The following is a 57671-nucleotide window of genomic DNA, read 5'->3' as shown; positions in this document are numbered from 1 at the left end:
ACAATCCGCTATTACATGGTGAAGCTATTGCGATCGGCATGATATGTGAAGCATGGCTATCAAATAAATACAGTGGTCTGTCTGATTTAGAACTGCAGGATATAACGCATGAATTTGTTCGCCAATATCCGCATTATTCGTATGACAAAAGCATCTATACGCAATTGATAGCGTTAATGAAAAATGACAAGAAGAATGAAGATGGTAAAATTGGTTTCGCTCTTTTAGAGAAAATCGGTAGTGCAACCTATAATGTGTTTGTCTCTGAAGATGATATCCAATTAGCTTTGGACTATTACCTGAGCGTTAGTAAATAAAATAGACTTTGAAAAACTTAAGCTTCTTTCTTCTTATCGTTCTTGTTTTGACAAAGGCCAACTCCTTTGCTCAACAAGCTAAAAATGTATTGATTTTTAGCAAAACAACAGGCTTTAGACACAATAGTATCCCTAAAGGAGTACGTGTTGTGACGGACCTTTTTGCGAAACAGGGAATTAAATCTTTTCATACGGAAGATGCAGCTTTTTTTTGTCAGGACAGCCTGAACAACTATGATGCTGTGCTATTTTTAAGTACTACTGGCGACATTTTTACAACGGAACAAAAGGCCGCTTTTCAGGCTTTTATACAAGCAGGAAATGGTTATGTAGGGATACATGCAGCCTCAGACACAGAATTCAACTGGCCTTGGTATGGTCAGCTTGTTGGTGGATATTTCTCGAGCCACCCAAGTGTCCAAGAAGCTAAGATTGAGGTTCAAAATCGGAAACACCCAGCGACAAAACATCTACAACGAGTTTGGTTTCATAAAGACGAATGGTACGATTTTAAAGATGTCAAAGAGGGACTAAACATTCTGATGACACTGGACGAAGGTTCCTATAAAGGAGGAAAAATGGGTAAATTTCATCCTATTGCTTGGTTTCAAGAGTTTGACGGAGGTCGATCCTTTTACACTGGTCTAGGACATACAGAAGAGTCTTTTGATTCGATTGATTTTCAAAAACACATTGTGGGAGGCGTTAAGTATGTTTTAAAACTTAACTAGTTTTTCAATCATTGGACGACTATTATGTATAGAGAAATAACTGTTGCCGTAGCTATTGTAACCGATAAGGAAGGCAATCTTCTGGCTCTCCGAAAAAAAAATGCTTCCTACTTTACGCTTCCTGGAGGAAAAATAGACCAGCAGGAAACTCCTCTTAAAGCACTGATAAGAGAATTGAGCGAAGAGTTAAATTTAGCATTTAATAGCTGTGATTTTGAGTTCTTAGGAAGGCATAAAACTAATGCAGCCAATGAAGTCAACACTTCTGTAGAGGGATATATTTTTCGTCTAACAAAATCCATACACCAAGCGGTTTACCCTTACAATGAAATCGAAGAAATCGCTTGGTTGTCCAAATCGAGCTACAAAAACTATAAACTAGCACATCTATTATCGGAGTTTGCCTTACCAAAATGGTTAAACAACTTGGTTTAATACACTAGTGTTCTAAAGGGCTATTTACTAAATCGATAGCTTCTTCTAAGACTTGCTTTTCTTTCTTTTGTTCTATATCTATAATCTGTAGGAATTTAGGATCCCTAACAATATCTTTCACTAGAATACATTGGGCTTTTAATAACCTTGCTTTGTCCTGTTCATTTAATGAAGTCAAACAGGTGATAGGATACTCACCGTTATTATCAACTCTTGACTTTAAACTACTACTTTTCGGATAATCCCAAGATAAAAGATTCATACCGTGATACTCACCAAACTTTATAGAATCTGTTGTTAAGTAGGCATTGGTCACAAGCCATCCCTCGGATACTTTTAATGATCTATTGAAAAAAGTATATGTGATATCGGATATATCTTTTACCCTAGACATAAAATACATTGGAGTCGTAACAGATATCTTTGCATCGACGTCATTTCGAAACTTACATTCAATTGCTAAAAGCTCATTCCCTTTGCTGGCCACCACATCAATCTCATGTGTAACGGCATGTCCCTGAATAGTTTGACCTGTGACGGCTTGATAACCCTCTTCCTGAAAAATCCTCGCAATCCATTTTTCAAAATAGAAGCCTTCAGGTCCTAAATCCCGAAGTGCCTTTTTCAAGCTATAGCGTGCAGCATACGTATCTCTACAGGCTTTTAGATAGTCAAAGGCTAGCTCATACAGTTCGCGTGTGGAAATACCGTCGTAAAGTTTGCTTTGGATGCTATTAAATACTCCTTCAACTTCTTCGGGAGTAGCACCAGAGCGCGACAATGAATACTTTAAGCTTTCTGGTCTAAAGGGCACGAGTTCCCCGGAGTGTTTCTTTACTTGCATTATCTTATTTACAATTGAAATTACCCTTTCAATATACAATTTATTACCTGTCTTGAAAAACATATTAACAAATAGATTGTTCTATAAGAGAAACTAAAGTTATACGAATATGCTATTTAACTATGCACTAGAAAAGATAAAAAAGAAAATTGATGAGGATTGTGTAGATGGAAATGTAGGGACATCTGAACGGATATTATCGGTAGTAGCAGGGGGACTAATTTTTGGAATAGGGGTAAAGCAAGTCATCAAACGACCTATGACGGCTCTTACAGGTATATCCCTCGGTGGAGCATTAATCTATAGAGGGATCACAGGGCATTGTACCATAAAGACGGCAATTGATAAAATAACAAAGGAAGAGGACAAAGTAACTGTTATCGAGCACCGCTATTTTGTCAAATAATCTTATTAGATCTATTAAAATAAATCAGCTACATATTTTGTGGGTCTTTTATCTTTGTAAGTCATGAAGCTGAAAAAAATAGTTGTCTTAAGTGGTGCCGGTATCTCGGCCGAAAGCGGCCTACAGACATTTAGAGGAAACGATGGACTGTGGGAAGGGTATCACATCGAAGAAGTAGCTACACCAGAAGCGTGGAGAAAAAATCCGGACCTAGTTCAACAATTTTACAATGAACGAAGAAAGCGATGTATTAATGCCCAACCGAATGCCGCACATTTGGCATTGGTAGAGTTGGAGAGATATGCTGAGGTAACTATAATAACACAAAACATAGATGATCTACATGAAAGGGCAGGAAGTAAAAGCATTATACATCTGCACGGAGAGATTCGAAAATCTCAATCATCCCTTGACCCAGCACTGCTATACGAAATTGATGGAGATGAAATCAGTATGGGAGAGAAATGCGAATTGGGCTCACAACTGCGCCCTCATGTAGTCTGGTTCGGTGAACCTGTGCCTAAAATGCTAAATGCAACTAGGCTCGTTAAAAAAGCTGATATACTATTGGTTGTCGGAACTTCGTTACAAGTTTATCCGGCTGCTAATTTAGTTTTCGAAGCTAATATTGATTGTCAAATCATTGTTGTTGATCCACATATTCCACGAATAGATCGGGATCGAAAAGAGATGTATTTTTTTGAAGAGAAAGCATCTGTAGCTCTACCAACAATGGTTGCTAATTTTCGAAAAAACAATCATTTTGATACATAATATAAAGGAGAGCTTTGTCTCTCCTTTTATATTATCGAATAATAGAGTGAATAACCTTATAGCTCTAGTAGTATCTATTATAGGTCTCGTTAAAACTCGATCTCATAGTAGAGAAGTTTTCAAGAACCTTATTTATAAAATGTTCATCTAAAATTTCAAATACGCCGTTGACTCCATTTGAAATGTCTGCCTCAGCTATCTTATAGGACTGTTCTAGATTTCCTTGCTCAAATTTTATAATAAATTTCTGATTCATTCCAAAAATCGAAATTTTACAATCTGGATGTGGCAGCTCTGCTATTACCCTCATTTAATTCTGATTTGCTATATAAAGTCCACAAAGTAAAGAAAATCTGCTTAAATGCCTAAATATTGAAGCTAATTCTAATCTATAACACACCTTGAGACTTCATGGATTCAGCTACTTTTATGAACCCACCAATATTGGCACCTTTTAAGTAGTTTATGTAGCCGCCTTCTTCTTTTCCATAACGAACACAGGACTTGTGGATATTTTCCATGATTGTCTTCAATCTAGCATCAACTTTACTTGAAGGCCATTGCTGTCCAATGGAATTTTGTGACATCTCCAAACCCGAAACAGCTACCCCTCCAGCATTTGCTGCCTTACCTGGCGCAAAGAATACTTTAGCTTTTAAGAAGACCTTGACAGCCTCGGCAGTAGATGGCATATTCGCCCCTTCGGCAACACATTTACATCCATTCTTAATGAGTCTTTTTGCATCATCTTCGTTCAATTCATTCTGTGTCGCACAGGGGAGGGCTATATCACACTTAAATTGCCAAGGCTTCTCTCCGGGATGAAATGTTGCTGCTTTATATCTCTTTGTATATTTGTGCAATTCTCGACCAAGGCTACTAATGTAGGATAACTTCTCTAAGGTTAGACCCTCTTTGTCATACAATGTACCCGAACTATTTGACAAAGTGATAACCTTTGCTCCTAAAGCAATTGCTTTCTCTGCTGCAAAATAAGCTACATTACCAGCTCCAGAAACAGTAACCACTTTACCCTCAATATCTTCGTTTATAAAATCATATATACATTCTACAAAATACAAAAGTCCATAACCGGTAGCTTCTGGTCGAATATAAGAACCTCCCCAATTAACACCTTTGCCTGTTAGAACGCCTGTAAAATTATTTTGGATTCGCTTATACTGCCCAAAAAGATATCCTATTTCTCTAGAACCTACACCTATATCTCCGGCAGGAACATCGGTATCTGCTCCAATATGACGATAAAGCTCTGTCATAAAAGATTGGCAAAACCGCATAATTTCATTATCTGACTTACCTTTTGGATCAAAATCAGAACCACCTTTGCCACCACCAATCGGAAGACCTGTAAGGGAGTTTTTAAAAACTTGCTCAAACGCTAAAAACTTAAGAATACTCAAATTAACGTTTGGAGCGAAACGCAGCCCACCTTTATAAGGTCCTATAGCGCTATTCATCTGAACTCTATAACCTCGATTGACCTGAATGCTATTTGAATCATCTAGCCAAGCTACCCGAAAAGAGACAACGCGCTCAGGCTCAGTCAAACGTTCCAAAATTTTCAACTCCTCGAACTCAGGATGATATTCGTTAATATACGGAATAAGGTCTTCAACCACCTCAACCACAGCTTGTAAAAACTCTGGTTCGTTTGGATTCCGATCTTTAACGTATTTAATAAAATTCTTAAGGTTTAGCATTATTATTATAAATATTACATGTTGATGTTTTCAAATTTAACAATTTTAATCAATTTACTTAAATAAAATACAAAAAACGAAACATAAAACATATTTATTGATTTAAACTACATGTTAACTAGAGATTAAAATAATAGACTTTTTGTTCAGAATAAATATCTCAGTATGCTAAAATTGTTTAGATTTACGCTGTTTACGCATGGAAGTTATTGGTTCACTATTGGCTACCTTAATAGGCGTCACTCTTGGTATGATGGGGAGTGGGGGATCTATTCTAACCGTCCCCGTACTTGTCTACGTTTTGCACGTAGACCCTAATTTGGCGACGACATATTCACTCTTCGCTATTGGAATGGCTTCACTCGTCGGTTCAATAGTTAACTTCAGCAAAGGCACAATAGACTTTCGTAAAGTCTTGGATTTTGGATTCCCGTCCATTATCACTGTTTTTCTAACAAGACAATTTCTTCTTCCATTTGTACCGGATGTATTTAATATTGGCCCATGGATCATACACCAAAATACTGTGCTAATGATCTTCTTTGCCGGTATTATGATTCTTTCTGCATTCTCTATGATAAACAGGAAAATCGGACAAAACTGGAAGACAGAAAGAAAATATTCCAGAGGAATAACAATAGTCCAGGGAATAGGAGTCGGCTTAATAACAGGTGTAGTAGGAGCAGGAGGGGGGTTCTTAATTATACCTGCGTTAATTAATTTTTATAAAATGCCCCTCTCAAAAGCAGTATCAACATCTTTAACTATTATTGCTATAAATTCTCTATTCGGCCTGGCGGGAGATATAGAAAAATTTAATTTGTTTGATTGGAACCTGGTATTACAATATACTGGCCTTTTGATAATAGGAATGTTTCTTGGCTTTTACCTGACGAGATTTTTTAATGGGAATCAGTTAAAAAGAATATTAGGTTACCTAATATTCTTTGTGGGGATTTTTATAATACTTAAGGAATTCTTTCTAAAAGACTAAAAAAAACTAAATACATTAATCGCATTTCATAGCCGGATCAAAAGGCTCAATATGCACAAAAACATTAGAAATATCAGACATGTTAGTCATGAGATAATCTTTTAATGCATGAGCAATATCATGTCCTTCCTTAACAGTTAAACTGGAATCCACAACAGCATGAAGGTCAACTATATAAAACATACCAACTTTACGAACAAAACATTTATCTGTAGCAAGCACACCATCGACTAATAATGACATATCTTTAACTTGATTAACCAAATCCTCAAAGATATTCTCGTCCATAATTTCACCTAAAGCAGGGCGAAAAATACGATAACAATTATATAGTATAAAGCCAGCAGCCAGCAACGCAGCCCAATCATCAGCATATTCGTAACCTTCGCCAAGCCATATCGCTATAGAAACGCCGACAAACGCAGCAATTGAAGTCAAAGCATCACTACGATGATGCCAAGCATCAGCCTTTAAAGAGCTGCTGTTTAATGCCTTTGCGCGCCTGTTAACGATCTGGTAACTTGTTTCTTTCCACAAAATAATTCCTCCCAACACTATAAGTGTCCAGGCTGCCGGAGGTTCGTGTGGTGTCCGTAAGTTTATTACACTCTGATGCGCAATCACTGTTGCTGATATAACAAGGAACAATACAACTATGAAGGTCATTAAAGGCTCAATCCGTCCGTGTCCATATGGATGAGTTTCATCGGCAGGACGCTTAGAATATTTGATTCCCAATAGTACCAAAATCGACGAAAAAATATCTGTTGTAGATTCTATAGCATCAGCAATCAGAGCAAACGAATTTCCAAAGAATCCTGCGAACCATTTTATCAAAGCTAAACCTAAACTCCCTAAAATACTAAAGTATACTGTTTTTTCTGCTTTATCTGCTTTTGAAGACATATTTAAGATGTTTGTACAAAGTAAGCAAATAAATCTCTACTATGGAATCCCTAAAATTTCTTATACATTTTTAATTCACTTCGATGAACACATAATAAAGTTTAATAATTTGCATTATGTTAAATAAGATTATTGATGCTATTCCCTCTTATTGGTAGATAAAAAAATCCCAAGCACTTCATAGTGCTTGGGATTTTACAAAAAGCTTTACCAGCGTGTATACTTAGTCGGCTAATGTCGTAATGTCTAGCACTGGTTTTTTTAGTCCCATTTTCTTTATTTCTTTCTTACACACATCCACCATGTCTGCTGTCATTTTATACTTATATTTTCCATAATCGTCCATTTCAAACTCTCCAACATAGAAAAAACCATACTTGTCAAAAAAATCAGTTAAATCGACCTTAGAAACCTCACAAGCTGTTTTAACGAAATTCAGCTGATGAACAGCTGGATTTCTCTCGCCTTGCATACGTTCCTGCGCCCAATTTGTATTTTTAACTTGGTTAAGATTTCCCTTACTATTGGCTTGATTACGAAAAGCTTGAAACAAATCCGGATAAAAGTCAGGATTTTTTCCAGCTCCCTCAAAATATAATTGCAGTTGCCAAAATGGAACTAATCTATTAAAGACATCAGGATCCTGAAGAAATGAGATTTTCCCGTCAATTATCTTTTCTTTTGCTGTCTTGTAATTACCTTGTTCTGAGACCCGTGTCGGATTATCAAAAGAACGCGTTACATACAATGAAAACAAATTATTACTCACTTCTCCTAAACCTCCCCAGTTAAACATAGGGCGTGTCTGGTGCACATGCCCTACTTCATGGCTAAATCCCCAACAGGGATCCCCTTTTACAACTCGACTAGGATCCACAACAAGGTTCATTGCATACCCCTTCTTGTCACCCATGTACGCTACACCGTCTCCATCTCTAAACATGTAGTAATTATAATTGACTCGTGACAAAATTTTATTTTGAGGCACTTTTCCGTATTTAATTAATCCCATTATTCGGTGTTGTCGATACACGAGAGAATCGTAGTTGCTAATCAGCTCCACTCCTTTTCCGTAAGCATACTTTTTAATTGCTTCGACAGGATAAGCGATCTGTATATGCTCTCCAATGCCATCCATTATTGGAAAAACCGCATTGTCAACCAACTTATTCCAATCAGAATTGCTATTCTTTTTAATGTCGAAATAACCATTCACCTTTCCTGTGATAAAGTGAACTTTGATAGGTCTTTCTTTTGAAGGCGTTTCTGAGAAATAATCGATATAAGCCAAACTTCCATAGTTCTTTAGGTCAATGATATTGATGCCATTTTGCAATTTGAATGTCTGCTTCTCTATTCCCCATCCTTTCGGATCCTTAGTTGGCTCATCTGGGTTTGGAGCTTTCCTCTCCCAATTAGGAACGACCAACTTTACATCTTTTTCTTTATCAATTCCTTCTACTAAGACGACATGTTTGCCTAATGGTAGGTAGATGCCGGTAATATTTTCATACTTACTATAGCCATCTCCGATACTAAGATCTTTTCCTAATGTTGTTGGAGAAAGTAGTGCATTATAGGTGTTAACCTTATACTTATTATCATATGTTCCTTTCATTAGCTGTAAGGCGACATCTTTTATAACAGGGTCCGATATCTTATTGACTTCGTCTGTCTTAATTCCAGTTTTTAAAACTGTAGCCAGCGGGTCGCTAAAAATGGACAAGCTGTTACTAATTGTCTTTAAATCGGATGTCGTCTGTGCGTTTAAGCCAGATGTAAATAGATTTAGAGCAACTGCTGCAAATAGAATTTTTTTCATAATTGATACTTATAACAATGTCTAAAATAAGAGATAAAATTCTCAATGGAACGTAACAAAAAAGTGATAATAGAAATATCAAGCCGACAATATTATTGCAAACGATTGTTTAATTTTTATCTTAAGAAAAAAAAGTTTGCAAATGCTCTAACAAAACTATAAATTTGGATAATTATTATTAATAAATGATAACATTGCTTTCACATCACATTCATATGCATCATCGCCAGTTTGGCGATATGTAATGTTATGTGTTTCTACGTGAAGCATCCTCCTCCGATTTCATTTTTTGTAATTAATAATAGTTTTTACTACACCTAAACAATTCGTTTTGAAAAATCTAAAAATAGCTATCCAAAAATCGGGTAGATTAAATGAAAAATCCGTTCAACTTCTAAAAAACTGTGGTCTCGATTTTGAGAACTATAAAAGCTCTCTGATTACTTCTGTTTCTAATTTTAACCTAGAAATATTGTTTTTGAGAGATGATGATATCCCTGGATATGTCGAAGAAGGTATTGCTGACCTTGGTATTGTAGGTGAGAATGTAATCGACGAAACAGAATCTAATGTAGCTTATTTACAGCGTCTTGGATTTGGTAAATGCACATTAAAACTCGCTATCCCAAGAGACTCTAAAATCTCCGATTTAAAAGACCTCAACGGTAAATCAATCGCAACCTCCTACCCTGTTATTCTAAAGAATTTTCTTGAAGAATATAAAATAAACGCCGATATTCAAACAATTTCCGGTTCCGTAGAAATCGCTCCAGGCCTAGGGCTGAGTGATGCAATCTGCGATATCGTATCGACCGGTGGTACACTAAAAAGCAACGGATTAAAATCATTTGCTGATGTGCGTAAATCGGAAGCCATATTGATAGCACGTGAAGGCCTGGAAGAGAACGAGATCTTGTGTGAGTTACTACAACGCATACGATCAGTACTCCGTGCAAAAGAAACTAAATATGTCGTTTTAAATGTTGAAAAAACTAATCTATCAAAAGTAACCGAACTTCTTCAGGGTGTAAAAAGTCCTACTGTTGTTCCTTTAGCTGAAGAAAACTGGTTTGCTGTACACACTGTGATTTCTGAAGATGACTTTTGGGGAAAAATTAATAAATTAAAGTCGGTTGGCGCGCAAGGAATAGTTGTTATGCCGATCGAAAAAATTATTTTATAATGCTTAAAGTATATAATTACGAAAAACTATTACCAACTGATGTAGAACAATTGGTTTTACGCAATACGGATCCAAATAATGCAATTCAAGAAACGGTCATTGAAATAATTGATCAGGTTAAAAAAGATGGAGATATCGCCTTAAAAACCTATGCATCAAAGTTTGATCAGGTTAATTTAGAACAGATATACCTCGACAAGGATGAAATAGAAGAATTGGCTCTTACAATCACTAGGGATCAACAACGAGCTTTGGAAATTGCTTTTCAAAACATACACCGATTTCATAGTACACAGCTGAAAAGAGAAAGGGTCACAGAAACGATGCCTGGGGTCAAATGTTGGCGCGAGGTCCGTCCTATCGAACGAGTGGGGTTGTATATACCTGGGGGATCGGCCGTCTTACCCTCTACCCTCCTCATGTTAGGCGTGCCAGCAAGAATAGCAGGCTGTAAAGAAATTGTAGTTTGCTCCCCCCCCCAAAAGACAGGAAAAATCAACGGTTTTGTTGCTTTCTGCCTCACTCTCTTGAAGATAGAGCGCATATACCTTGTTGGTGGAGCTCAAGCTATTGCGGCAATGGCGTTTGGCACAGAAACCATCCCTAAAGTTGACAAGATATTTGGCCCAGGAAATCAATTTGTTACCAAAGCAAAAAGTATAATACAGGCTCAAACTAACGTTAGCATAGATATGCCAGCGGGCCCGTCAGAGGTTCTTATTATAGCAGATGAAACGGCAAATCCTGCTTACGTTGCCGCTGATTTATTAGCCCAAGCCGAGCATGGTTCAGACAGTCAAGCAGTATTAGTGTCTACATCCGATAATCTTATTGAAGAAGTCAATAAAGAATTACTTACTCAAATCCAAGTATTACCTCGTAAGGAGACCGCGAGTGCAGCTATAACCAATTCTTTTGCGATTCTAACCTCTGATTTAAAGCAAGCAATAAGTTTTTCCAACCAATATGCCCCTGAGCACCTTATATTAGAAACGGATTCATGGCAGTCTATCTCTCCTCTAATACTTAATGCTGGATCTGTCTTTTTAGGACATTTAACTCCTGAAAGTGCAGGTGACTATGCTTCTGGAACGAATCATACATTGCCCACCTCTGGATATGCTCGATCCTATTCGGGGGTTTCTGCAGATTCTTTTGTCAAAAAAATTACTTTTCAACAAATAAATGAACAAGGTCTCCAACAGATTGGCTCTGTTGTAGAAACATTAGCAGAATTGGAAGGGTTGCATGCACACAAAAATGCTATCACTGTACGTAAAGCAATGCTTTAACTCATTTTAAGAAGAGCTAGAAATAAAAATTCTAGCTCTTCTTAATCGTATCTAGATGTTCGGAAAGAGTGTCTTTGGCTAGTTGGTATCCTACTTTTATCAAATCAGATGACCTGTCAAAATCCCATACTCCAGAAACATCGCTAGGTACATTAATGATATAATCAGGTCTATAAAGCTGCATACTAAGCATGCAGAGCCGACGACGCATAGCCATATAAGATTCCTGTAATATCCCAATAGCATTGAGTTTGCTATACACCTTTAGATTTGTGGCGTGCGGCACGCCATCCAAATTGATTACAATTTTAATATTATCAGCATTCTGCACATGATTTACAGGAACTGGGTTTAGTACCCCTCCATCTACTAGAAACTGATTCTCATGGTGTATTCCCTGGAAAACAGCAGGTATAGCTATGGAAGCTCGAATAGCGGAATAAATACTGCCAGTTCGAAAAACTACTTCCTGTTCACTCGCGAGGTCCGTAGCTACAGCAGTATATCTTATAGGTAAATTCTCAATATCAACATCTTCAAAAACCTCTTGAAGGGTTCTCATTACTTTACTGCCTTTCAAAAAACCAAAGCGAGGATCAGAGAAATCCATCAACCTAAAAACCTCACGCTTGGTTAGTTTACTCATCCAATCTCCCAAATCATTTACCTTCCCTCCGGCAAAAGCGGCCCCAACCAAAGACCCTATTGAACAGCCCACGACTTCATCTATTTCGAGTCCTTGTTCGACAAGCCACTGTATCGCTCCTATCTGAGAAATACCTCTCGCTCCACCGCTACCTAAGATTAAGGATATTTTTCGTTGCTGCATTTCTACTAAGTTTTGACTAAAGATAGGGAAAATACAAGAGTTATTTTTGTCAATAAAAAGTCTAAAAATATATACTTCTTGATAAAACAAAAAATCAGTGTTACTTTTGCTAACAGTGTTAACTAATTGTTCAAACACATGAATACAGTAACAAGAAGAGACCGGGAAATACTAGAGTTAAGAAATAAAATCATCACGCAATCCTGGAAGATTATAATGGATGAAGGATGGCAAGCTCTGTCTGTTCGAAAAATAGCAGATGCCATCGAATACAGTGTTCCTGTCATCTATAAACACTTTGAAAACAAAGAAGCAATTATTGAATACTTTTCTAGAGAAGGTTTTAAAATACTATCAACGGAAATTGCTAACGCTATTAAAAATGAATCTGATGCCACGAATAGGCTGCAAATGATAGCGTATACATACTGGAAATTTGCATCAACACATAGTCAACATTATCGAATAATGTTTGGTTTGGGTATTCCGGCCTGTGAGTCTATTAACAGCTCTATTGAGATGCAGGAGACTTCGAACTACATGCTTCATACTATAGAACAGATTCTCCAAGAATCTGACAACAATATAGCAGACAAAATCTTAAAACTAAAAACCTTTTGGTCTACGCTTCATGGTTTTGTTGCTATTGCACTATTATCGAATAACACAATTTCACCTCAACCAACCGCCACTTTGGTAGATGCAGTAGAGGGATTTATATTTACATTAAAAAACAACAAATAAACAATGAGCTTATTGCAAGATTTATCCTGGAGATATGCCACAAAAAAAATGAACGGTACTCCAGTAGCACAAGAGAAAGTTGATTACATTCTTGAAGCAGCTAGATTAGCGCCAACTTCATCTGGACTTCAACCTTTTAAAGTGATTCAAGTTACAAATGCTGAACTTAAAGCGAAGATTCAGCCTATCGCTTTTGGACAGACACAGATAGTAGATGCATCACACATATTGATTTTTGCAGCATACGATGAGTATACTAAAGAACGTGTAGATGCCGTTTTCAACCAGCAGGAATCTGAACGAGGGCTACCAACAGGTACCTCTGATGCCTATAAAAATACACTATTTGATATGTTTGCAAAGCAAACAAGAGAGCAGCATTTTGCTCACGCTGCAAGACAGGCCTATATTGGGTTTGGAATGGCAATAGCTGCTGCGGCTGAACAACGTGTCGATGCAACTCCAATGGAGGGCTTTGTAAATGACCAACTAGATGAGCTTTTAGGCTTAGATAAATTGGGGTTAAAATCAGTTACTATACTTGCTTTGGGTTACAGAGACGAATCTAACGATTGGTTAGTAAATCTCAAAAAAGTGAGGGTCAATCTAGAAGATTTTATCATCAATTTCAATTAGTTTTTATATTTTCTATTGATTAAGCTCTAGTCTAAAGGCTAGGGCTTATTTTTTAGGTTTAACGTAAAAAGCGGCTCTGTCATTATCAACAGAGCCGCTTTCTTATTTTAATAGCTTATTAAAGAGCTGTAATCGCACCATTTAACGTAGCTGAAGGACGCATTGCTTCAGTAGCTAAAACATCATTAGGATAATAATATCCGCCAATGTTTTGTGCTTTGCCCTGAGCCGCTATCAATTCTTCGTTGATCTTTGCCTCACCTTTAGCTAAGGTATCTGCTAAAACCGTGAATTTCGCAGCTAAGTCGGCATCCTTGGTTTGCTTTGCTAATTCCTGTGCCCAATATAACGTTAAATAAAAGTGAGAGCCCCTATTATCCAACTGTCCTACCTTACGTGCAGGAGACTTATCGTTAGCTAAGAACAAAGCATTCGCCTCATCCAAAGCATCCGCTAAAACTTGAGCCTTGCTATTACCCTGTGTTTGAGCAAGATGCTCAAAAGAAGCTTGTAAAGCAAGAAATTCACCTAGAGAATCCCAACGTAAATAGCCTTCTTCCAAAAATTGTTCGACATGCTTTGGCGCAGAGCCACCGGCACCGGTCTCAAATAAACCACCACCATTCATTAAAGGAACGATAGATAGCATTTTAGCCGATGTTCCGACTTCCAAAATTGGAAATAAATCTGTTAGGTAATCACGCAACACGTTACCTGTTACCGAAATTGTATCTTCACCTTCGCGAATACGATCTAAAGAGAACCTTGTTGCTTCTATTGGTGACATAACAAATATATCTAGGCCATTTGTATCGAAATCACCTAGATATTTCTCTACTTTCTTAATGATTTCTCTATCGTGCGCACGAGCTTCATCCAACCAGAATACGGCCGGGGTAGCCGACAAACGAGCACGATTAACTGCTAATTTAACCCAATCTTGAATAGGAGCATCTTTTGTCTGACACATACGGAAGATATCGCCAATCTCAACAGCTTGACTCATATATACCTCACCATTTGCATCTACAACACGGATAGTTCCCTTTGCCGACGCTTGGAACGTTTTATCGTGAGAACCATACTCCTCTGCTTTTTGCGCCATCAAACCTACGTTTGGCACAGAACCCATTGTTTTTGGATCCAGAGCACCATTCTCTTTACAGTCTTCTATCACAGCTTCATAAACACCCGCATACGAACGATCAGGGATCATAGCTATAGTATCACGTTCAGCACCAGCTTTATCCCACATTTTTCCACCTATACGTATCATCGCTGGCATAGAAGCATCGACGATCACATCAGAAGGCACGTGAAGGTTTGTGATACCTTTATCTGAATTTACCATAGCTAAATCAGGACCATTGGCGATAGCTGCCTCAATAGCAGCTTTAACTTCTGCTTCTTTTTCATTGCCGCTTATCTTAGCGAATACTTCACCTAGACCGTTATTCTTATTGATGCCTAAAGAAGCAAACAACTCGCCATACTTGACAAATACATCTTTAAAATAAACTTCTACAATTGCACCAAAGATGATAGGATCAGAGACCTTCATCATTGTTGCTTTCAAATGTGCTGACAACAAAACACCAGCTTCTTTTGCTTCAGCAATAGTAGCCGCAACAAAATCTTTCAATTTTGCTACATTCATTACAGATGAGTCAATAACTTCACCTGCTTTCAAAGGCGCTAATCCTTTTAATTCTTTTACGGAACCATCTGCAGCTACAAACTCGATTTTGAACTGAGAATCTTTTTCTATCGTCACAGATTGTTCGGTAGCATAAAAATCTCCTTCGGTCATAGATGCTACTTTCGTTTTGCTATCTGATGCCCAAGTTCCCATTCTATGCGGATTTGCTTTTGCATAATTCTTTACAGCTTTAGGGGCTCTACGGTCGGAGTTACCTTCTCTCAATACCGGATTCACTGCAGAACCTAATACCTTCGCATAACTAGCTTTGATTTTCTCTTCCTCATCATTGGACGGGTTATCCGGATAATTAGGAATAGCATAACCTGCTTGCTGTAATTCTACAATAGCAGCTTTCAATTGAGGTATAGAAGCAGAAATATTTGGAAGTTTAATAATATTTGCGTCTGGTGTAGTTGCTAACTGTCCCAATTCAGCTAAAGCATCAGCTGTCTGTTGCTCTGGCTTCAAATATGAATTGAAATTAGCAAGAATACGTCCAGCCAATGAAATATCTCTCAATTCAACGTCAATATCAGCAGTTTTTGCAAATGCTTGTACAATAGGCAAAAATGAATAAGTAGCCAATAATGGCGCCTCATCTGTTTTAGTGTAAATAATCTTAGAAGACATAGTTTCTGTTGAAATATTATTAATTTTTCGATTTAAGATTCTGAATTTTAACAATAATTGATAATATCCTTAAAATCCGCCTAAAGATAATAAAATCAAAAGTAAATCCCCATAAAAGGCTAAAATATGACTTTATCCCCAACGTTCAAGCCATTGTTCTTGGCTAATACCCCGCACATATGAAACAATAAGCGGGCTCCAACGTTTCCATCCCATTCATCCTCACCTGGGGCTACTTCGACAATATCCATTCCTATTATTTTCTTGTCAGATTCTGCCAACCGATTTAAAGCATAAACTGCTTGTTCATACGATAGCCCTCCCGGTACAGGAGTCCCAGTATTTGGACAATACCACTGATATAAAGCATCTATATCAAAGCTTACAGCGACATTTTTAGGTAATAAAGCAATAGCTTCATCCACCTGATCTTTCCAGGTCTTTCCTTCAAATTGCTCTTTTTTCAAATCGGCGTCTGTAAAGACTTTTACTTTTTCTGAAGACTTGACAACTTCTACTTCTTGCTCGCAAAAATCACGGATACCCATCTGAACGAGTTTGGTCACTTCTGGCAGCTGTATTGTATTATACATAATGGAAGCATGGGAGTAAGTAAACCCCTCATAAGCTATACGTAAGTCCATATGTGCATCGAAATGAAGTATTCCAAACTGACCATAAGTGGCAGCTAATGCCTCATAATAACCGTATGGAGTAGAATGGTCTCCTCCCAATAGGATCACTCGCTTACCTTTATCTATCCATGATGATACTCGCTCCTTTAATTCGCTATTCAACAATCTAGAAGCTTCATTTATTTTATCTAAATCGGCTTTTAGTTCAGGAAGGTGTTCAAGGCTCTTTCCTTCTTCAAGGGCCTCTATGATCGGTTGCGCCATCGCTTTGTATAAATCACTATTTGCTTTCCAATGTGCGGGCCCTTCATCCAAATAAATTCCTAATTTCCACAACTCAGGAAAATCCTGGTGCAATAAATCAACTTGAAAAGACGCATCAAATATGGCAGCTGGGCCATCCGATGCTCCCGCTCCGTAACTCACAGTCACCTCCCACGGTACGGAGACAATAATAATTTCACTCTCCTCCGCCGAAAACGGTAATCCATAAATACTTGCATCTGCCAGGCCAGGTTGAGATGGATCAAAATTTGCTATCTTTTCTTGTTTTGTTGACATAAAATGTGTTTTTAACTACTCTGCGCAAAGATACAATTTCTATAAAAAGAAAACAGCAACCCAAGGGCTGCTGTTTGCATATATCCTAACAAATTACAAAGCTTTATTTTTTGTAATACTTCATAGCTTCAGGTATTAAATTCTGCAATTGCGTTATTCTTCTCGCGTCATTAGGGTGTGTACTCAACCATTCAGCAGGTTGATTTCCAGACTTAGCGCTAGCCATTCGTTCCCAAAATTTGACAGCCGCATTGGGATCATAACCCGCCATTGCCATGATGATAAGTCCTGCCTTATCAGCTGCGAGCTCATCTTCTCTCGAAAACTTCAACATTCCTATTGGGGCGCCGATACCATAAGTAAGATTAAGAGCATCAATCCATTTATTGTTAGTAGTCTGTGATGCTACACCTATAATTTGCCCTACTCCTTGCATTGCGATCTGATTAGAGACCTGAGCGACCGAATGCTCTTCGATAGCATGTGCAATCTCGTGTCCCATTATGGTTGCCAATCCAGCATCTGTACCTGTAAATGGCAAGATTCCTGTAAAAACAGCTACCTTACCGCCAGGCATACACCAAGCATTTACTTCGTCATTTTGAATTAGATTAAACTCCCAATTAAAATTATACCGATCAGCAATACCTCTTTCTTTAAGGAATCTCATCGTTGCAGCAGCAATATTATTTCCGACGCGCTTTACAGCCGTTGCATTGCTTGTACCTGTAATTACTTTTGTACTTGAATTAGACAAAAACTCCTTATAAGCCAACGCAGCTTGATCATTAATAGCGCTACTATCCACCAATTTAAGGTACTTTCTACCTGTAATAGCTGAGGTTGCACAGCCGGCGACAACTCCCGCCATTAACACTATAGCTGTATATTTAAATAATTTTTTCATCAAAATATTTTTTACCAACGATGGCTTAGCCATAAACAAGAAATAATCAACAATTCCTATGCCTAAAACATTAATCGCTTCGTCTTTTTTTAAATAGATAAATCTTGGACTCGTGTCCTTTCAGCAGCCGCTCTATATTTTTTTGGTGCGTAATTAATATTAACGCACATATCGCAATGGCGTAAAGCATGATCGAGGGTACTGTTGTCTTAAATATTAAAGCTAATGTTATCGGAAAGGTAAAGCCAGCAGAAATTGAGCTCAACGATACGTAATGGGTAATCAATAGACATAAAATAAATACGGACACACAACATAGCGCAGCCGGCCAATGGATGGCCAATATCATACCAAATAATGTCGCAACTCCTTTTCCACCTCTGAAGCCCGCGAATAACGGGAACAAATGCCCCAAAACAGCTATTACTCCCAACGCTAGCTGAAAATTGACAAAATGCGGCGATCGATAATCCCCCACGATGGTTGAATCCAAAAGGTAAGGTAGATTCGTTGCAGTCCACCCCTTAAAAATGTCGACAAACATCACGATTGCTCCCGCCTTTTTGCCCAACACACGAAAAGTATTGGTGGCTCCAGCATTCCCACTCCCATATTCCCTAACATCCACTCCATAAAATGCTTGTCCAAACCAAACAGCAGTTGGTATTGATCCAAATAGATAGGCAAGAATTACGATACTTACTAAATAAATAGAAATCATCAATTCCAATTAAATAAGTTTGGCTTTAAGACTCAAATCTAAGCTCTTAACCGAATGAGTCAACGCTCCAACTGATATAAAGTCTACACCAGTCACCGCATAGCTATGTATTGTCTCTAATGTAATTCCTCCGGAAGCCTCTGTCGTCATCTTACCATTTACCAATTCCACTGCTTTCTTCACATTGTCCGGCGTAAAATTGTCAAACATCACACGTTCCACTCCGTTGCATTTTATCAATTCTTCAAGCTCTTCAAAATTCCGTACCTCTACCTCAATTGGTATATCAATTCCCTTTTCTTTCTTATATTTTAGAGCATTAGTCACTGCAGAAGGAACACTTCCTGCGTAATCTACATGATTATCCTTGATCAAAATCATATCGTACAGGCCAAAGCGATGATTCACCCCTCCCCCAATAACAACTGCTTTCTTTTCTAAAAAGCGAAGTAATGGAGTTGTCTTTCGAGTGTCCAATACCCGAGCGTTAGTTCCATTTAATTCCTTAACATACTCTGCAGTTCTAGTAGCTATTCCCGACATCCTTTGCATGACGTTAAGCACTAAGCGTTCTGCTTTAAGGATAGAATGAATCTTGCCTTTTGTAACCAACACTATATCTCCCACACGCACTCTTTCACCATCCTTAATAAAAACTTCAATTTGTAGCGTAGAATCTACCTGTTTCAGTATTTCAACCCCAACTTCAACTCCCGCTAGTATCCCATTTTCTTTAACCAGCAATTTAGCCTCACCCAATTTATCTACAGGAAGAGCCGCTAAAGAGGTGTGATCTCCATCCCTAACGTCTTCCCTCAAAGCCTGTTGAACAAAAAAACTAAGCTCTTTCTTGTACTCTTGATCCATTTAATTTGTTTCAAATAATAAGCTAAGATGAATAAAATAAATTTATTCTAAAAAATTATTGTTTATTAACCCTTCCAAAATCATTCTATCCTTAGCTCAGATATGGATGCAGCACCCTTCAACTCAATGACTTTCACTAGAACTCGAAAATTTCTCTTTGCAGTCTTCACATTATATATGAAATAGCGGTTCGATTGGTTACCACCTGAAGCAGTCAAGCGTTTAACTTCAGTCACTTTGTATTGTCTAAAAAAATCGGCTAAAAGTAATTCTCCCTGGAATCGGGTTACCACCTGTTCTTCCTTATCAATCGAAAGACTAATAGAAGATGAAAAGTATTTGGCGATGGCCTTAGCATTATTGGCCTTTAAGCCCTGGCTTATATTGTTGCTAATATCAGTAATTTGAAAAGAGCTTAAAAGAAAGATAAACGAAGTGGCAAGGAAAATCAAGTTTCTAGTCATCGTAACATACAAATAGGTAAAGTAGCATAATGCGGTTTAAAATGGCAATTAACTAGCTAAAAGTATGCCACAAATATGCTTTTTAAACCGAGTGTAGTGAAAATTTTATCTTTTAAAATCATTATATTTGTATGTGGACAATTTAAATCAAAAAAAAGTAGCCTTACTCATCCTGGATGGATTAGGGTATGGTAAAGAAGATAATTCAAATGCTGTCTTAGCGGCTCAAAAACCTTTTCTTGACAAACTATTAGCTGCCTATCCCAATTCTAGACTAGAGGCTTCAGGCGAATCCGTAGGACTTCCTCAAGGACAAATGGGAAATTCAGAGGTCGGTCATATGAACCTTGGTGCTGGTAGGGTGGTTTATCAAGAATTAGGTCGTATCAATAAAGCAGCTCGCGACGGAGATTTCAACCGTGATCAAACGATTCAAAGCGCTTTCAGTTATGCTCAAAAGAACAACAAGAAGGTACATTTCATCGGTTTATTGTCTGATGGTGGTGTACATGCTCATATCGATCATCTAAAGGCATTATGTGATTCGGCAAAAACCTTTGGATTACATAATGATCAGGTTTTCATTCACGCCTTTATGGATGGTAGAGATACTGATCCAAATGGAGGAGTCTCCTATTTACAAGACCTTCAAAATCACTTGACACATTCTTGTGGAAAGGTAGCTTCTGCTATTGGTAGATACTACGCTATGGATAGGGATAATCGTTGGGAGCGCGTTCAGCGAGCCTACAACTTACTGACTAAGGGTATAGGGATACCTTCAACAGATGTTGTAGCTAGCATACAATCATCCTATAAGGAAGGAATTACCGATGAGTTTGTTAAACCTATTGTCGTTGTTGATGAGTCTAATGTGCCGATAGCTACTATAGCTGATGGGGATGCTGTGATCTGTTTTAATTTCCGGACAGACCGAGGTCGCGAGATCACCATTGCTCTCACCCAAGAAGCTTTTCCAGAATACGGTATGCACCCATTAGATCTACACTATGTCACCCTGACTGCCTATGATGAAACTTTCAAAAACATCAACGTAGTATTTCAAAAAGATAATCTTTCTAAAACACTGGGTGAAACGTTGGCTATACAAGGAAAGACTCAAGTGCGAATAGCTGAAACCGAAAAATATCCTCACGTAACTTTTTTCTTTTCAGGCGGACAAGAAGCTGAGTTTGAAAATGAGAGAAGACTTTTAATTCCCTCACCCAAAGTAGCCACCTACGATCTTCAGCCTGAGATGAGTGCTGTTGCCATTACCCAAGCAATCACAGATGATATTAGAGACAATCAACCTGATTTCATTTGTCTTAATTTTGCTAATCCCGATATGGTGGGGCATACAGGTGTATTTGATGCTGTGGTCAAAGCTGTCGAAACTGTAGACAGATGTACACAGCAAGTGGTAGAAGCTGGTTTAGCCTATGGATATTCGTTTATCATTTTAGCAGATCATGGCAACTCTGAATTTATGCTCAATGAAGATGGTTCTCCAAATACAGCCCATACAACAAACTTAGTTCCGTGTATATTGATTGATGAAGATTATAAGCATATCAAAGATGGAAAATTAGGTGATATTGCACCCACAATACTGAAGCTTATGGGGTTGAATATTCCTAAAGAAATGACCGGAGATGTTTTGGTATACTAGCAAACTATACGATATAAGAAGAAATGCAACGGTAGTAAGCATACTGTGTCTTACTGCTGTTGTTGCTTCATCCTGCAATTCTGCTTCTAATAGCGTGCACCAATCAACTGGTATTGAGTTTGATATACCTTCTTTTTTTCGAAATGAAATTGAATTACTAAATTCAACAAAACCTAAGGTTACGAAGGTTGTCAAAAAAGATAGTATATCCGAAACGAAACAACTTATTATTGCTGACTGGCAAAAAGAACTTGCTAATTTTACGTCTATTGACCTTAACAAAGCGGCCTATCGTGGTGCATATCAAAAAGACAGTATCGGCAATACTGTAACTTATAGTTTTACGGACTCTGCTTTAGACCTATCATCCGTAAAAATTGTTTATCATAATGGAGTCCCTTCTATTTTTACAATTAATAAGGTAACAAAAAACCTTCTCTATAATACAGAGGAAAATTTAGAGTATATAAAAGGTGAAAGTTATACGATTGATAAAATACAAGCCGTTAAAACATTAGGAAGCCATCACTACCAAATAAAAGGTACAATTGAGTAACAATTGACGAGGCTTTATACTTTTTTATAAAAAAACGCAAAAGGCGTTCTCATTTTGAATGAGAACGCCTTTTCTACATTATAAAACCTACTGGTTATTTATGTTTAGATGCAGCTTTCTTCTGAGCTCTCAAATTAAGATACTCTACCAGAACAGAAAAAGCCATGGCAAAATAGATGTATCCTTTAGGAATGTGTTGGTCGAACGCCTCCGCCGTCAATGATACACCTATCAAAAGTAAAAAAGCCAAAGCTAACATTTTCACAGACGGATGATCATTCACAAACCGGCTTATAGATTCTGCTGATATCAGCATGATTCCTACAGCTACAATTACCGAAGCGATCATCACGCCGATCTGATCGACCATTCCCACAGCTGTAATCACCGAATCTAGTGAAAAAACCAAGTCTAAGATAAGTATCTGCATAATGATAGATGCAAAAGAAACGACCTTTTTACCGACACTAGAAGCTTCTGTATGCCCTTCCACTTTATGATGAATTTCAGTTGTACTTTTATAAATCAGGAACAAACCACCTGTAAAAAGAATTAAGTCCCGCCCAGATAACACAAGATAACGCGCATATTTTTCATTAGTTATGTTAAACCAGTCTGCAAAATTGACAAGGGGAGCCGTTAAGCCCATCACCCATTTGATAGAGAATAGCAACAACACCCGCATTACCAAAGCAAGCAAAAGTCCTATTTGTCTCGCTTTTTTTTGTTGTTCAAGCGGCAGCTTAGCACTTTGGATTGAAATAAAAACGATATTGTCTATACCCAGAACAATTTCCAAGACAGTCAATGTTAAGAAAGAAATCCAAATTTGTGGATCAGTAATCCATTCCATATAAAATATATTATTTTTAAGACGTAAAAATATAAAATAGAACGAATAATCCTAATACCTAACCAAAGAAATAACACGATCGCTAAAGCGAGACAATCGCCCCTCTCCCTTTAAAAAATCTAAGCTTATTATAAACGAGAAACCTGCAACTTCTCCGCCTAGTTTTTCAATTAGCTTGGCGGTAGCCACTACTGTGCCACCTGTTGCCAATAAATCATCATGTATTAATACCTTTGCGCCGCTTTCGAATGCATCTTCATGTACCTCGATCGTTGCCTGCCCATATTCCAACTTGTAAGACTCAGACACGGTTTTGTATGGGAGACGCCCCTGTTTACGTATGGGTACAAACGGAACCCCTAATTTGTTAGCAAGCATTAATCCAAAGAGAAACCCTCTACTCTCTACACCAGCGATTACATCGATATCTACCCCATGTAGTCTTTGTACAAATTCTTCAACAATCTCCGAGCAGAGATTCGAATCTTTCAATATTGGGGTAATATCTTTAAATAAAATACCGGGACTCGGAAAATCTGGAATATCTCGAACAATATCTTTTAGTTTTGATTCTAGCATATCAATTTTAAAACTCTAAGTAAGGTCCAATTTTACGTAAAAATTCCTGATTCAAGAGCTCAATAGTCTCTAAACTTTTCAAGTTTTTATAAAAACCGTGCTGTTCCCTATAATTTGTTATCCACTGCGCCTGCTTTCTCGATATATAAGGATGTCTTGACAACTCCGCTGCATTCGCTTTATTAACATTTATTTTCTTTACTGTTCCTTCCTGAAGATATAGCTTGTCTTTAATCAATGCATAGGTTTCAGGAGGTAGCCCGTATACTTCAGCGATTTGGTCAATATCTGTAAAACCGCCCAATGCATTCCTATACTTGATAATCCTATTGGCCAAGACTGGACCTATTCCTTTCAATACGACCCACTCCGCGCTATCGGCTTTTTCGATATCGATTGAGCTCTCTTTTATTTCTTTCGTTAGATGCACACTTTTCTCATTTTTACTGAAGCCAACGTTCTGCTCCTGAACATAACGGCTTTCCTCTCTACCTTCTATCGAATTGATCCTGATATACGGTGATAGTCTTCTATAATCAGCATCCGAAATAGAGTATATCCGAGCTAAGTCTTCTTTCTTCCTAAACCGTCCACCTTTTGCTTCAAAATTTTTTATCACCTGCGCCTGCTTCACTGATAATCCCAAAGTATTCCACTGCTGAACAGATAACCCATTGGGGTCGAATTCGGCCATATCGATTTCCTTTGGGTACACGTCACGGTTCTTACCATTGCTCAGCCTATGATGTCTTTTGTCGTCCTGATCCGACTCTTTAAATATAATAACCTCATGTTCCAATAACTCTTCCTTTCGGATTGCATCATATAGGTATGGTACAGATAAAGAGCATAGCACAATTATAATGAGCGCAATAAATCCTCTTTGTTCGGCCAAAGACAGTTCAAAATAACGAAATAGTCCTTTCATAAGATTATCACAGATAGATCTCTTTTTCTATTTTAGATACACAGGTTAATAATGTTTACTTAAATTTGGGAAATTAATACGGGATTCTGAAATGTATTTTATCAATGCTCCTTTTTTTCTTCGTTGGATATATCCTGGTGTCACTTGGAATAGATCCCGGATGGACAAAAAGATATATCTTACTTTTGACGACGGTCCTATTCCAGAAATTACGCCCTGGATTTTAGACGTTTTAAAGCAGCATAAGATAAGGGCAACATTTTTCTGTGTAGGTGAGAACATAATTAAGCATCCTGAGATCTTTCAAAGACTGCTCAATGAAGGGCACCGTATTGGTAACCACACTTTTAATCACCTCAAAGGCTGGGATACTACAGATAGTGCTTATATTGAGAATGTTAAGCTATGTCAACAGTATACACGCTCCAATCTCTTTAGACCTCCTTACGCTCGTGCAAAGAGGTCACAAATAAAATTATTGCGCAAGGATTTTGAGTTGATTTACTGGGATGTTTTATCTGGAGACTTCGACCTTAACCTTAGTCCAGAGGCCTGTTACGCCAATGTCTTAAAGTATACAAAAAATGGTTCCATTCTAGTTTTTCACGACAACTTAAAAGCTATTCCTCGCGTTCAATATGTTCTACCTAAAATGATCCAGCATTTCTCACAGCTAGGATATACTTTTGATATTCTTTAATCCGTTATCTGCACGATCTTAACACCGTAATCTTTAGCACTACTTACACTGAAGAACCCTAATGCCCCATTTGAAATGTTCGATGTTGGATTTGCTGGAGCTGCACTACCTGGATTCAACATCTGCACTTGATTCCAATACGTATACACCTCTTTGGCTACGCACTGCCGACGTACAATAACAGAATCCCCCAAAGCCAATGAGTTATCTCTATCCGCGATATTGTGCGATACATAAAGGCCATCGTTAAACTTATCGCTAAAGCTACTAGCGAATTTGAACGAGGATCCATTTACCGAGATATCATATTTGTAGTAGTTAGGTACATCTTTTGTATCCTCAAATTTTAACACAACTGAATAATATATATCATTAAATATAGTTTCCTCCTTTATCGCCAATGAGTCTATAGATACGAAAGACGTCATCTTCGTTGAAGATAAGAACACTTGTCCCTTGACATCAACTGTCAGATGATATGTTAACTCTTCTTTTGGTTTAAAGTTTTTTCTCCGGTATGCCCCATCCCCCTGATCTTCAAAAATAAACTCCCTTCCCTGGCTATCCTTCACCACAACAGCTGCCCCAATGACTGGTTGACTGGCCACAGGCGAATCAAAATCTACAGTTTCAGACAACCAGATTACTTGATCAGAGCTTAGATTATTTAAGTCTGCTTCAATCACAATTTTCGGATTGGCTTTGTTTAAATCGATATCTATTAAGTCCTCACATGATACAAGCGTAAGGGCTAGGGCAATTAATAGGTTGAATCTAAATAGTCTCATCTTTAAAATTTAAAGTTCCAGGTAACTGATGGAATAGCCCCAAAGAGTGCTATCCGATAGGCCTCCGTAACATTTGCATTATTTTCGTTTTCTCTAAAATCAATGATATAGGCGTTTTTTCTATTATAGACATTATAGACACCAAATGACCAACTCGAGTGAAAGCGCTTATGTACTGGTTTGGGTTCGTACGTAGCCGAAATATCTAATCGATGATAGTCGGGCATACGATAACCATTTCTCTCCGTATAATAAAACATCGTGTTTCCATTTACACTATATTTACCACTCGGAAATGTTATGGCATTTCCCGTATAATAGACAAAATTAGCAGCTAAACTCCACTTTTTAGTTAACTCATACATAGCCACCAGGGATACATCGTGTGTCCTATCCTGCCGGGCATTAAACCAATTGCCCTCATTGATTTGGTCAAATTGCCTTTCACTTTTTCCCAGTGTATAGCTTATCCAACCATTAAATCGCCCTTTTGTTTTTCTTAAAAGCCATTCGATACCATAGGACCGTCCTTGTCCAAACAGTAGCTCTCCCTCCAAAAATTTATTTGCCTGTAGGTCGGCGCCGTTTCTGAAGTCGATCTGGTTGCCCATGAACTTGTAATACGATTCTACCGATAGTTCATAACGATTATCTGCAAAGTTCCTAAAATAACCCAAGGCTACTTGATCTGCATATTGCGGTTTTATATTTACACTACTCAACACAAACTGATCTGTAGGTAGTGAAGATGTCGTATTTGTAAGTTGATGCAGATTCTGCGTGACGCGATTAAACGATCCCTTGATACTATTTTGTGCATTCAGAATGAACGACATAGACAATCGAGGTTCAATATTAAAATGATGCTTTATCACAGAACTCCCATACATTTGACTATCAATAGCTTGACCATCTTCATCAAATGTATAGAATGTACCCGGGCCTTGCACCATGAAGTCAGTCAATCTAATTCCATAAATCACGGACAACCAATCTAAAGGTTTCCATTCATGAGAGCCGTAAGCAGCCAATTCTATACCATTTCGTTTTTCTATCTCAAGCGTATTAACGGAGGAGTTATTAGTAGCGTTTAGACTTGCTGGTGATATTTTCTGACGCAATACATTTACTCCAAAACGGAACGTATTGAGATTATTCCGATAATACGAAAAATCCTGTTTAAGTTTAACATTCTCTATTTTTGAGGCAATTTTAAAATCGCTCTCGTCATTCGAGACATTTACATTATAGGTAAAATCACTATAGATTAAGGTCGTATTACTGAATAGTTTTTCGTTAAAAACATGGTTCCATCTAGCAGTTGCTGTAGCATTCCCCCAATCAAAGCTAAATAAGTCACCATATCCCAAATCATCCTTCCCAAAGTATCCAGATAGGTACAGCGTATTTTTATCATTAAACCTATAATTGATTTTTGCATTGAGGTCGTAAAAGTATAGCTTACTCTTTTTTACCGTCTCGTCATTGGATAGCTTCAGAAATAAATCAGCATAAGTACGCCTACCAGAGATCATAAATGAACTTTTATCTTTAACAATAGGTCCCTCTAATTTCAATCGTGAAGCGATCAATCCTAAACCACCCTCAGCTGCAAACTTCTTATTATTACCATCTAGCATGCGTATATCGAGTACAGAGGAAGCTCTTCCTCCATATTGAGCTGGTATGCCCCCTTTGTATAACGCAACATCCTTAATAGCATCCGAATTAAATGTCGAGAAAAAACCCATCAAATGTGATGCATTATATACCGTAGCCTCGTCCAAGAGAATCAAATTCTGGTCACCGCCGCCACCTCTTACATAAAAATTGGAAGATCCTTCCCCTCCTTTTGCCACTCCAGGTAACATTTGTATCGTCTTTAGGATATCACGTTCACCAAATAACACAGGAACATTTTTCACCTCTTCCATAGTGAAATTTAGAGCTCCCATTTGCGCATTGGTTACATTATCGTTTCTCTTTCTTCCTGAAATCACGACCTCCTCCAATATATTGTCTAGAGGTTCCAGTTCAAAAGAAAGTCGTTTGGTTTCGAAAGTATTAACTTTAGAAAGCAATGGTTTATAACCTACAAATGAAATAATTAACTCCACTTCCTTTTCCGTTATATCCATAGAAAAATAGCCGTAGCTATTAGTAGAAGCTGTTAGATTTTGATCTTTAACTTGTATCGCGGCACCGATCAGAAGCTCTCCCGACGAGGCATCTTTAACATAACCGCTTATTGTTTTTTTTTCTTGTGCGATAAGGGCAACAGAGGTAAATACACTTAAAAATAGAAAGACTAGTATACGCATATAATAATTTAGGAATAGGTAGATTAATTTCTGAAAAATTGATCAAAAAATGCCATTTGTAACTGTACCGACTGTCCCCAGTATTCCCAATTATGCTTTCCGGGCATAGAGACAAACGTATGAGGTATATTTAAGTAAGTCATCTTTTCATGCAGCTGTTTATTAACTGCGTAAAAGAAATCATCAGTACCACAGTCTATAAAAAATTTTAAACTATTGGGCTGTATCAAATGCAGCATTTCCATAACCACATGATTATCCCACGCATCCTTATTTTCCGCGTACGAGCCCAGTCGCTTAACAATCTCCCAATTATTCGGAAAAGGTCTAAAGTCAACTCCTCCTGCTGTGCTTCCCACAGCGCCATAGACGTCTTGATGCCTTATTCCAAGAAACATAGCACCATGTCCTCCCATGCTTAACCCAGCAATAGCTCTTCCTTCCCTAGTCGGACACACCTTATATTCTTTTTCGATATACGTTATCAACTCTTTAGAAACAAACGTTTCATACTGATTATTCTTATCATCTTTCACATCCCAGTACCAGCTACCATAACCACCATCTGGACATACAACAGCATAGTTATATCTGTCTACCAATGTCTTTATATAAGGCACTTTATTGACCCAATTTGAATAGTCTCCCGAATAACCATGTAATAAATACAAAGTAGGAACTGGCTTACCTTGGTTTTCTGGAAGAATCACCACAGTTTTAATCTTTTTACCCATGCTTTGGGAAAAAACTTCCACTGTATCCACCTTAGCGGCCTTCAATTGAACACCATAGAAAAATAATGTGATAAGTAAAAAATAACGCATAGTATCAGTAATCATATTTATAAAGATAAGCATCTAGACCAAAAGGTCGTTCAGAAATTGTATAAAAGAATCGATCATTTCGATCAAAACAAATCGCCTCTCCCTGAGGTTCTATTTTGTAAGGTATATTTTGAAACGCTCCTTTCAACGCAGAGACTAAGTCCTGCTCATTATTTCGCTCCCACAGAAATACTGAGGTCAGGTTTTTTATCAGAATAAATCGTCCATCATGCCGTATATCAGCTGCCGTTACAAAAGTAAAAGGCAACTGCATTTTGGGCTCTAATTCCTTAACATCTTCCGTTAGAAAAGTAGAAAATGGCAATCTGAATACAGTAGACTTAAAGTCTCTCTTTGAGATAATATAGACGGTGTTATCGATCGGATCCACAAATAGCGCTTCAGCATCCCGTCTTTTATCTTTATATCTAAATTTAATTTCCTTAATTTGATCGGATGGCACGCGGTAATTATCGCGCCCAGGCTCTAGAATTGGTTCTTTAAATAAAAATAAAGACAAGGTATCTCTTTTCCGTAAATTGTTACCCATATCCGCTAATAGCAGATAAGGTGTACCATCTATTTGCAAAGCAGCATTATCCTCCGTATCTACCAACCTAATTCCTTCAAGCTCAACCGTCGCTACCAATTGAGCTTCGTTGTTTATTGCATAAATAGCAGAGTGGTCTCCACTATCGTTGTGAACCCAAAAATTCTTACTATTATAATAAGATGGTATTATGCCGGATACCTCGGTAAGTGCCGCGCTCCCCAGCTTACCCATTTTTAAAGGTTCTTGAGCTTCACTGATATTTACATCGAGTATCAGCAATAGAGATGTTAACCAAATATATTTTATCAGCATTATTGTGTTTACTCTTTATCAAACAATAATGCTCCACTCACGTTCCAAAAGCTAATACTATCTCCTTCCTTCGGACCTTGCGGTATTTGTACGCGGAGGTGATGCTTACCCGCTTTTAAGTTTCCTAGATCAATAAACATGGGATACGTTATTGTACCGGGACACCAGTTGGATCGGCTTAAGTCAGACGAAGATAATCCGTTTTCGAAATTTCCTGACACAGGATTATACAATCTATAACTACCACAATCGACGCGCCAAGGCGTAAATTGAAAAACAGATTGACCATCCAAGTACACCGCATTTGTCTTAGGAACAAATTCATCACCATTCCCCCATCCACCATGACCAGTCGTAATATAGCGCAATTTCGCATTCTTAATATCTTTATCTAGAACAAACTCCAACTCCAGCCCCTTTTCTTGACCAAACAATGTTGGATATCCTTGTCCTCCCATCTCCATCACGTTTGTCGTATTGAACAAAGCTATCATATCTACATCTTTCGCATAGTTTGAACCTCCAGGGTGTATCGTTAACTCCAAGCTCACTTTATGCCCGCCTTTATCATAGTTTCCGATATAGGTACCAATATAAACATCCCTACCTCCCATAATCTTCAAAAATTCCGACACATCCTGTCTGTAAGTCACACTATCCTGCCAGGTTTTATCTTTCAAAGCCAGTCGTCCATTAAAATGAGAAACCCCAAAAGGTGTAAAGAAACGCATCAGTTCTAATATTGGCGAATAACCTTCAGTACGAACCATTCCTGGATAAGACTGTCCATCACCATTTTCGTAAGCAGGCAATGTCTTCATCCCATTTTTCATTCCATCCAAAAAACTTTGGCTCTGATCTTCTGCTATCATAAATACAGATCCTGTTCTATCATAAGCATCTCCATTAGATTTTTCGACCAGCTCAATAAAAGCTTGACTATTATCTGACACCTCTGGCACACGGATTCGCTTCATGATCACGGTACCTTCCGCAAACCTCATTACAGAATCTGATTTGATTCCAGGTTGAAAGCATATCTGTTCATTCTTGAAAATGGGAATTTGTATAAAGCGACTCTTCCACAAAACATCCTTATACGTCAATCCATCTAACAACAAATCAACCCCCGGAAATTTCAACGTTGAAGGCCAAGATTTTATACGCTCCACACTCGTTGCCACAAGCCCTGAGTTTCCATTACGTCGATATTCCATTACCATCCCTAGATCAAGTCCCATATCGTTCGGAGCGGCATTAATTCCGAGATCCTTATTGTACCAAAGTTCTATAGCATTAGAGTTTACCGAAGCCGTCGCTTTACGCACCTCCCGATCCAAAATATTCTTTTTGTCTTCAGTAATAGTGTAGCTATAACGTGTGAATGCTTGATCGTCTAAGGTTGTTATTTTTTTATCAGCCGATAGTGTAGACTGCTTAATCATTTTTCTCTCATCAAAAGTTATGTAAGACTCCTCATAAGGATATCTAGCATTTCCATCCATTACACTCTGTTTAGAGATTATGGTCTTACCTTTAGAAGCGTACACAATTACCGGATCTTGTTTTACCATCGCTCCATCCCTAAAATAATGATAGGTTATCTTGTATATGTCCTGACCCATGCCTACCATAACATACAGTTGACATAGAACTACCCAGATTATTCTCTTCATAACGATTTTATTTACAATACTTCAATTATAGTTCCATTTTCAATCGGGTGCGACGTACAGATCAAGCACTTACCATTAGCGACTTCCCTATCTGTCAACACCTCATTATAATCCATTCGTACAGCCCCTTGGTTCACTTGAGATATACAAGTACTACACATACCTGATTTACAAGAGTAAGGTAACTTCAACTTATGCTCCAACCCGACATCGAGCACACTCTTATTATACGGAATTGTCAATGGATATTCCTGACCATTAAACTTCAATACAATATCGTAAGAAGTCATATCTACAAGCTCATCTTCCTTCTCATCTTCATCCTCCTCTTCTTCCGGAAAGTGAAAAGTTTCCTTTTTTATATCTTCATCTGGAAATCCCATACCTAAAAGTGTAAATCGGCATAAATCCATATAAAATAATGGGCCACAGGTATAGAACAAATTTTCAAACCCTTCTTCCATATTTTCATTGACCAATTCAATAAGGTATTCCCGGTTCAGTCTTGCCTTCAAAAGATTCTTCTTATTAGACCAGATAAATTCTATTTTTAGACGGTCTGGATACATTTCTTGCCAACGAAGCAATTCCTCATAAAACAAAGTACTTTCCTTGCTACTATTACTATACACGAGGATCACCTTACTATTATCCTCTCGAGTTAGCGCAGTTTTAAGAATAGAAAAAAGAGGAGTTACACCTACTCCGGCTCCAAAGAGAAAAACGGTTCGACGGATCTCCTTAACAGGCTCGTATACAAACAACCCTTGTGGCTCCATCACTTCAATAACGTCGCCAATCGCAGTATTATGGTGCAATAGTCTCGATATTTCGCCATTGTCTACACGTTTTACCGTTACTTCATATGGTTCATCTACATCAGGCGAACTACTAAAAGAATAAGAACGTCGCACCTCACGCTCACCAAACTCAAAGCATAATGTTAAAAACTGTCCTGCCTTATATGTCGGGAAGCTTCCCGACAAATCTTGAAAACGAATAGAAATATTATGGTTTGGGTGCTTTATTATCTCCGAGATTCTGAACTTATACATAGTGCTAAAGATAAAACCTTAAACCTTTTAAAGCAAAAAAAATCCCAACCACTGGGGTTGGGATTAAATATATTAGATATCGTAAATTATAATTTACGTTTTACTTCTACTTGCTCGTAGGCTTCAACAATATCACCTACTTGTATATCATTAAATTTCTCGATGTGAAGACCACATTCGTAGCCATGAGTCACCTCTTTCACATCATCTTTAAAGCGTTTCAAGGAAGCTAATTTACCCGTATGAATCACCACTCCATCGCGGATTATGCGGACATCATTATTTCTTGTGATTTTACCCGTAGTAACCATACATCCTGCGATTGTACCCACTTTTGTAATTTTAAAGGTCTCGCGAATCTCCACCTCAGCCACAATCTTTTCTTCAAATTTAGGTTCCAACATACCTTCCATCGCAGATTTAAGTTCTTCGATAGCATCATAGATGATAGAGTATAGACGGATATCAATTTGTTCATTCTCCGCAAGCTTACGTGCATTTTGAGTAGGTCTTACCTGGAAACCGATAATCACGGCATCCGATGCAGATGCTAACAACACGTCGGACTCAGAAATAGCCCCCACCGACTTATGGATAATATTAACCTGAATTTCGTCAGTAGATAATTTCAACAAAGAGTCTGATAACGCTTCGATAGATCCATCAACATCCCCTTTAACGATAATGTTAAGCTCTTTAAAGTTACCAATTGCCAGACGACGACCGATCTCATCAAGTGTAATATGTTTCGTCGCACGCATACCTTGTTCACGCTGCAATTGCAAACGCTTGTTCGCTACGATACGAGCTTCCGACTCACTCTCCATAACATACAGTTTATCACCTGCAGTAGGAGCACCGGACATACCTAAAATCTGAACCGGTACCGAAGGCCCAGCCTCTTTCACACGTTCGCCGCGTTCGTTGGTTAACGCCTTCACTTTACCAGAATGTGATCCTGCTAGAATAGCATCTCCCACACGTAGTGTACCTCCTTGTACCATTACAGTAGTTACGATACCACGACCTTTATCAAGAGCGGCTTCGATTACAGAGCCGACTGCACGTTTCTTAGGATCCGCTTTAAGCTCAAGCATTTCTGCTTCTAGCAATACTTTCTCCAACAACAGGTCTACGTTTTCTCCCGTTTTAGCAGAGATCTCCTGTGCTTGATATTTACCGCCCCAATCTTCTACTAGAATATTCATTGCAGACAATTGCTCACGGATTCTATCTGCATTTGCACCTGGCTTATCGACTTTCGTAAATGCGAATACAATTGGTGCGCCAGCAGCCTGAGCATGATTAATAGCTTCTTTTGTTTGAGGCATCACAGCATCATCCGCAGCGATTACGATAATAACAATATCTGTTACCTGCGCACCGCGAGCACGCATCGCTGTAAAAGCTTCGTGACCAGGAGTATCCAAGAATGTTATCTTACGGCCTCCGTCGAGTGTTACGGCATATGCACCAATGTGCTGCGTGATACCACCTGCTTCGCCTTTAGTTACATTTGCTTTACGGACATAATCCAATAAAGATGTCTTACCATGATCGACGTGTCCCATTACAGTAACAATCGGTGCACGAGAGACCAAGTTATCTTCGTTATCTGCTTCTTCTAGTTCTGTAGTTTCTTCATCTTCTGGTTTGATAAACTCGATTTTATAATCGAATTCATCCGCTACAATAGCTAAGGTCTCGGCATCAAGACGTTGGTTGATCGATACGAACATTCCCAAACTCATACATGTACCGATAACTTTCGTAACAGGAACATCCATTAAGTTGGCCAACTCGTTTGCTGTCACAAACTCCGTGACACGCAATACTTTGGACATCATTTCTTGTTCCAATGCTGCTTCTTCAGCTGACAAAGCGACATCATCACGTTTCTGTCTACGTAATTTAGCACGTTGAGCAAACTTACCAGACTTACCAGCACCACTTAAACGAGCTAAAGTTGCTTTAATTTGATCTTGGATTTCCTTTTCAGACAATTCTCCTTTAGGAGCAGCATCTTGTCTAGGACCTCTATTTCTAGGATCAAATTTTCCTCTTCCTGCAGGCGCATTTCCTCCTGGACGATTATTATTGTTACCTCTAGGTCCACCTCCTTGTTGGAAACCACCAGGTCTATTTTGCCCTTGACCGCCTCCTTGTTGGAAGCCACCTGGTCTGTGCTGTCCTGGACCACCCTGATGAGTACCTCCTTGTTGTCCTCCCTGTGCATTCGGAGAAATAGGTGTACCAGGTTTATTTGTACGTTTACGTTTACGCTTATTATCTTGACTCGCGTTAGATGATGAAGCGACAGGCTTATCTTTAGGCTTGAAAGTTGGCAATTCAATTTTACCAATTACTTTTGGCCCTTCCAGTTTTTCAGAGCGCGCACGAATCACTTCGTTCTGTTCCTCCACTGGTTTAGATTCTACAACAGGTTTATTCTCCACCTTAATTTCTTCCTTTTTAACTTCAACTTTTTGTTCAGGTTTTTCTACCACAGGTTTTACCTCTTCTACAGGCTTGACTACCGCAGGCTTCTCAATAGGAGCAGCTTCTACCTTTACTTCAGGTTTTACTGGCTCTACAGCTTTAGGTTCTTCTTTAACAGGCTCTGATATTTCTACCGGCTTCGGAGTTTCAACTGCTTTAGGTTCTTCCTTTGCAGGTGCTACAACAGGTTCCGCCTTTACCTCAATCTTCGGCTCTGCTTTAACCTCTGGTTTCTCAACCGTTTCTTCTTTCTTTTTAAACTTACCTTTATTTAGGCTATCAAGATCAATCTTACCGATAACCTTAAGGTGTCCTCCGGCAACAGTTTCTTCTTCTTTTTCCTGCTTCACAGGAGCTTCTTTTTCTACCGGTGCGGATACTGATACATTCTTAATCAAAAGACCTTCTGTATCGTCGTTATGTTCTTCTCTTTTAGAGGTTGTAGAATCTTGAGGTACGGTTGCATTCCCGCCCAAAGGAGTTTCATCACGGCGAATTTTGCCAATAACAATCTGCTTAGCTTCATCCTTTGCGATTTTATCACCTTGAAATTCACGCGAAAGAACACCATACATATCTCCAGTTAATTTTGTTGTAGGTTTTGCTTCTACATCAAAACCCTTTTTACTTAAAAATTCCACTGCAGTACCTATACCAATATTAAGTTCCTTTGCTGCTTTGAGTAAGTTTATGCTTTTACCTTCTGTCATCTATTTATTAACCTCTAAAAATCTATTACTACAAAAATATGTTTTTTTTACTCGCAATTAACAAATATTTACATTTTAATATGCAATATTCGTATGGGCAATCGAAGCCTATTCAAACTCCGACTGCAAAATGCGCACTATCTCTTGAATAGTATCCTCTTCTAAATCTGTACGTCGTGTCAATTCTTCCAATGACAATGACAATACTGACTTAGCACTATCTAGACCAACACGCTTTAATTCATCGATAATCCAGCTATCGATTTCATCTGCAAATTCCTCAATATCAACATCTTCCTCCACCTCATCATTTTCTCTATATACATCAATCTCGTACCCGGTCAACTTACCGGCCAACTTGATATTATGTCCTCCACGGCCTATAGCCAATGACACCTGATCTGGCTTTAAGTAGACTGCAGCAGTTTTATCATCTTCATCAATTTTGATCGATGAGATACGCGCTGGACTCAAAGCACGTGTTATATATAAAGAATGATTCGTTGTAAAATTGATTACGTCAATATTTTCATTGCGTAACTCACGTACGATACCGTGAATACGCGATCCTTTCATACCCACACATGCACCTACAGGATCAATACGATCATCGTAAGACTCTACAGCTACTTTCGCTCGCTCGCCTGGTTCACGTACAATCTTCTTAATAGTAATCAATCCATCAAAAATCTCAGGTACCTCCAATTCAAACAAACGCTGTAAAAATTCAGGAGCAGTACGAGAAATAATGATCTTAGGATTACTATTCATCATATCCACTTTGTATACGACAGCGCGTATACTATCACCTTTCTTAAAGTAATCGGCTGGGATCTGTTCTGTTTTTGGTAGAATCAATTCATTACCATCCTCGTCAAGTACCAGAATTTCTTTTTTCCAGATTTGGTATACCTCGCCGATCACCAGTTCGCCTTCGCGATCTTTATATTTCTTAAAGACCTCATCTTTCTCCAATTCTAAAACTTTAGAAACCAAAGTCTGACGTGCAGCCAAAATAGCACGACGACCAAAACTCTCTAAAGTAATCTGCTCAATATAATCATCCCCTACTTCTAGGTCAGGATCAAATTGGTGTGCTTCAGCTAATTCAATCTCCAAATCATCGTCTTCCGAAAAACCGTCTTCCATCACAACACGCGTTCTCCACATTTCCAAATCTCCGTTATCCGGATTCACAATAACGTCAACATTCTCGTCTGTGCCGAAGCGTTTACGAATCATGCTACGGAACACTTCTTCCAATACTGTAATTACCGTCGGACGGTCGATATTTTTGAACTCTTTAAACTCCTGAAAAGAGTCAATTAAATTAATATTGCTGCTCATTTTTAACTAAATGAAATTAACACCTTTGTTTCTCTTATTTGATCCATTGAAAATACGACTTCTTTAACTTCAGCCTTTTTTCCTTTTTCTTTTATTGTTTCTGCAATGACTATCTCTGTCTCTGTCGCATTTACCAACTTGCCCTCATGCTTACCCCCATCGACCAATTTAACGCGAACATTCCGCCCTATATTTTTAGCGTACTGTCTTAGCGACAACAGTCCTCCGTCTATTCCAGGCGATGATACTTCAAGGCGATACGCATTCTCAATAACGTTTTCCTCCTCTAGATGAAAACCGACGTGCTTACTTACCCCTACACAATCTTCAATTGAGATTCCATTATCTCCGTCCAATAGAATTTCTAAAACTCCATTTTTTAACATCTTTATACGAACGATAAAAAGATCTGCTCTATCCGCAATCTTCTCTTCTACCAGTTCTTTAACACGTTGTTCGACTTGCATACGCTTATTAAAAATTCAATTAAAAAAGGGGGCAAACCATGCCCCCTTCCTTTCAGATAATACAAAAGTAGGTATTTATTTTCAAAAATACAACCCGTACATACATATTTTCATAGATTAGATCCATCGTTATCAACACTATTATTTCTCAAAGCGAAAATCATGTATACCCTAACTAACTATTAAGATGTTTTTTTGGTGTCCACCACAGCATTTATAGTTTTCTGCATCTGTGCCATCATCGAGGTCAAGGACTCCATTGTAGGTTCTGCATTAGGCTCTGGAAATTCAGTAGAAATATAAGCTTTAGCTCGCCACACTTCAAGAATTTCCTCGGCAGGCACCCAATAAGGCTCATACACTTTGTTGTCCGAGATCAACTTCAATCCTTTATCATCTTTATATTTAAATGCAATACGTTTATAAACGACACCTTCATTGTTAGACACCACGATATAAGTCTGTCCCGCCTTTATATCATGCCAATTCTCAACATACTCCCCTACTACAATAGAACCGCTCGGCATTGGTAGCATCGAATCTCCTTTAATCTCAAACGCCCTATAGGTCCCTTGCCTGAAAATCGGCAACGAAAACTTTGGAAGTTCCTTCACATATTCTGGGTCACCGTAACCATTTAAATAACCCGCGCTCGCCTTAGTTGGTACCAATTCAATGTTTTCACGATCCTCTCCATCAACAGTAACACTCAGTACCCTTAGATTGGAAGCATTACTCTTTGGCACAGGCTTCCATTTTTCGTCTATCTGATCATTCGCTAGCTCATCCATCGACAGATCATAGTAAGACGCTATTTTTTTTAGCAAGCTATATTTAGGCTCAGCACGATCCTCTTCATAGGCCCCTACCGACGCACGCTTAATTTCCATTACATCAGCGAATTGCTGCTGTGTAAGTTTGGCTCTTTTTCTTAAAAACTTCAGGTTTGATGCTATGTTTGACATAAATTATTTTAAAATATATTTTTAAAAAGCTAATTTTATTAGTAATATTGTGCCAATAAAATTAGTAAAAAATAAAATTACAACCAAATAATTTAGTATATCACATGAAAAAACACCTAATTTACATCGCTACAGACCCCAACAGAGTATATGTTGAAGCCGGATACACACAAGATTTAATGACACAATCATCCAATCTACAATTCCACTCTATCCATAGCTCAGGTAGATCACCAAAGTTCAATCGTATTGTTCACGTAGAAGAATTTTCATCTTTTGATGCCGCACAAAAGCGACTGATAGAACTAACTCACTTCACCCGCATGCAAAAAGAACGATTAATCAGAAGACACAATCCCAATTGGCTTAATATAAATCCATTAAACACAAACATGGCCAACCATACGACAATACATATTTCACATGCACTTGTCTCTGCTTGTTAAGCCATTCTAATTTCATTGTGATATACTAAAAAACAAACGGCATAAAAAAGTCCTTAAATCTATTAAGGACATATATATCTATAAAAAAAGTCGTTGTTTAAACCTTAGCCTAAACAACGACCCTTAACAACCTCAACATATATCGCATATGTTATAGGTATAGACTACCAGCCAGGCGTAAAGTTTAATCCAAATGTTCCAAATTTCGAACGTGTCTTTTGAAACGGGATAGCATAATACGGTTCCAATATCATTGCACCAAAAAGATTGACACGTAGAGACACTCCTGCACTGAATAACGGTACTCTAACACTTTCGCTATACTCCATCACCTGTTGATTGGTCTCCGGATCTATAATAGGCTTTCCTTGACCATCAACAGCCGGCACCTTATCTGCATCTGTTTTATCCCATTTGATCTGATCACCACCACGCCACGCCAAGCCACCATCAATAAAGAAGTTCAGGTCAGAGAACAAAAAGCCCGACTTGACTACAGCAAGTTTTTCAGGTCCAGTAAATGGTATGCGAAGCTCTAAGTTAGCTATAGCCATACGTGTCCCCATTAGGTCCGAGAAGTTCACCTTACCCTGCGCGTCAAAATTCCCTGTCTCGTAACCTCTTATTAAGTACGGGTACCCGATGTACAACGGGTTTAATGCCTTCTCATCTTTACCGGTACGCATATACGAATATACACGCCCCGCTATCGTCACAGGATTAAATCGATGGTATTTTCGCAAGTCTACGTTCAACGCCGTAAACCTATAATCTCCAAAATATTGTTCCGCACCGAATCGATACCGATATCCGTGTAATGGCGCAGCTATTCCAAAGACTGAATTATCGCCTACAAAACCGACATTGACCTGCTGCATTACAAAAGGTTCCATACTTCTCACGCCGAGCACCTCTTCAGCTTCCTCATTCGATATCTTTTGCCGATCACCATATCCCCAATTATAACTTTGGCGCCATTTATCTACGCGATAACTATAACGAGATATAGCTGCTCCCGCTTCGACACGATGATGGCGGTTAAACGGGAATGCCACAAATCCTTCCGCCTGCGTTTGAAACGTGCGAATCAAATAAGTATTTAACGACAATTCGTTCCCATTACCAAAATCCTCCGTTTCATACATATTATATCCCGACATATACGGAATATGAGATAAAGCGCCTCCCCAGTTTATACGGCTCCGCTGGTTAATATAAGCCAGCTGGCCACCAAAGTCGTAAATCTCTCCATTGATATTCAGTGCCGCAAAAATTTGGTTATACCCCAGGATATCCGAAAACATACCTTGTACCCCACTAGAAATTCCAGCACCATATCGCGAACCTACAGACATCCCAATACCACTATTAGCTAGATAGTCCAATTTAAATTTCGGTGTATAGGCGATATTATTAATCTGTTCATCACCGATACGACCGAAGACATTAAAATTACGCAGGTTAGTATTGACCACGTTTACTCCTCTGCTCATCAATGGAGGCAACATCGCTGCTGTAAAGTCACTTTTACTTCCGTCTACGACCACCGCTTCAAATTCAGAACTTTTCGCTTTATAGACGTTATACTTATTCTTCTTGAAATAAGAATACACTATTTCATCATTATTGGAAATACTCATTGCCGGGGAATATTCTGTAATTCCTGATATCCCTGTAAAATAATCCGTCAAGCGCTCCACCGTACCCAAAGCTACCAAGTAGCGATACATATTACGATACCCATCACCATTCGATAAGAAATAGATCTCCTGTCCATTGGATGAAAAGTGAGGATTTAAATTATTCGCTCCCGGAAACACATTGATATTTCTAACCTCACCGGTAGCCACTGTTAATATGGCTAAGTTCATCGGTATATCTACTTCTCTATTATCACTTTGCAATGCCAATCTATCCGTACTAAAAACGATATACTTACCATCTCTGGAGTAGCTTGGTTGAAAATCCGAATACACATCATGTGTCAACTGTGTCACTTTCTTCGTATTCAAATTGTAAGTATAGAGATCCGAGTGCCCATTAGTCAGCCCAGAAAAAGCAAGCGTCTCACCATCCGGAGCCCAAGTTATATTCGCAAACTCCACGATCTCTCCCATCGACTGTACAGACAAGGTTTTACCCGTTTCCACATCCACTGTCATCAGTTTACTTTTGCCCTCACTAAACACCGAGAATGCGAACTTTTTACTATCAGGAGAAAACGAACCCGCAGACTCCAAGAAACTAAACTCATCAATATCTTTATTCGTCAACTTACTTCCCAGTTTACGAATCATCTTCCCGGTGTAGGCATCCGCGAGATAGAGATCGATGCTAAACATATCTTTCTCCGAAAGATATGCGACATATTTACCATCAGGAGATATCGTAGGAGACACATTCATGCTACCTCCATTTGAAGGGTTGATCAATGATAGACCAATTGGCCGCGAAGCAGTATCTTTCCCTAGTCCACGGTACATATTTTCCATACTATTTTTCCATAGTGTAGACACCGTCTGCGAATCATAACCAAATACTCGACGCATAGCGTAATCATACCCATATTTTGCCGTTTCTATAAATAAAGGCATAATAACCGTATCACCATAAGTAGAGCCAATATAAGACCAGAAAGCCTGCCCATACCGATAAGGAAAATAATTATACGACTGCTCGGTCATCTGCTTTAGGGAGGGAATGTCATTATTTACATAAGCATCCCGCATCCACATCGATGTAAAAGCATCCTTTTTACCTATTGAAAAATACTCTGCCATCCCTTCCACCATCCAAAGAGGGATATTTCCAAGATTTTCCAAGCGGGTCGAGTCTCCTCCCTCCATGATGACCCGGTATTGAAATGCGTGTACCAACTCGTGTCCCAACACATGTCGCGTTTGTTGGTTGATCTGCATAATTGGCATTACCACCCGCTGTTTGAAGGCCTCCGTTACCCCTCCTGTACCCACACTGATCTCCCCGGATATCGCAGTAGTCTGTTGAAACTCGGGATGATTATTATAAACAATTATGGGATTTTTTCGTGAAAACGTGTCCTGAAACACCTGCTGATGTAGTTCATACCAGACCTCAGATTCTTTTGCAAGCCAACGTATCAAACTATCATTTCTCGAATAATAATAGAGATTAAAATGAGGCGTATCATACACCTTAAAATTCAATTTCTTATAGCGCATTTTATTCTGTCCAAAGTATTGCGCTTGTACAGAAACACCAAATACCAGTAATAACAAAAAAGTCAATGCTATTTTAGTTATCCACTGGATCATTCTATTAGTCATAATTGTCGTAATTTATAATTCAATAAATCTATCAATAATTACGGTAAAAACGTCACATTCAAATCACTATCTCGTCAATTAGTTGGTCGTTGCTTCAGCTGTTCCCGTTGGTCTCACCTCCTCCAGCTCTGGCAGTATCAGTTCTTCCGTATTGTCATTATCTGAGGTATCCGTACTATCACTAGGTTGCTCCACCCGAATACGTGGGCTCGGACACTTATAGTCTTTTTTAATCTCTACTGTAGATTCAGGAAATTTCCCAAATGTTACCCCCAATTCTGGATGCTTATACAATTCTTCCATGAACAAAGCATAAATCGGTAGTGCTGTTTTAGAACCTTCTCCCGTACCCGAATTCTTAAAATGTATACTTTGTTCATCACAGCCGACCCATACCCCCGCCACAAGATCCTTTGTCACTCCCATGTACCATCCATCTACATAATCCGATGAAGTACCCGTCTTTCCGCCGATTTCATTACCTTCTCTAAACAAGTCCCATTCCCACAATGCCTGTGAGGTTCCTCGAGGTTCTTCCACTGTGCCTCGAAGCATGTACGTCATCAACCAAGCATTCTCCGGATCGATGACCTGCTTTTGCTCTGATTTAAACGTAGCTATAGTATTACCATCTATGTCGACGATCTTAGACACTAATACCGGATCGGTCTTCTTTCCAGCATTCATAAAGGTGCCATAAGCACGAACCATCTCAAATACCGACACATCGTTTGAACCCAAGCCAACAGAAGGTACAGATTCCAACTTACTTTCTATACCACATTGATGCGCTACATCCACCACTTTGTCCCATCCCACAGCTTCGGTCACCTGTGCTGTGATTGTATTAAGTGATCTTGCCATCGCCCAACGTAGAGACATCTCTTGATGAGATACACTCCAATCGGCATTCTTAGGCTCCCAGACTTCATTCTCCCCCTTCTTATTGGTAAATTCTATCTTCACAGGCTTATCTGTAAATTTATCGCAAGGAGTCATTCCCGACTCCAAAGCAGCCATATAAGCAAACGGTTTGAATGTAGATCCCGCCTGACGCTTTGCTTGATTCACATGATCAAATTTATAGTAGTTATGATTGATACCACCCACCCATACTTTGATTTCACCATTATATGGATCCATTGCCATCATACCCGTATTCAACATCATCAAATAGTGTTTCAATGAATCCATTGTAGAGTAGTTCACCTTTTCCATTCCCTTCCAGGTAAACACTTCCATGTTCCTTTTTTCCTTCATCGCGATAAACACACTGTCCTCATTGTTGTTATACTTCTGCATTAATTCAGTGTATACGGGCAGTTTGCGTGCGTGATTTTCCAAAAAATCCGGAATAACGTTACCTTCCTTATCTCGCCATGGCTCGTCACTCCCCCACGTATTTTTCAATCGACGTTGCAGTTCTTCCATATGATCAGCTACCGCTTTTTCCGCGATCTTTTGCATCCTAGAATCAATAGTCGTGTAGATCTTTAGCCCAGCCTTATTGATGTCGATTTCATTATCCTGGCTCCATTTATCCAACCATCTTGCTACTGCCGAGCGGATATAAGAGTCATTACCATCAATAGAATCTTTATAGTTTAGATTCAAATTCAACGAATCCTTCGAAAAATCAGCTACCTGAGCCTGCGTCAGATACCCCCCTTTTTCCATCTGAACCAGCACCACATTACGACGTTGCATTGCATTTTTGGGATTACGGATCGGATTATAAATAGTCGTCCCCTTAAGCATCCCTACCAACAATGCGCTCTCATTAACATCCAGTTTACTCGGTTGTTTATTGAAGTATCGTAAGGAGGCAGATTTTATTCCGTAAGCATTATTACTGAAAGACACCGTATTCAAATACATGGTAATAATCTCGTTCTTGCTATACTTATTTTCCAACTTATATGCAGTCATCCATTCTTTGAACTTGGTCACCAATATATTTATCCCCGGTATCTTATTCAGATAACCCTGAGCGTGCGCATACCGTGTTTTGAAAAGATTTTTGGCCAATTGTTGAGTAATAGTACTAGCCCCTCTTGGATCACCTTTTAACGTAGACACCGCGCCCGAAACCAATCCCATAAAATCTACACCATTATGTTTATAAAAACGTATATCTTCTGTTGCGATCAAAGCATCCAGCACATGTTTAGAGATACTGTCAAAAGGAACTGGATCCCGGTCCTCTTCAAAATAACGTCCAATAAGTACCGAATCTGCCGTGTAAAGCTCGGATGCGACATTTAAAGTAGGCATCACAATATCCTTTTTTGTAGGCGAATAGCCAAATAGACCTAAAAAATTAAGTTGTACAGCACAGGTAAACAATATGATACTATAAAAACCAATAAGTACATATCGTAAAAATCTATTTTTAACACGTCTAAACATGCGGTAAATATGAATAAAATGTTTTGAAATCTGATATTTTACAAAACAAAAATAAACATAGGCACAATAAAATTAACGAAATTTAACAAACTCTAATAATCTATTGAAATACGATATTTTAACTACAATCTTATCCATTAAAATAAGCTCAAATACTTTAATAAAATGACATCCAATAACTAATATCGGTTTAAATCGTTATTTTTACCCGTGTAATTAACTTAGATATGCTAAAACAGACATTACAGCAAAAATTATTACAAAAACTTTCTCCACAGCAGATTCAGTTTATAAAACTATTGCAGGTGCCTACAGCATCATTAGATACCCGCATCAAAGAAGAGTTGGAAGAAAACCCTGCACTAGAGGATGGCAGTTTGGCCAATATGAACGATCCTGTAGAAGAGTACCCAGACAAAGATCCCGAAGAATACGAAAGCAGTGAAGATTCTTTTGACGACGAATTCAGCGTAGAAGACTATATACAAGAAGACGATTACAAAGACTATGGCAGTAATTACTCCAGCGATGATGAAGATGAACAAAAGGAAATCCCGATTGCCATCCAAGATTCCTTTTTCGAAAAGCTACAGAGTCAGCTCGATTTACTAGCCTTAAGCGATAAGCAATATCTAATTGGAAATCAAATAATAGGGAGTCTTGACGACGATGGATACTTAAGACGGCAAATCCCATCCCTTATCGACGATCTAGCCTTTTCTCAGAATGTGATGACCGAAGAATCGGAGGTCGAAGAGATGCTTCATGTCATCCAGTCCTTTGAACCCGCAGGTATCGGCGCGCGCGACTTACAAGAATGTCTTTTAATCCAACTCAAGAAAAAAGACCAGAATAATCCTATCGTTCGCCAAGCAATACGTGTAGTCCAAAACTACCTAGAGGAGTTTACAAAAAAACATTACGACAAGATCGAGAAACAGCTTGACGTAAACTCTGAGCAACTAAAAGATATTGTCAATGAGATTTTAAAGTTGAATCCCAAACCTGGAGATTCAGCAGCAGTAGCAGGCAAGCAGCTTCAGATCATCCCTGACTTCCACATCAGCAATGATGATGGCGTCTTACACCTTACTCTCAACGGCCGGAATGCCCCTGAACTACGCGTATCCCGCTCGTATCAAGACATGTTCGAGCATTACGAAAAGGCAGAAAAAGGTGACAAAAAGATGAAAGAAGCCGTACAATTCGTCAAACAAAAGATCGATTCGGCCAAATGGTTTATAGACGCTATTAAACAACGTCAACAAACCCTACTTAAGACTATGAATGCAATTATGGAGTTTCAATATGATTATTTCCTTACAGGCGATGATCGTATGCTCAAACCCATGATTTTAAAAGATATTGCCGAAGAGATCGAAATGGATATATCGACAGTCTCTCGCGTCGCCAATTCCAAATATGTACAGACAGAATTTGGCACATTTTTACTAAAGTCATTCTTTTCCGAAGCTATTCAGACAGATTCTGGTGAAGAAGTCTCCAATAAGGAAGTAAAGAAAATACTTGAAGAATGTATCGCAAATGAGGACAAGCGCAAACCCCTAGCAGACGAAAAGCTTACCGATATCTTAAAAGAAAAAGGCTATACTATTGCTCGAAGAACAGTAGCCAAATACCGTGAGGCTCTGAATATTCCGGTAGCTCGTCTACGTAAAGAACTGTAGTTCCGCGCTCGCCCCCATCTTACTTTCCTTCTGTATCTACAACAGAAGGAAAGTATCAAAACAATACATCCAAAACGCCGCTCCCCAAATAAAAACACTATCTTGTAGCTTATTATAACGATAAACCATAGTCTATGGAAAATCCTATAGTTAAGCAAAAGAACAAGCTAAAAAGAGCTGCCAAGCTTATCAGTATACTTGGAAAACACGGCTTTGAAGATCTCAAATCAAAGATCAGCAGCACTGGTAGTGATTCCAATGATTCTGCAGCGGTTGCCAACAAACAACCGTTCTTTTACGAACGGATCCGAAAGGTGCTTGAAGATCTCGGGCCGACCTATGTCAAGTTTGGCCAGGCTCTATCCACACGCGAAGACCTACTCCCCGGCGAACTCATTCATGAATTAAAGAAGCTTCAAGACAAAGTAGCTCCTGAGGACATCAATATCCATGATTGGCTAGAAAACGAGTTACAAACCGAAGTAGCTGATATTTTTCTACATGTTGACAAAGAGCCTTTTGCCTCGGCTTCAATCGCACAGGTATACAAAGCCACACTGATCAATGGTGATATCGTGATTCTTAAAGTCAAAAGAACTGCAATACGTGAAGTTGTCACGGCCGATCTTCACCTACTCAAAGATATAATCAACGTACTGATGAGCTATTATCCGCTCGTACGCGAGATCAATCTACCGCAGGTCTTTGAAGCCTTCGAAAAAAACATTATGGAAGAGCTTTCTTTTCTTAACGAACTCAAAAATATCCAGCAGTTTGCACGTAACTTTTCCGATGAGCGCCGTATAAAATGTATGCAGGTATATGCTCACCTATCTTCCGACAACCTATTATGTATTTCTTGGATTGATGGCGTACGTATTACAGATATTGATGCGCTACGGTTACAACAACTAGATACAGAATATATTGTAGACACTGGGCTTGACCTTTACCTCACTCAAGTATTGGAACATGGTTTCTTTCATGCAGACCCCCACCCGGGCAATCTCTTAGTTACTCCATCTGGCCAAATTGCTTTCATTGACTTAGGAGCCATGGCAAGACTACTCCCTAAAGATAAAGAACACCTAGAAAATTTCATTCTATACTTCATAAACAAAGATATTGATAACTTGATCCGTACCATCAAAAAGATGTCAATCCGTATCAATATCAAGAATGAAAAGATCCTTGAACGCGATCTCCAACAGATGTTTACGTTGATCGACTCACAGTCCTTGAAAGAACTCGATATTAAAGCCGTTTTTTCCAGGTTTTCGAACATCTTGAACCAAAATGACATTCTTATGCCCGACCATATTTATCTCCTGGTAAGAGGTATTGTGCTCATCGAGGGCATAGGCCGATCTCTTCTTCCCGATTTAAACATTATAGAAAAAGTCAAACCCTATGTTGCCAAAATTATGGCCAAACGACTATCTCCTCCTTATGTCATTGAAAATATACTGCAATCCCTACAGCAGTTGCAAGGTACGCTGACAGCAGCCCCTAAATCCATGACAGATTTACTCCATAAAGTTGAACAAGGCGAACTAAAAATACGACTGGATAGTCAAGATTTGGAAACATTTCAAAGACAACAGCGTAAAGACCACAGTGTCAACAGACATCTATATCTTGCCTGTGTTACATTCCTCGGGGCCTGCTTACTAGCCGATACCCAACAGGCCGCCATATTGGGCTTACCATGGATTACATGGACACTATTCATCCTAAGTTTTACTTTGTTGATCATTGGTTGGATTAGAAAATCAAAAACAGTGTAAATCACGCATTTTCCACTAGTTAGCTCGTCTATTTTTTTGTATTTTTATTTTATCTTGTTAGTTTTAACAAAGATTACCAATACCAATTAAATATGAAAAGCAATGTGTTATTTCTTATAGGTTTAGGTATATTCACCTATTCCTGTAATTCATCAGCGCCTATAGGCAATAAAGCAAAGTATGTGGGAGGTCTCACCCTAAGAGATTCGGTTTTTATGGCTGCTGAATCCGATTTGGATAAAGACAGTCTCAAATATTACTATTTTGGCTTAGCTGCGGCACCTTCTCGACTATTCAACCGCTTACGTGAGCATAACATTCTATTGATAAATAATATTGACGTACCCAACAAACATTATGCGGTATATAATCAATTCGCAGACTCCATTATTATATCACGCACCGGAAAAACCTTTCAGGAACTTTTTGACGAAAAATAGCTCCTGCTACTTTAATCAGTTGTCTATTTCAACAAAAAAATTGGTATAATAGAAATCAATTGAGAACGGAACGGCCAAGCTAGAATCCTCATCCAAGCTCCGCACCCCTTCATTACCATAGATTGATCCATAACAGCTTATCTTTACCATTATTCCAATTAAAAACATCTCCTCCAAAAGAAGGCGAAGAAGCCATAACGGCTTTCTCTACGGCCACCTCTCTATAAATAGATAGCTTGTTATCCTTAAAAAAACCAGACAATCTCTTTCTTCGCGATAAAAAATGTACTTTTGCATTCATTTTGCACAAGCCAAACAATTCAATTATTACATTTACACGCAATCTTTGCAGACGAAAGTTATGTTTACAAATTCTAAATTCATCTTCATATTAGCACAAGTATTCTTTTTTTCATCAACACTCTATGCCCAACAGATTGATCCCATTCAGTTACATGAAGAGATTTCAACCTTAAACGACAACAATCAAAATGAGAAGTCCATTCTTATCTTAGAGAAGATTATCAGCGACCCAAATTCCACAGCTTATGATCGCTTTCATGCCTATTTAGAGAAATCACTGACCTACAAGCAGCTCTATAATTACTCTGGCGCTTTAAAGAACTTGGAACTGGCCTCTCAGGAAATTAAAAATACCGACAAAGAAGAAGAATTGGACATCCGGATCATTATCGAGCGTATTCTCATTCATTTTGATCTTAAGAATGAAAAAGAATACCTAGAGCTTCTAAAACAAGTAAAATCCGAAAACCTTCATTATGTCAAAAAGGAGACCCGTGCATTCTACCAATGCATTCTTGGCCATCTCGAACTACGAAAAGGTAACTATACAGCGGCTGATCAACACTTTGACGCCTGCATACTTCTGTTAGAGCACGACACGCCCAAGCACTTGCCTATTATCTATAAAGTTAAAGTGGAGCTTTACAACAACATGGGACTAAAAAAGGAGGCTTTAGCGGCATTCCAAAAAGGTCTCGATTATGCAAACATGTATGATATCGACATCTATAAGATCATGATGTATGAAACCATCATCTACTATTATACCTCCAACAAAGAGTATGAAAAAGCCTATCTCGCACAGAAAACAGTCAGCGAAGCACGTCGTCAATATGATGCGGCCAATAGAAGTGGTAAACTTAACCTACTTGAAAAAGAGCTTTTACAACAACGCAATGATATAGAAATCGTAAATAGGAAAAACCTTATGGGGCTATTTTCCTGTATCATTCTACTTCTATGTGCTCTTATTTTTGTGCTTTTCAAACTTTATCACTCCAATAAGCACCGTCGAATCCTAATGGAGAAGGAAATGGAACAGATGCGTATCAGACTAGAACAGTATATAAGCACCACTTCCGAAGAAGTAAAAAACGATGTCAGCAAAAAAATAATAAATACACCATTAAAGCCTCGGCAAATTGAGATCATCGACCTCGTGAGACAAGGTAAGACCAACAAAGAAATTGGCACATTACTCTTCATCTCTGAAAACACCGTTAAGTATCATCTAAAAGCCATTTATGAAATATTAGATATCGACAAACGTTCGGCGTTACTTCAAGAACAAAGTGAGCTCGTTAGCGATAAAAATTGATCATGCATCGTCCAGTTTCTTGCAATGACCTTCTCCTTATTGTGGCCTGCAGCATATATTAAAACAGAAAGACCTTGAAGTATATTGGTCTTTCTGTTATAGCTTCTCCTCATTAAAGCAATATCCCCGTTAATACAAAACCGACCAGTATCGTGACAACGATGGCCACTATTCCAGGCAACATAAAGCTGTGATTGACAACAAACTTTCCTATTTTGGTAGTTCCCGTTCGATCAAAATCTATCGCTGCCAACAAAGTTGGATAACCCGGGAGCAGAAAGTCGCCATTTACCGCCGGAAACATCGCTAATAGATGCGGATTAGTTATCCCTAGCGCTACCCCCATAGGCATAATTGTACGTGTGGTCGCCGCCTGACTGAATGTCAAAGCTCCCATCAAAAATAGAGCAATTGCAAATGTCCACGGATGTGCAGAGACAATATCCTTAAAAGTATGTTCGATTACAGCCTCATTGGCCAGCATAAATGTAGCGCTCATCCACACGACTCCCAATATCGACACCACTGCTGTCGCCATCGATGTAAATAAGCTCATCTTAGCCACTTGCACCGTCGAAGTCTTAGTGACTACCATGATTATCGCCGATGCCGATAATGTAATAATCATAATCAACGCTGTAAGATTGATATGGCCGGTTGCATTTACGCTAAAGCTAGGAGGGCCTCCCACATGAGGCACCAGACTCGGAAAAGCCCCAAACATCACAATCAAGAAAATAGCAAGACCAAAGATAGCTACCGCCGTCTTGGCTCCAGGTCTCGGTTCGTAATGTACCCTCTTCCCTTCATCAACTTCCATCGGATCCATAGATCGAGCAAACTCCGGGTCTTTCATCTTTTCCAAGAATACCGGATCCTTATCCAGCTCTATTCCTTTCTTCCATACCGCCAATATACTGGCAAATATTCCACAGATAGCAGCTGGTATACAAATCATCATGATATGAACAGACGCAGACGAATATGCTAATATAGAAGCCAGCGATGCACTGGCTGCGCTCATAGGGCTTCCTGTAATAGCTAAATGCGATGCTATGACCGATACCGAAAGTGGTCTCTCTGGTCTCACCCGTTGTTTGGCAGCGACCTCCGATATAATAGGTAATAGCGAATACACGATATGAGCAGTACCAGCAAATAGACACAAAAAGTACGTCGTAAAAGGCGCTATAAGCGTTATTCGGCTCGGATTTTTACGGATTATATGTTCAGCTATACTGACTAGGTAATCCAGTCCGCCCGCAGCCTGCAAGGTGGCCGCTGTAGTCACTATAGCTAGAATAATCAGTAGCACGGCGATTGGCGGTTCAGCAGGAGTCATTCGGAACACAAATACAAAAATCAATAAGCCGACCATCCCCATCACCCCCAGTCCTATTCCTTTCATCCGGGATCCGATCAATATCATCCCCAGTAAGATTGCTAACTGTACAAAAATCATTGGGCGATAAATTTGGGATGGATTAGGTTTTCGATCGAATAGATTTCTTCCCACTTCGCCTGGCTGATTAGTTTCCGTTCGATCACCACGATCTCGTATATAGACTTGCCCGACGCAAGAGCCTCCTTAGCGATAGACGAACACTCTTCATACCCCAGTATAGGATTCAGTTGTGTCACGATACCTATACTCTGCATTACCATATTCTTGCTATGCTCTACATTTGCTGTAATCCCCACTACACACTTATCTTTAAGAGTTCGACATGCCTTGGTTAGGTATTGCAACGAAGTAAACAGCGCCATTCCCATTACTGGTTCCATCACATTGAGCTGCAGTTGCCCAGCCTCTGCTGCCATAGTCACCGTCAAATCTGCACCAATTACATAGTAGCAGGTCTGATTCATCAATTCAGGAATGACTGGATTCACTTTGCCTGGCATGATCGACGATCCCGGTTGCATAGCTGGCAGATTGATTTCATTAAGACCACATCGCGGCCCACTACTGAGGAGTCGCAGATCGTTACATATCTTACTTAGTTTTATCGCATTTCGTTTTAGCGTACCACTTAGTTGCACCAGTGCTCCAGTATCATAGGTCGCTTCGATTAGATCTGCCGCAAGCGTCACAGGAACCTGACTGATCTCTGCAAGATATTTGACACATAGCTGCGCATACCCTTCAGGAGCATTCACTCCGGTACCGATAGCCGTCGCCCCCATGTTTACCTCTGTGATCAAGAGAGAAGCCTCCCGGATACGCAGCACATCCTCGCCCAAAGTTGTCGCAAAAGCATTAAACTCTTGCCCCAAAGTCATCGGCACAGCATCCTGCAGTTGGGTACGCCCCATCTTCAATACCCCTTCAAATTCCTTTCCTTTATTATAAAAAGCTGCTTGTAGCTCCTCCAAAGCCTGCGAGAATGATGCTATCTTAAGATACACTGCTATTCGAAAAGCAGATGGATACGCATCATTGGTACTTTGCGATAGATTGACATCATTGTTTGGATGCAGGTATTGGTATTCTCCTTTTTGATGTCCTAAGTATTCCAGCCCCAAATTGGCGATCACTTCATTCGCATTCATATTGGTAGAGGTACCCGCTCCCCCCTGGATAAGGTCGCTCACAAACTGATCAGCAAACTCCCCTGCGATCAGGCGGTCACAGGCATAGGCTATTGCTTCAGCCTTCTTTGGGGCTAATATCCCCAAATCCTTATTGGCCAGAGCCGCTGCCTTTTTAACATAACCAAAAGCTTGAATAAATAAGGGCTCACTACCTATCGGTATACCCGTAATATCAAAATTCTCTTTGGCACGCATCGTCTGTAACCCATAGTAGCAGTCGTTGCTAATTTCCTTTTCCCCCAAGAAATCATGTTCAATTCTAAAAGTTGTCATCGTATTCTTTTTGTTTATATCGGTGCTATTTGGCTTTACCAATTGATTTCTATCAAACCTACATAAATTCGCCTTCACACGCAATACAATTACGTTCTATTTTAAAAGCTAATTATGTGGCTATCTTCATCTTTATATACCCAAAAACCAACCTTTGCCCCTCAACAATAAAAAAAAAGAACAGATTGAACCTTTTACTGTTATTTATATCTAAAGGAGCATAGACTATCTTACTTTAACAAGCCTTATCATGGATAAAAGTAACAATCTGCATCTACTATGGCGTTGTGGCTTCGGCCCTAACCTTTCTAACATTCAGAACATAGAACAATTAACAACCAGTCAATTGTGGCAAAACATTAGAAGCAATAGTTTATCAGGGCTTTCCGACATCACCCCTTCTAGTTCCTTCGTTCAGGATAATTACGATAAGAGTACGAGTACGGATCTAAGCAAGGAAGAAAAAGAGATATTGAATAGAAAGGTAAGACAACAAAGCGCCAAAGACATCAAAGAATTTAATAAGCAGTGGATACATTCTATGGTAAACAGTTCCAATCAACTGGGTGAAAAAATAAGCTTTTTCTGGCACCATCATTTTGCGATACGTCATCCCAATAGCTTTCTGCAACAGGATGCTATCAATAGCATCCGTAGACATGCCCTAGGGAATTTTCGCGACCTGTTAAGCGAAGTGAGCAAATCAGGAGCTATGGTGCTTTCACTAAATAATCAACAGAATCGAAAAAGCTCACCAAATGAGAATTTCGCACGCGAGATTCTGGAACTTTTCACCATGGGAATCGGCCACTACACAGAAAAAGATGTCAAGGAGGCTGCTCGAGCATTTACAGGATGGGGAGTCGCAAAAGATGGAAGATTTACATTCCACCGCAGATTCCATGACGATGGCACAAAGCAGGTACTTGGACAGGCAGGTCACTTTGATGGCGATGATATCCTTGACATCATCCTAGAACATCCCCAGACCTCCATTTTTATTGTTACTAAGATATACCGTTACTTCGTCAGTGAGACGGTCGATTTCCATAGAGTTGAAGCTCTGGCTACATCATTCCGCAAAGACTATAACATCCGACAGTTATTGGAGAATATATTTGACAGCGACTGGTTTTATGAACCGCAGCATAGAGCCAACAGGGTAAAATCTCCTATCGAACTGTTGGTGGGCATGCAACGATTATCCCCTATTGCCGAAATAGGAGAACAATTGCTTTATAGAACGCAAAAACAATTAGGTCAGGTTTTATTTAATCCACCTAGCATTGCAGGCTGGCCATCCGGAAAAAACTGGTTAGACAGCAGTACGCTGATGGTACGACTTCAGCTACCACAGATTATAGCAGGTGCGGTAACGGCCAATTTAAAGACAAAAAGTGACGATGACACCACTATGGGGCTATCCAATCCAGATGATTTAATACATATTGAAGATCGCGGTAGGATTATTTCCAATTCAGATTGGACCCCTTGGCTATCCCAGCATAGCGAATCGACGATCACGACATACATCTGCACCGCAGCGGTCAGTGCGGAGACCCTATCACTGCTGCAGCGTAAAAGCAATGGGGACAAAAACGAATATGTCCAAGCTCTAATGAACCTACCTGAATATCAACTTTGTTAAAACTAAAGCGTCATGTTAATCAAAAGAAGAACGTTTTTACAGACGACAGCACTAGCATCAGCAAGCTTATTCCTTCCTAAATTTTTGAATGCGATGGCTGGAACCACCTTACCCAATGGCAGGCATAAAGTATTGATCGTCATACAGCTGACCGGAGGCAATGATGGGTTAAACACCATTATACCTTATACCAATGACCTGTATTATAGCAGTCGACCAGAGATAGCCATCGGCAAAAAACAAGCTTTACGATTGGATGACGACGCCGGACTCAATCCCCATCTTCCTATACTGAAGACACTGCATGACGAGGGTTATCTAGCTGTGCTCAACAATGTTGGCTATCCCGAGCCCAACCGTTCACACTTTAGGAGTATGGATATCTGGCATACTGCCAGCAACTCGAACGAATACCTTTCCACAGGCTGGCTTGGCCGCTATCTGGATCGACAATGCCAAGACTGCGACCTCCCGACACAACTTGTTGAGACCGATGATATCTTAAGTCTCGCGCTGAAAGGAGTAAATTTTCAAGGTAGCACATTTCGAGATCCGAGAAAACTATATACAAAATCACAAGAACAGTTTTACAAAAACATTGGCCAAGCCCACCAGCATGAACACGAGATGGCCGGCTATCTGTACAAGATCCTAGGTGACACGATCAATAGCACCAACTATATCTTAGAAAAATCAAAAACCAACCCCAGCAAAGCAGACTACCCGTCCAGCACATTTGGCAATAACCTCAAAAATATAGCTTCATTGATCCGCAGCGATATCAATACCAGTGTATATTATGTTTCACTAGGAAGCTTTGATACCCATGTAAGACAAGTCGGTAGACAGACTGAACTGTTTAAAGAGCTAAATGCAGGGTTAGAAGTATTTATCAATGACTTAAAAAAATCGAACCGCTTCGAAGACACACTCATAATGACCTTCTCCGAGTTCGGCAGACGTGTAGCCCAAAATGCAAGCGCAGGAACAGATCACGGTACAGCAAACAATATGTTCTTCATCAGCGGCGCCCTACGGCAAAAGGGGATTATCAATCCCCTGCCCGACCTTTCCAACCTGAGTAGCGGCGATCTTCAATACACCGTAGATTTTAAAAATGTATATGCTACTATCTTGGACAAGTGGCTCAATAGCAGCGCACCCGATATATTAGGTAAAGATTTCAAAGCACTTGATTTTATTTAAAGCATTAATTAAAAAATATTTATTACCTCCATCCAATCGAAGCCTTCTCTGTCAGGGTTTTCCATCTCATCTATCAGCTCATTCTATTCTTAGTCCTTAAAAACCATTTATTCCGAAAACAATATATTTACCTTGGTTGTCTTAATTACACTAAAAGCTGTATATGATCACAACTATTATTTCTTGTCTTCTCATTATCCTCAGTATCTTACCATTCATTCAAAACCAACATTGGGTATTCCGCGTCCCTGAGTTTCTCAAACTTCAAATTCTAGTGCTTCAGGTCATTTCATTTTCAGCACTATTTTTCCTGACAAAAAGAGAGATATGGTTTTGGATAATACAATCTACGCAGCTAATACTTATAATCTATCATCTCTATATACTGGCTAGGTACACCAAATTCTGGCGGACACCTCAAGTTCAAAAATCGAAATCAGATTCGGATAAAATAAAGATTATAGCCTGCAATATATATCAATACAACAAAGATCATAATCGTTTTATCAATCTGATCAACAAAGAAGACCCCGACCTATTTTTAACGATGGAGAGTGACAGTAACTGGGAAAAGGCGCTTCGCGTACTCGAAAGCAACTATCCTAATTTTCAAAAAGTAACATTGGACAATACCTACGGGATGCATTTTTACACCCGACTAAAAGTAATCACAGCCAGTACTCACTATTTTATCGCCGATGACATCCCTAGCATAGAGGCCGAACTAGAAACCAAAGACGGTCACCGATTTATATTTTTCGGCGTACACCCACCGCCTCCTAGTCCCACAGAAGAAGAAAATTCAAAAGAGCGCGACGGGGACCTGCTGAGCGTTGCCAAAAGGGTACGCGATTATAAACTACCTGTAGTAGTCGTCGGAGACTTCAATAATGTCGCATGGGCTAAGAGTTCCATTCTATTCAGGAAGACCAGCGAACTCATCGATGCCCGTATTGGCAGAGGTGTACTCTCTACCTTCCATGCCAAATATTGGTTCTTTAGAGTACCATTGGATTTACTATTCCATAGTCCTAAGGTTTTCATTGACAAACTGAATATCCTTCCAGATATCGGCTCGGATCATTTTCCTGTGTCCTGTACATTTCATATAGATATACAGTCTTACGAACAGGAAGAACGTGTGGACGAATTGGATAACGGCGAGATGCAAGAAGTGAATACCCTAATTGAAGAAGGTAAAGAAGAAGAAAGTGATAACAGGTAGCTTAACAAAAGTTTCGATTAAAAAACACTGTATACCGAATCCTTACAACACATCAACCATTACCCGGATACTCATGTATGCCATCAAGACTACAATTGTAGC

Annotated in this window: 52 protein-coding genes (2 of these 52 cut by a window edge); 21 read left to right on the top strand and 31 right to left on the bottom strand. The window is 39.0% G+C overall.

Annotation, left to right across the window (positions count from 1 at the left end):
* The 3 genes in view from aroB to B5X76_RS16805 are tightly spaced (at most 24 nt apart) and all read left to right on the top strand, a layout consistent with a single transcriptional unit that may run on beyond the window.
* Positions 1-317 carry the final stretch of a 3-dehydroquinate synthase gene (gene aroB, locus B5X76_RS16815; protein WP_079644906.1) on the top strand. 748 nt of this gene lie to the left of the window's left edge, so the window shows 317 of its 1065 coding nt (coding positions 749-1065); its start codon lies off the left edge, out of view; its stop codon occupies positions 315-317.
* A gap of 8 nt (positions 318-325) precedes the next feature.
* The gene (locus B5X76_RS16810; RefSeq protein ID WP_079644904.1) at positions 326-1048 is read left to right on the top strand and encodes a ThuA domain-containing protein; all 723 of its coding nucleotides are present in this window, start codon (positions 326-328) and stop codon (positions 1046-1048) included.
* 24 nt (positions 1049-1072) lie between these two features.
* Positions 1073-1483 (top strand): NUDIX hydrolase, encoded by a 411-nt coding sequence (locus tag B5X76_RS16805; protein ID WP_079644902.1) that lies wholly within the window; start codon positions 1073-1075, stop codon positions 1481-1483.
* A 4-nt stretch (positions 1484-1487) separates the two neighbouring features.
* Here B5X76_RS16805 and B5X76_RS16800 read toward each other — a convergent pair whose 3' ends face one another.
* Positions 1488-2327 (bottom strand): ATP cone domain-containing protein, encoded by an 840-nt coding sequence (locus B5X76_RS16800; protein WP_079644936.1) that lies wholly within the window; start codon positions 2325-2327, stop codon positions 1488-1490.
* 109 nt (positions 2328-2436) lie between these two features.
* On the opposite strand from B5X76_RS16800, the gene B5X76_RS16795 reads away from it, so the two are divergent.
* Positions 2437-2733 (top strand): YgaP family membrane protein, encoded by a 297-nt coding sequence (locus B5X76_RS16795; RefSeq protein WP_079644900.1) that lies wholly within the window; start codon positions 2437-2439, stop codon positions 2731-2733.
* A gap of 63 nt (positions 2734-2796) precedes the next feature.
* Entirely contained in the window at positions 2797-3507 is a 711-nt protein-coding gene (locus B5X76_RS16790; protein WP_217699679.1) for an SIR2 family NAD-dependent protein deacylase, read from the top strand.
* Positions 3508-3571: 64 nt separating this feature from the next.
* Here the strand turns inward: B5X76_RS16790 and B5X76_RS16785 are convergent, their stop codons facing one another.
* Both B5X76_RS16785 and gdhA read right to left on the bottom strand, forming a co-directional pair.
* Positions 3572-3763, bottom strand: coding sequence for a hypothetical protein (locus tag B5X76_RS16785; protein ID WP_317042866.1), 192 nt, complete (start codon positions 3761-3763; stop codon positions 3572-3574).
* A 133-nt stretch (positions 3764-3896) separates the two neighbouring features.
* Positions 3897-5228 (bottom strand): NADP-specific glutamate dehydrogenase, encoded by a 1332-nt coding sequence (gene gdhA / locus B5X76_RS16780; protein ID WP_079644897.1) that lies wholly within the window; start codon positions 5226-5228, stop codon positions 3897-3899.
* Positions 5229-5427: 199 nt separating this feature from the next.
* Here gdhA and B5X76_RS16775 point away from each other — a divergent pair, with 199 nt between their 5' ends.
* Positions 5428-6222 (top strand): sulfite exporter TauE/SafE family protein, encoded by a 795-nt coding sequence (locus B5X76_RS16775; protein ID WP_079644895.1) that lies wholly within the window; start codon positions 5428-5430, stop codon positions 6220-6222.
* Positions 6223-6237: 15 nt separating this feature from the next.
* On the opposite strand, the gene B5X76_RS16770 is transcribed toward B5X76_RS16775, so the two are convergent.
* Together B5X76_RS16770 and B5X76_RS16765 are read right to left on the bottom strand one after the other, a co-directional pair.
* Positions 6238-7128, bottom strand: a complete 891-nt coding sequence (locus B5X76_RS16770; protein WP_079644893.1) for a cation diffusion facilitator family transporter — start codon at positions 7126-7128, stop codon at positions 6238-6240.
* 223 nt (positions 7129-7351) lie between these two features.
* Positions 7352-8950, bottom strand: a complete 1599-nt coding sequence (locus B5X76_RS16765; RefSeq protein WP_079644891.1) for a M60 family metallopeptidase — start codon at positions 8948-8950, stop codon at positions 7352-7354.
* Between the two features lie 331 nt (positions 8951-9281).
* Here B5X76_RS16765 and hisG point away from each other — a divergent pair, with 331 nt between their 5' ends.
* Together hisG and hisD are read left to right on the top strand one after the other, a co-directional pair.
* The gene (gene hisG, locus B5X76_RS16760; protein ID WP_079644889.1) at positions 9282-10133 is read left to right on the top strand and encodes an ATP phosphoribosyltransferase; all 852 of its coding nucleotides are present in this window, start codon (positions 9282-9284) and stop codon (positions 10131-10133) included.
* Positions 10133-11425, top strand: a complete 1293-nt coding sequence (hisD, locus tag B5X76_RS16755; protein ID WP_079644887.1) for a histidinol dehydrogenase — start codon at positions 10133-10135, stop codon at positions 11423-11425. Before hisG ends, hisD begins: the two co-directional genes overlap by 1 nt.
* A gap of 31 nt (positions 11426-11456) precedes the next feature.
* Here hisD and B5X76_RS16750 read toward each other — a convergent pair whose 3' ends face one another.
* Positions 11457-12254: a patatin-like phospholipase family protein gene (locus tag B5X76_RS16750; protein WP_139375366.1), complete on the bottom strand. Its 798-nt coding sequence runs from the start codon at positions 12252-12254 to the stop codon at positions 11457-11459.
* Between the two features lie 138 nt (positions 12255-12392).
* Here B5X76_RS16750 and B5X76_RS16745 point away from each other — a divergent pair, with 138 nt between their 5' ends.
* The gene (locus tag B5X76_RS16745; RefSeq protein ID WP_079644883.1) at positions 12393-12998 is read left to right on the top strand and encodes a TetR/AcrR family transcriptional regulator; all 606 of its coding nucleotides are present in this window, start codon (positions 12393-12395) and stop codon (positions 12996-12998) included.
* Between the two features lie 3 nt (positions 12999-13001).
* A complete protein-coding gene (locus B5X76_RS16740) occupies positions 13002-13634 on the top strand; it encodes a nitroreductase family protein (protein ID WP_079644881.1) in 633 nt (210 codons plus the stop codon).
* A gap of 118 nt (positions 13635-13752) precedes the next feature.
* Here B5X76_RS16740 and B5X76_RS16735 read toward each other — a convergent pair whose 3' ends face one another.
* From B5X76_RS16735 to B5X76_RS16710, 6 genes are all read right to left on the bottom strand, one after another.
* On the bottom strand, positions 13753-15966 hold the full coding sequence (locus B5X76_RS16735; RefSeq protein WP_079644879.1) for an NADP-dependent isocitrate dehydrogenase: 2214 nt from the start codon (positions 15964-15966) through the stop codon (positions 13753-13755).
* 119 nt (positions 15967-16085) lie between these two features.
* Positions 16086-17162 (bottom strand): agmatinase family protein, encoded by a 1077-nt coding sequence (locus B5X76_RS16730; protein WP_079644877.1) that lies wholly within the window; start codon positions 17160-17162, stop codon positions 16086-16088.
* Positions 17163-17265: 103 nt separating this feature from the next.
* Positions 17266-18069 carry a M48 family metallopeptidase gene (locus tag B5X76_RS16725; RefSeq protein WP_079644933.1) on the bottom strand — a complete coding sequence of 268 codons (804 nt, stop codon included), beginning with the start codon at positions 18067-18069 and terminating at the stop codon, positions 17266-17268.
* 70 nt (positions 18070-18139) lie between these two features.
* A complete protein-coding gene (gene plsY, locus B5X76_RS16720; RefSeq protein ID WP_079644875.1) occupies positions 18140-18790 on the bottom strand; it encodes a glycerol-3-phosphate 1-O-acyltransferase PlsY in 651 nt (216 codons plus the stop codon).
* Positions 18791-18799: 9 nt separating this feature from the next.
* Complete coding sequence (gene nadC, locus B5X76_RS16715) at positions 18800-19657, bottom strand: carboxylating nicotinate-nucleotide diphosphorylase (protein WP_079644874.1); 858 nt, start codon at positions 19655-19657, stop codon at positions 18800-18802.
* Between the two features lie 80 nt (positions 19658-19737).
* The gene (locus B5X76_RS16710; RefSeq protein ID WP_079644872.1) at positions 19738-20121 is read right to left on the bottom strand and encodes a DUF4783 domain-containing protein; all 384 of its coding nucleotides are present in this window, start codon (positions 20119-20121) and stop codon (positions 19738-19740) included.
* Between the two features lie 133 nt (positions 20122-20254).
* On the opposite strand from B5X76_RS16710, the gene gpmI reads away from it, so the two are divergent.
* Together gpmI and B5X76_RS16700 are read left to right on the top strand one after the other, a co-directional pair.
* Entirely contained in the window at positions 20255-21793 is a 1539-nt protein-coding gene (gene gpmI, locus B5X76_RS16705) for a 2,3-bisphosphoglycerate-independent phosphoglycerate mutase (protein WP_079644871.1), read from the top strand.
* Positions 21777-22349, top strand: a complete 573-nt coding sequence (locus B5X76_RS16700; protein WP_079644870.1) for a hypothetical protein — start codon at positions 21777-21779, stop codon at positions 22347-22349. The genes gpmI and B5X76_RS16700 overlap by 17 nt, the downstream gene beginning before the upstream one ends.
* A 94-nt stretch (positions 22350-22443) precedes the next feature.
* On the opposite strand, the gene B5X76_RS16695 is transcribed toward B5X76_RS16700, so the two are convergent.
* Genes B5X76_RS16695 through B5X76_RS16685 form a run of 3 tightly spaced genes read right to left on the bottom strand, consistent with a single transcriptional unit; the run spans position 22444 to position 24709 of the window.
* Entirely contained in the window at positions 22444-23202 is a 759-nt protein-coding gene (locus B5X76_RS16695) for a TerC family protein (protein ID WP_079644868.1), read from the bottom strand.
* Between the two features lie 51 nt (positions 23203-23253).
* Positions 23254-23781, bottom strand: coding sequence for an adenine phosphoribosyltransferase (locus B5X76_RS16690; RefSeq protein WP_079644866.1), 528 nt, complete (start codon positions 23779-23781; stop codon positions 23254-23256).
* Between the two features lie 7 nt (positions 23782-23788).
* Complete coding sequence (locus B5X76_RS16685; protein ID WP_079644864.1) at positions 23789-24709, bottom strand: ComEA family DNA-binding protein; 921 nt, start codon at positions 24707-24709, stop codon at positions 23789-23791.
* A gap of 91 nt (positions 24710-24800) precedes the next feature.
* Between B5X76_RS16685 and B5X76_RS16680 the strand changes: the two genes are divergently transcribed.
* Positions 24801-25409: a polysaccharide deacetylase family protein gene (locus B5X76_RS16680; RefSeq protein WP_079644862.1), complete on the top strand. Its 609-nt coding sequence runs from the start codon at positions 24801-24803 to the stop codon at positions 25407-25409.
* On the opposite strand, the gene B5X76_RS16675 is transcribed toward B5X76_RS16680, so the two are convergent.
* The 10 genes from B5X76_RS16675 to B5X76_RS16630 form a co-directional block, all read right to left on the bottom strand.
* A complete protein-coding gene (locus B5X76_RS16675) occupies positions 25406-26197 on the bottom strand; it encodes a DUF4249 family protein (protein ID WP_079644860.1) in 792 nt (263 codons plus the stop codon). The genes B5X76_RS16680 and B5X76_RS16675 overlap by 4 nt on opposite strands.
* 2 nt (positions 26198-26199) lie before the next feature.
* Complete coding sequence (locus B5X76_RS16670; RefSeq protein ID WP_079644859.1) at positions 26200-28518, bottom strand: TonB-dependent receptor; 2319 nt, start codon at positions 28516-28518, stop codon at positions 26200-26202.
* Positions 28519-28541: 23 nt separating this feature from the next.
* Positions 28542-29357 carry an alpha/beta hydrolase gene (locus B5X76_RS16665; RefSeq protein WP_176141118.1) on the bottom strand — a complete coding sequence of 272 codons (816 nt, stop codon included), beginning with the start codon at positions 29355-29357 and terminating at the stop codon, positions 28542-28544.
* On the bottom strand, positions 29347-30207 hold the full coding sequence (locus tag B5X76_RS16660) for a hypothetical protein (RefSeq protein ID WP_079644857.1): 861 nt from the start codon (positions 30205-30207) through the stop codon (positions 29347-29349). Before B5X76_RS16660 ends, B5X76_RS16665 begins: the two co-directional genes overlap by 11 nt.
* An 8-nt stretch (positions 30208-30215) precedes the next feature.
* Positions 30216-31883 carry a PNGase F N-terminal domain-containing protein gene (locus B5X76_RS16655; protein ID WP_079644856.1) on the bottom strand — a complete coding sequence of 556 codons (1668 nt, stop codon included), beginning with the start codon at positions 31881-31883 and terminating at the stop codon, positions 30216-30218.
* Positions 31884-31894: 11 nt separating this feature from the next.
* The gene (locus tag B5X76_RS16650; RefSeq protein ID WP_079644854.1) at positions 31895-32938 is read right to left on the bottom strand and encodes a ferredoxin--NADP reductase; all 1044 of its coding nucleotides are present in this window, start codon (positions 32936-32938) and stop codon (positions 31895-31897) included.
* Positions 32939-33024: 86 nt separating this feature from the next.
* On the bottom strand, positions 33025-36147 hold the full coding sequence (gene infB, locus B5X76_RS16645) for a translation initiation factor IF-2 (RefSeq protein ID WP_079644852.1): 3123 nt from the start codon (positions 36145-36147) through the stop codon (positions 33025-33027).
* A gap of 108 nt (positions 36148-36255) precedes the next feature.
* Entirely contained in the window at positions 36256-37494 is a 1239-nt protein-coding gene (nusA, locus tag B5X76_RS16640) for a transcription termination factor NusA (RefSeq protein WP_079644850.1), read from the bottom strand.
* Positions 37495-37496: 2 nt separating this feature from the next.
* Positions 37497-37961: a ribosome maturation factor RimP gene (locus B5X76_RS16635; protein WP_079644848.1), complete on the bottom strand. Its 465-nt coding sequence runs from the start codon at positions 37959-37961 to the stop codon at positions 37497-37499.
* Between the two features lie 182 nt (positions 37962-38143).
* Positions 38144-38926 carry an XRE family transcriptional regulator gene (locus B5X76_RS16630; protein WP_079644847.1) on the bottom strand — a complete coding sequence of 261 codons (783 nt, stop codon included), beginning with the start codon at positions 38924-38926 and terminating at the stop codon, positions 38144-38146.
* A 104-nt stretch (positions 38927-39030) separates the two neighbouring features.
* Here B5X76_RS16630 and B5X76_RS21770 point away from each other — a divergent pair, with 104 nt between their 5' ends.
* On the top strand, positions 39031-39372 hold the full coding sequence (locus B5X76_RS21770; RefSeq protein WP_139375365.1) for a GIY-YIG nuclease family protein: 342 nt from the start codon (positions 39031-39033) through the stop codon (positions 39370-39372).
* A 164-nt stretch (positions 39373-39536) separates the two neighbouring features.
* Here B5X76_RS21770 and B5X76_RS16625 read toward each other — a convergent pair whose 3' ends face one another.
* Both B5X76_RS16625 and B5X76_RS16620 read right to left on the bottom strand, forming a co-directional pair.
* Positions 39537-42677 (bottom strand): basic secretory protein-like protein, encoded by a 3141-nt coding sequence (locus tag B5X76_RS16625; RefSeq protein WP_245801075.1) that lies wholly within the window; start codon positions 42675-42677, stop codon positions 39537-39539.
* Between the two features lie 78 nt (positions 42678-42755).
* Positions 42756-45086 carry a penicillin-binding protein 1A gene (locus B5X76_RS16620; RefSeq protein ID WP_079644843.1) on the bottom strand — a complete coding sequence of 777 codons (2331 nt, stop codon included), beginning with the start codon at positions 45084-45086 and terminating at the stop codon, positions 42756-42758.
* A gap of 227 nt (positions 45087-45313) precedes the next feature.
* Here B5X76_RS16620 and rpoN point away from each other — a divergent pair, with 227 nt between their 5' ends.
* From rpoN to B5X76_RS16605, 3 genes are all read left to right on the top strand, one after another.
* On the top strand, positions 45314-46774 hold the full coding sequence (gene rpoN / locus B5X76_RS16615; RefSeq protein ID WP_079644842.1) for an RNA polymerase factor sigma-54: 1461 nt from the start codon (positions 45314-45316) through the stop codon (positions 46772-46774).
* A gap of 134 nt (positions 46775-46908) precedes the next feature.
* Positions 46909-48561, top strand: a complete 1653-nt coding sequence (locus B5X76_RS16610; protein WP_079644840.1) for an ABC1 kinase family protein — start codon at positions 46909-46911, stop codon at positions 48559-48561.
* A 92-nt stretch (positions 48562-48653) separates the two neighbouring features.
* Positions 48654-49001 carry a hypothetical protein gene (locus B5X76_RS16605; RefSeq protein ID WP_079644838.1) on the top strand — a complete coding sequence of 116 codons (348 nt, stop codon included), beginning with the start codon at positions 48654-48656 and terminating at the stop codon, positions 48999-49001.
* Between the two features lie 112 nt (positions 49002-49113).
* Here the strand turns inward: B5X76_RS16605 and B5X76_RS21765 are convergent, their stop codons facing one another.
* Complete coding sequence (locus B5X76_RS21765) at positions 49114-49302, bottom strand: hypothetical protein (RefSeq protein WP_139375364.1); 189 nt, start codon at positions 49300-49302, stop codon at positions 49114-49116.
* A 60-nt stretch (positions 49303-49362) separates the two neighbouring features.
* On the opposite strand from B5X76_RS21765, the gene B5X76_RS16600 reads away from it, so the two are divergent.
* Positions 49363-50622, top strand: a complete 1260-nt coding sequence (locus tag B5X76_RS16600) for a tetratricopeptide repeat protein (RefSeq protein ID WP_176141117.1) — start codon at positions 49363-49365, stop codon at positions 50620-50622.
* Positions 50623-50734: 112 nt separating this feature from the next.
* On the opposite strand, the gene B5X76_RS16595 is transcribed toward B5X76_RS16600, so the two are convergent.
* Entirely contained in the window at positions 50735-52084 is a 1350-nt protein-coding gene (locus B5X76_RS16595) for an anaerobic C4-dicarboxylate transporter family protein (protein ID WP_079644835.1), read from the bottom strand.
* Positions 52081-53490 carry an aspartate ammonia-lyase gene (aspA, locus tag B5X76_RS16590; RefSeq protein ID WP_079644929.1) on the bottom strand — a complete coding sequence of 470 codons (1410 nt, stop codon included), beginning with the start codon at positions 53488-53490 and terminating at the stop codon, positions 52081-52083. The genes B5X76_RS16595 and aspA overlap by 4 nt, the downstream gene beginning before the upstream one ends.
* 250 nt (positions 53491-53740) lie before the next feature.
* Here aspA and B5X76_RS16585 point away from each other — a divergent pair, with 250 nt between their 5' ends.
* The 3 genes from B5X76_RS16585 (at position 53741) to B5X76_RS16575 (ending at position 57569) form a co-directional block, all read left to right on the top strand.
* Positions 53741-55138, top strand: a complete 1398-nt coding sequence (locus tag B5X76_RS16585; RefSeq protein WP_079644833.1) for a DUF1800 domain-containing protein — start codon at positions 53741-53743, stop codon at positions 55136-55138.
* 12 nt (positions 55139-55150) lie between these two features.
* Positions 55151-56344 (top strand): DUF1501 domain-containing protein, encoded by a 1194-nt coding sequence (locus B5X76_RS16580; RefSeq protein WP_079644831.1) that lies wholly within the window; start codon positions 55151-55153, stop codon positions 56342-56344.
* 163 nt (positions 56345-56507) lie between these two features.
* Positions 56508-57569: an endonuclease/exonuclease/phosphatase family protein gene (locus B5X76_RS16575; RefSeq protein ID WP_217699678.1), complete on the top strand. Its 1062-nt coding sequence runs from the start codon at positions 56508-56510 to the stop codon at positions 57567-57569.
* A 42-nt stretch (positions 57570-57611) separates the two neighbouring features.
* Here B5X76_RS16575 and B5X76_RS16570 read toward each other — a convergent pair whose 3' ends face one another.
* Positions 57612-57671, bottom strand: the end of a protein-coding gene (locus B5X76_RS16570) for an NRAMP family divalent metal transporter (protein ID WP_079644828.1). The gene runs 1113 nt beyond the window's last position; the window shows 60 of its 1173 coding nt (coding positions 1114-1173); its start codon lies beyond the right edge, outside the window — the gene reads right to left on this strand; the stop codon is at positions 57612-57614.

This window comes from Sphingobacterium nematocida, assembly GCF_900168125.1.
In the GTDB taxonomy this organism is placed as follows: domain Bacteria; phylum Bacteroidota; class Bacteroidia; order Sphingobacteriales; family Sphingobacteriaceae; genus Sphingobacterium; species Sphingobacterium nematocida.
This window is presented reverse-complemented; position numbering and strand designations above follow the sequence as displayed.

What these genes read in the sequence shown, in the direction of transcription:
- nadC (WP_079644874.1), bottom strand. Translation starts at nt 19,657, where the DNA reads ATGGATCAAGAGTACAAGAAAGAGCTTAGTTTTTTTGTTCAACAGGCT.
- B5X76_RS16655 (WP_079644856.1), bottom strand. Translation starts at nt 31,883, where the DNA reads ATGAAGAGAATAATCTGGGTAGTTCTATGTCAACTGTATGTTATGGTA.
- B5X76_RS16710 (WP_079644872.1), bottom strand. Translation starts at nt 20,121, where the DNA reads ATGACTAGAAACTTGATTTTCCTTGCCACTTCGTTTATCTTTCTTTTA.
- nusA (WP_079644850.1), bottom strand. Translation starts at nt 37,494, where the DNA reads ATGAGCAGCAATATTAATTTAATTGACTCTTTTCAGGAGTTTAAAGAG.
- B5X76_RS16580 (WP_079644831.1), top strand. Translation starts at nt 55,151, where the DNA reads ATGTTAATCAAAAGAAGAACGTTTTTACAGACGACAGCACTAGCATCA.
- B5X76_RS16730 (WP_079644877.1), bottom strand. Translation starts at nt 17,162, where the DNA reads ATGTCAACAAAACAAGAAAAGATAGCAAATTTTGATCCATCTCAACCT.
- B5X76_RS16675 (WP_079644860.1), bottom strand. Translation starts at nt 26,197, where the DNA reads ATGAGACTATTTAGATTCAACCTATTAATTGCCCTAGCCCTTACGCTT.
- B5X76_RS16770 (WP_079644893.1), bottom strand. Translation starts at nt 7,128, where the DNA reads ATGTCTTCAAAAGCAGATAAAGCAGAAAAAACAGTATACTTTAGTATT.
- B5X76_RS16785 (WP_317042866.1), bottom strand. Translation starts at nt 3,763, where the DNA reads ATGAATCAGAAATTTATTATAAAATTTGAGCAAGGAAATCTAGAACAG.
- aspA (WP_079644929.1), bottom strand. Translation starts at nt 53,490, where the DNA reads ATGACAACTTTTAGAATTGAACATGATTTCTTGGGGGAAAAGGAAATT.
- B5X76_RS16670 (WP_079644859.1), bottom strand. Translation starts at nt 28,518, where the DNA reads ATGCGTATACTAGTCTTTCTATTTTTAAGTGTATTTACCTCTGTTGCC.
- B5X76_RS16740 (WP_079644881.1), top strand. Translation starts at nt 13,002, where the DNA reads ATGAGCTTATTGCAAGATTTATCCTGGAGATATGCCACAAAAAAAATG.
- B5X76_RS21770 (WP_139375365.1), top strand. Translation starts at nt 39,031, where the DNA reads ATGAAAAAACACCTAATTTACATCGCTACAGACCCCAACAGAGTATAT.
- B5X76_RS16665 (WP_176141118.1), bottom strand. Translation starts at nt 29,357, where the DNA reads ATGATTACTGATACTATGCGTTATTTTTTACTTATCACATTATTTTTC.
- B5X76_RS16735 (WP_079644879.1), bottom strand. Translation starts at nt 15,966, where the DNA reads ATGTCTTCTAAGATTATTTACACTAAAACAGATGAGGCGCCATTATTG.
- B5X76_RS16695 (WP_079644868.1), bottom strand. Translation starts at nt 23,202, where the DNA reads ATGGAATGGATTACTGATCCACAAATTTGGATTTCTTTCTTAACATTG.
- B5X76_RS21765 (WP_139375364.1), bottom strand. Translation starts at nt 49,302, where the DNA reads ATGAATGCAAAAGTACATTTTTTATCGCGAAGAAAGAGATTGTCTGGT.
- B5X76_RS16605 (WP_079644838.1), top strand. Translation starts at nt 48,654, where the DNA reads ATGAAAAGCAATGTGTTATTTCTTATAGGTTTAGGTATATTCACCTAT.
- B5X76_RS16610 (WP_079644840.1), top strand. Translation starts at nt 46,909, where the DNA reads ATGGAAAATCCTATAGTTAAGCAAAAGAACAAGCTAAAAAGAGCTGCC.
- B5X76_RS16790 (WP_217699679.1), top strand. Translation starts at nt 2,797, where the DNA reads ATGAAGCTGAAAAAAATAGTTGTCTTAAGTGGTGCCGGTATCTCGGCC.
- B5X76_RS16635 (WP_079644848.1), bottom strand. Translation starts at nt 37,961, where the DNA reads ATGCAAGTCGAACAACGTGTTAAAGAACTGGTAGAAGAGAAGATTGCG.
- B5X76_RS16700 (WP_079644870.1), top strand. Translation starts at nt 21,777, where the DNA reads ATGTTTTGGTATACTAGCAAACTATACGATATAAGAAGAAATGCAACG.
- B5X76_RS16625 (WP_245801075.1), bottom strand. Translation starts at nt 42,677, where the DNA reads ATGACTAATAGAATGATCCAGTGGATAACTAAAATAGCATTGACTTTT.
- B5X76_RS16630 (WP_079644847.1), bottom strand. Translation starts at nt 38,926, where the DNA reads ATGTCAAACATAGCATCAAACCTGAAGTTTTTAAGAAAAAGAGCCAAA.
- B5X76_RS16765 (WP_079644891.1), bottom strand. Translation starts at nt 8,950, where the DNA reads ATGAAAAAAATTCTATTTGCAGCAGTTGCTCTAAATCTATTTACATCT.
- B5X76_RS16800 (WP_079644936.1), bottom strand. Translation starts at nt 2,327, where the DNA reads ATGCAAGTAAAGAAACACTCCGGGGAACTCGTGCCCTTTAGACCAGAA.
- B5X76_RS16650 (WP_079644854.1), bottom strand. Translation starts at nt 32,938, where the DNA reads ATGTATAAGTTCAGAATCTCGGAGATAATAAAGCACCCAAACCATAAT.
- B5X76_RS16795 (WP_079644900.1), top strand. Translation starts at nt 2,437, where the DNA reads ATGCTATTTAACTATGCACTAGAAAAGATAAAAAAGAAAATTGATGAG.
- B5X76_RS16725 (WP_079644933.1), bottom strand. Translation starts at nt 18,069, where the DNA reads ATGAAAAAATTATTTAAATATACAGCTATAGTGTTAATGGCGGGAGTT.
- plsY (WP_079644875.1), bottom strand. Translation starts at nt 18,790, where the DNA reads ATGATTTCTATTTATTTAGTAAGTATCGTAATTCTTGCCTATCTATTT.
- hisD (WP_079644887.1), top strand. Translation starts at nt 10,133, where the DNA reads ATGCTTAAAGTATATAATTACGAAAAACTATTACCAACTGATGTAGAA.
- B5X76_RS16575 (WP_217699678.1), top strand. Translation starts at nt 56,508, where the DNA reads ATGATCACAACTATTATTTCTTGTCTTCTCATTATCCTCAGTATCTTA.
- B5X76_RS16805 (WP_079644902.1), top strand. Translation starts at nt 1,073, where the DNA reads ATGTATAGAGAAATAACTGTTGCCGTAGCTATTGTAACCGATAAGGAA.
- B5X76_RS16775 (WP_079644895.1), top strand. Translation starts at nt 5,428, where the DNA reads ATGGAAGTTATTGGTTCACTATTGGCTACCTTAATAGGCGTCACTCTT.
- B5X76_RS16680 (WP_079644862.1), top strand. Translation starts at nt 24,801, where the DNA reads ATGTATTTTATCAATGCTCCTTTTTTTCTTCGTTGGATATATCCTGGT.
- B5X76_RS16620 (WP_079644843.1), bottom strand. Translation starts at nt 45,086, where the DNA reads ATGTTTAGACGTGTTAAAAATAGATTTTTACGATATGTACTTATTGGT.
- B5X76_RS16600 (WP_176141117.1), top strand. Translation starts at nt 49,363, where the DNA reads ATGTTTACAAATTCTAAATTCATCTTCATATTAGCACAAGTATTCTTT.
- B5X76_RS16660 (WP_079644857.1), bottom strand. Translation starts at nt 30,207, where the DNA reads ATGCTGATAAAATATATTTGGTTAACATCTCTATTGCTGATACTCGAT.
- B5X76_RS16685 (WP_079644864.1), bottom strand. Translation starts at nt 24,709, where the DNA reads ATGAAAGGACTATTTCGTTATTTTGAACTGTCTTTGGCCGAACAAAGA.
- rpoN (WP_079644842.1), top strand. Translation starts at nt 45,314, where the DNA reads ATGCTAAAACAGACATTACAGCAAAAATTATTACAAAAACTTTCTCCA.
- B5X76_RS16690 (WP_079644866.1), bottom strand. Translation starts at nt 23,781, where the DNA reads ATGCTAGAATCAAAACTAAAAGATATTGTTCGAGATATTCCAGATTTT.
- B5X76_RS16750 (WP_139375366.1), bottom strand. Translation starts at nt 12,254, where the DNA reads ATGCAGCAACGAAAAATATCCTTAATCTTAGGTAGCGGTGGAGCGAGA.
- infB (WP_079644852.1), bottom strand. Translation starts at nt 36,147, where the DNA reads ATGACAGAAGGTAAAAGCATAAACTTACTCAAAGCAGCAAAGGAACTT.
- B5X76_RS16745 (WP_079644883.1), top strand. Translation starts at nt 12,393, where the DNA reads ATGAATACAGTAACAAGAAGAGACCGGGAAATACTAGAGTTAAGAAAT.
- B5X76_RS16595 (WP_079644835.1), bottom strand. Translation starts at nt 52,084, where the DNA reads ATGATTTTTGTACAGTTAGCAATCTTACTGGGGATGATATTGATCGGA.
- gdhA (WP_079644897.1), bottom strand. Translation starts at nt 5,228, where the DNA reads ATGCTAAACCTTAAGAATTTTATTAAATACGTTAAAGATCGGAATCCA.
- B5X76_RS16585 (WP_079644833.1), top strand. Translation starts at nt 53,741, where the DNA reads ATGGATAAAAGTAACAATCTGCATCTACTATGGCGTTGTGGCTTCGGC.